Here is a 57,671-nt window from a genome sequence, read left to right as displayed (position 1 = left end):
GCAGCTGTTTTCCAGTCACCTTCGCCACCGAAACCATAGCCTTTAGCCATTAAGTGTTGAACTGCAAGACCAGGAAGTTGTTTCATTCCGTGTAGTTCTTGGAAGTTATCAGTGAAAGCAGTGAAACCACCTTCTACTAAGAATGCTTCAAGAGCTATTTCAATCTTAGCTTGTTCTCTAACTGCATCTCTCTTTGGACCAGGAGCAAGTAGATCTTCAGCAAAATCATATTCTGCTTCATATTCTGCCATTAAAGCATCGATTTGTTCTTCTGTTACTTTTTCCATTTCTTCAACTAGATCGCCTATTCCATAAGCATGAACTTCCCAACCAAACTTGATTTGAGCTTCAACCTTGTCACCTTCAGTAACGGCAACATTTCTCATGTTATCGCCGAAACGAGCAACCTTTAAATTTCTTCCTTCTATGAAAGCAACAGCTACTCTTGACCAGCTAACAATCTTAGTTATAACATCTTCATCTTGCCAATGTCCAACAACAATTTTTCTCTTTACTTGCATTCTTGCGCCTATGAAGCCATATTCTCTATCTCCATGAGCAGATTGGTTAGTGTTCATGAAGTCCATGTCCATAGTATCCCATGGAATTTCACGGTTGTATTGAGTATGAAGGTGAAGAAGTGGTTTATTTAATTGTTGTAAACCAGATATCCACATTTTAGCTGGTGAAAAAGTATGCATCCAAGTTATTATACCAGCACAGTTCTCTGTTGCATTTGCTTCTAAGCATAGCTTGGCTATTGAATCTGAACCAGTTAATATTGTTTTAAAAAATATTTTATGTTGTGATCCTAATTTTTCATTTAAGCTTTCAGCTATTTCTCTTGAATGAGCTTCAACTTCCTTAAGAGTTTCCTCTCCATATAAATGTTGACTACCTGTTACGAACCAAAATTCATAAGGTTTTGTTTTAAGCATATTAAATCCTCCCTTTTAGTTATGTTATATTTTGAGTATAAACGTACAACTTTATAATGTAAAGTATAATTTGTACGTACCAATGAGTATATTGTAAACCTTTTTATTCTATATTTCAATACATTTTTAAAAAAATAAATCTAGCTTTTTTTAGAGTTTTAAGCTTATTAGGCATTGACATAAGTAAATAATGTTATAAAATAGACTTATAGGACATACGTACAAATAATTCGAGGAGATAATGACTATATGCGTGAAGAAACAAAAGTACCAAAGTACATGCAGATAGCGTCCTTTTTTAAGAAAGAAATGGAAGAAGGAAGAATTGCCTACGGCGATCAGTTACTTACTGAAAATGAAATCGTTGATAAGTTTTCTGTTAGTAGACATACGGTAAGGCAGGCTTTTATGGAATTAGAAAACAATGGCTACATAAAAAGGGAACAAGGCAAAGGAACCTTCTGTAGCTACAGTGAGAAAAATAAGTCAAATGAACAGAAGACAATAGCTGTTTTAACCACTTATATATCAAACTATATTTTTCCTTCAATAATATCTGGAATAGAAGAGGTTCTAAGTTCTGCTGGTTACAATTTACTTCTCTACAATACTAATAATGAGAAGCAAAAAGAAAAAGAGTGTTTGGAAAAAATAATTGAAAATGGAGTTTCTGGACTTATTGTTGAACCAACTATGAGTGCTGTAGATAACATCAATGTAGATTATTATAGAGAATTAGAAAAAAGAAATATTCCTTATATAATGATTAATAGTAAATATAAAGAGCTTAATGGTCCATTTATAGGTATGGATGATGAAGAAGGAGCATATATATTAACAAGGTATTTGCTTCAAATCGGACATAAGAACATCGCTGGTATATTTAAAAGCGATGACCTTCAAGGGCTTAATAGAGAGCAAGGGTATGTAAAAGCTTTAAAAGAAAATAACATATCAATTACAAATCATAATATAGGTAAATATAATACTAAGGAAAAAGAATATTTTCCGCAGGAGTTTACAAATGGACTACTTAGAAGAAAAGATAGACCAACAGCAATTCTCTGCTATAATGATCAAATTGCAGTACAAGCACTTCAAGCAATTAGAGAAGAGGGACTCAGAGTTCCAGAAGATATAGCTCTAGTTGGCTATGATGATTCTTATATAGCAACAGCTACAGAAGTTAAGCTCACAACAATTAGACATCCAAAGGAAGACTTAGGCAGAAAAGCTGCAAGAATGTTGATGGATACAATTGAAGGAAAAGCTAACCATGGGTCCTATATATATAAGCCAGAGCTTATAGTAAGAGCATCAACTACAGGTTTTTAGAAGTAATAAAATAGAGTTAGCTAGCCTCAATAGGCTAAGCTAATTATATTTTGCATATATTTTTTAAATTCATTTGTACGTACAATGAATAATATTTGTATGAATAATGGGAGGCTGAAGCTTTCCAAAAAGTGTAGATAAAAGATTATTGAATATTATTATAACAGCATTAAAAATTAATTGAAGCGTAGCTTTTGTAGAAAACTAAATTATTCTAAATTGCAAGTGAGTACATTTGAATACGTTAATGCTTAACATGTTAATATAAATAGCTGTAATGGTTTAACACACTATTGATACCTAGCTATAACCATGACCTCTATTTATAAATTATAGATAATCTAATTTAATTTATCTTAAGGAGGTAAAGATGTTAGAAGAATTAAAAAAACAAGTACTAGAGGCCAATCTACTTCTTCCTAAGTATAATCTTGTGAAATTTACATGGGGAAATGTAAGTGGAATTGACAGAGAGAAAAACTTAGTAGTAATAAAGCCAAGTGGAGTTCCATATGAAGAACTGACCATTGAAAAATTAGTGGTTGTTGATTTTGATGGAAATATAGTAGAAGGAGATTACAGACCTTCTTCAGATACAGCTACACATATTGAGCTTTATAAAAAATACAAGGATATGGGTGGTATAGTTCATACACATTCAACTTGGGCTACTATATGGGCACAAGCATGTATGGAAATGCCAGCTCTTGGAACAACTCATGCAGATCATTTCTATGGCAACATTCCTTGCACAAGGAAACTTACGCAAGAAGAAATAGAAGGCGATTATGAAAAGAACACTGGTAAGGTAATAATCGAAACTTTAGGAGATGGCGAAGTAATGGCTGTTCCTGGAATACTTGTAAGCTGCCATGCACCATTTACTTGGGGTAAAAATCCTAGGGATGCAGTTGTAAATTCCGTAGTTCTTGAAGAAACTTGTAACATGGCTTATCACACTGTTACTTTAAATAAAGGAATAGAAAGCTTGGATCAGTATTTGTTAGACAAGCATTATTATAGAAAACATGGTAAGAATGCTTACTATGGCCAAAAATAACGTTTTCTTAGCCAAATTTGTAAATTTGTAAAGTTAAAAATTCAATTTTGTTGTATAATAATGAGGAGGATAAATCATGAAATTATTTATAGATACTGCTAATGTTGATGAAATTAAAGAAGCTAATGAAATGGGAGTTATTTGTGGTGTAACTACTAACCCAAGCTTAATTGCAAAGGAAGGTAGAGACTTTAATGAAGTTATAAAAGAAATAACTTCAATAGTTGATGGACCAATAAGTGGTGAAGTTATAAGTCTTGAAAAAGATGGTATGGTTAAAGAAGGTAGAGAAATAGCTAAAATCCATCCAAATATGATAGTTAAAATACCTATGACTGCAGAAGGATTAAAGGCTACAAAGGTGTTATCTAGTGAAGGAATAAAGACAAATGTAACTTTAATATTTACTCCAGGTCAAGCGCTACTAGCTGCTAGAGCAGGAGCTACTTATGTAAGTCCATTCTTAGGAAGACTAGATGATATAACTACAAATCCAATGGAGTTAATTGAATCTATAACAACTATATTTAATGTGCATAATATAAAGACAGAAATAATTGCTGCAAGCATAAGAAATCCTACACACATAATTGATTCTGCAAAGGCAGGAGCACATATAGCTACAGTACCTTTCAATGTTATAGCTCAAATGGTTAAACATCCATTAACAGATAGCGGTATAGAGAAATTCATGAAAGACTGGAAAGCTATATTTGGCTAAAAACGGAGGAGATATAATGAGTAAAAATATTGACAAGTTAACCGTAGACTCAATAAGACTACTTTCAGCTGAAGCTGTACAAAAAGCTAATTCTGGACACCCAGGTTTACCAATGGGAGCTGCTCCAATGGCTTATGCGATCTTTGACAAGGTTCTAAAGCATAGTCCTAAGAACCCTAAGTGGTTTGATAGAGACAGATTTGTATTATCAGCTGGTCATGGATCAATGCTTTTATACTCACTATTGCATTTATATGGATATGGTCTTACAGTAGATGACTTAAAGAACTTTAGACAAAAAGATAGTAAGACTCCAGGGCATCCTGAGTATGGTCATACAGTAGGTGTTGAGATAACCACTGGACCTTTAGGGCAAGGTCAAGCAAATGCTGTTGGTATGGCTATGGCTGAAAGCTATCTTGCTAAGAAGTTCAACAAACCTGGTTTTGAAATAGTTAATCATTATACTTACGCAATATCAGGAGATGGAGACATGATGGAAGGTATAACTTCTGAAGGTGCTTCACTTGCTGGTACATTAGGCTTAGGAAAGCTAATAGTATTATATGATTCAAATAACATCTCTATAGAAGGAGATACTAGCATAGCATTTAGAGAAGATGTAGGCGCTAGATATACTGCTTATGGATGGCAAGTATTAACTGTAGAAGATGGTAATGATGTTGATGCTATAACAAAAGCTTTAGAAGAAGCTAAGAAGGAAACTGAAAAGCCATCCTTAGTTATAGTTAAGACTGTAATAGGATATGGGTCACCAAAAGCAGGTACTTCTTCAGTGCATGGAGAACCTCTAGGTGCTGAAAATATAAAGAAGGCTAAGGAATTCCTAGGCTGGAGCTACGAAGAAGAATTCCATGTTCCACAAGAAGTTAGAGATCACTTATGTGAAACAATAGCTAAGGGAGCTAAAGCTGAAGAACAATGGAACAAACTTTTTGAAGATTACAAAAAAGAATACCCAGAACTAGCTAGTGAATGGGAGCTTTGGAACAGTGGAGAAGTAAAGGCTGATTTACTTTCAAATGAAGAGTACTGGCAATTTGAAGGTAAGCTTGCTACAAGAGTTTCATCTGAAAAAGTTATAAATAGACTTATGGATTTGGTACCTAACTTAATAGGAGGCTCTGCAGATCTTGCTCCTTCAACTAAGACTTATATGAAGGGTAAGGGAGATTTCTCTAAGGAAGATAGAAGTGGTAGAAATCTTCATTTCGGAGTAAGAGAGCATGGTATGGCAGCTATAGCTAATGGTATTGCTGTTCATGGAGGACTTGTACCTTACGTTTCAACTTTCTTCGTATTTAGTGATTACATGAAGGCTTCAATGAGATTATCTGCTCTTATGAAGATTCCAGTTGTTTACGTACTAACTCATGATAGTATCGGAGTAGGTGAAGATGGACCAACTCATGAACCAATAGAGCAGTTAGCAGCACTTAGAAGTATACCAAATATGCATGTATTTAGACCAGCAGATTCAAAGGAAACTGCTGCTGCTTGGTTACATGCTTTAAAGAGAACAGATGGGCCTACTTCAATAGTACTATCAAGACAAAATCTTCCTTTATACAATGAAAGTTCAACAGAAGCTTTAAAGGGAGCATATATATTGAAGGATAGTGAAAAAGAAGTTCCAGATATGCTGCTTATGGCAACTGGTTCAGAAGTAGAACTAATATATGAAGCTCAAGCAAAACTTAAGGAAGAAGGTATTGACGCAAGAGTAATTTCAATACCATCACTTGAAGTATTTGAAGCTCAAGGTGAAGCATATAAAGAAAAATTAATGCCGAAGTCAGTTAGAAAGAGAATTGCAGTGGAAGCAGCTTCATCCTTTGGATGGCATAAATATACTGGTTTAGACGGTAAAGTTATTTCTATAGATACTTTCGGAGCATCTGCACCTGGAGATATACTATTTAAAGAATTTGGCTTTACAGTTGACAACGTAGTAAAGACTGCTAAAGAGCTTTAAGAAGAGGTGGGAAGATGGGATACAGCTTTAAGACTATAGGCTCCTACGAAGGTAAGGATTTAATAGAATATACCATAGAAAATAAAAATAAAGTAAGAGTTTCAGTGCTAAACTTAGGTGGAACAATTACTGGAATTTTTACTCCAGACAAAAATGGTGAGTTTAAAAATATTGTTCTAGGTTATGAAAATATTGATGACTACTTTGATAATGAAGCATATTATGGAGCAGTAATAGGCCGTTTTGCAGGTAGAATTTATACTGGTAAGATTGAAATAGATGGTAAGAATTATGAGCTTGAAACAAACCATCTAGGTGTAAATAACCTACATGGCGGAAGCTACGGTTATCATACAAAGCTATGGAACGTATGTGGTTTTGAAGATAAGGATCAAGTTGGTCTTGTGTTAGAATATACTTCCGTAGATGGAGAAGCTGGCTTCCCTGGTGAAGTAAAGTTAATTGTTAAATACTTCTTAAATGATGAAAATGAGTTTTTCTTTACTATAGAAGGTGAAACTGACAAGGCTACTGTGCTTAATATCACAAACCACAGCTATTTTAACCTTAGTGGAAATGCTGAAAGAAATGCATTAAAGCACAAACTTAAGATAGAAGCTAGCAATTACCTAGAACTATCTGAAGACTTTGGGGCTACTGGTAAAGAGATAGAAGTAGCAGGTACACCTTTCGATTTTAGAGTTGAAAAGGAAATAGGAAAAGAAGTAATAGCAGATGATTATCAAATTAAAGCTGGTGGTGGATATGATCACCCATTCAAGTTTGATAATGAAATAGGCCTTGCAGAATTAAAGGATGAAGAGTCAGGCCGTGCTATGACAGTAACTACAAACAATCCGTATGTGGTTATATATACCACAAACTATCCTGTTGACAGAAAGCTTTACAATGGTAACTTGCCAGAGAAGAGAATGGCTGTTTGTTTAGAAACTCAAAATGCTCCAATAGGTTTTGATGGCTGCAACAAAGAGCAATCCTTATTAAATCCTGGCGAAAAATATAGTCGTTGGACTAAGTATAAGTTCTACACTGTATAATATCTAATAACTCAGCATAGTGTCTGATTTATTATTAACTAATCCTCAATATTGCCCCCATTAAAGCGTTTTGCTTTAATCCATATAAATATAGAAGCCTACAGAGTTTTGCGATTTCTCTGTAGGCTTCTTATTCTCTAATGTTCTGGAAGATGCCTTACTGGCATGCTTGTGTTTTCATTTTTCTCTGCATTTACTGGATTAGCTGCAGATTTATTATTTTTATTTCTATAATAAGATTTTTCACCGGTTCTATTATTTTTTCCTAGTTTTTGTGTCATAATAATATACCCTATGTAAAACTTATAAAACTCTATAAAGAGTTATTGTTTACATCCTTTCCTTTAAAATCTTTATATTATTACAAACGTTCTTCTGGTTCTTTGATTGTTGGCTTTTTTGAATCTTTATTCCAAACTATTTTCACTGGCTCTGGGTTAAAATCTTTATCTTTTGAGTGGTGTTCTTTTTTGAATGCATCCAAATCTCTTGATTTTCTCATTTCCTAAAACACCTCCATTACTTTAAATATAGCATCTAAGTTCCTTAGAAATTAATGAGACTTAATAAAATCTATCTTTGAGGTAATCCACGTACAGGTTCTCTCATATCTTTATCTCCATTTGTATCTACTGGATTAGGTTCTGAATTTTTATATTTGTTTAGATATGCTTTTTTATCACCTAACTTATTTTTATCATTTATCTTTCCCATATTAAAATCACCTCCTTTTTTATTCTTTGATTATTTGCTTAAAGTATGCCTGTTAAGATATTGCAAAGAAGATAAGCTATTTATGTTATTAGGGAAAAGTTGTTAAAATATAAGAAAAAGCTATTTGGAGGTTTTTGTCATATTAATATCAAAAGAGAAAAATATATATTAAAATAATATAATGATAACAATTTCATGTGACAAAATAGTACCTGATTTGACACTATTAGCACATGTGTATATAATGGGGATATATTACAAATTGGAGGTATTTATGGAAAACTCATACTTTATTAAAATCAATAAAAAAAGATGGAGAATAAGATCAATAGGTTTAATATTTTTTATATTAATTATAGCACTGTTAATTGCTTCTGCTGTTTTTGAATATAAAGATTATTCTAATAAAGCAATAGTAATAAAAACTGCTGAAGATTATAATATTGCTTCTGCAACAAAAAAATATGTAAAAATAGATTCTAATGATGTTTATGATATGAATACAGTTATAAAGGTTACTAGAAGTAGATTTGGTATAAAAACTAGCGAAAGTGTTAGTGAACATATTATAGCAGTCAATGTAAGCAATAAACTTTTATGTATAAGTATATCTAATGATGAATATGATAAGTTAGCTAAGAAGGAAAGCGGTGTCTATAGCTTTCATGGAAAGCTAGAAAATTTTAAAGAAAATGAATACAGCTTTATGAAAGATCAATTAATTAAGGAAGGCGTTTCAGCTAGTAAAGCAGAAGACGCAATATATGGAGCATATCTTAAGGATGCTACACCTTTGGAAGAGGTGACGGCTCCAATTATAGGAGTTGCAATTCTAGTATTTGCTTTATGTGTTATTTATATTCCAGTAGTAGTAAAAAATAAGAAAGCAATGAAAAGTATGAAGGTTTATGCAAATGGCAATTTAGATCAGCTACTTAAAGAGGTGGATGAAGAAGTTAAGGAACCTAATGTTTATAAAAACGGACCTGTAACAATTACAAAAAATTATATAATTGTAGATAGTCAGCAGATTGTCTTTGCTATGCCTATTAAAGAGCTTATGTGGACCTATAAAAAGACAATTCAAAATAAAGTCTACGGATTTATTCCAGCAGGGAAAAATAACTTTATAAACTTTGTATTTTCTGACGGAGAAGCCTATAGCGTTTCTGTTACTAGAAAGGCTAAAAGAATAGATGAAATATTGAACTTTATAGCACAACTTAATTTAGGAACCTTTGTTGGGTACACTAATGATATGAATAAGATGTATAAGAAAAACAAGTCGGATTTTATTTATCAATGGAAGAAGTATGTTGAAGAGCTAAGAGAAAAGCAAGAAGTTAATTAGAAGTATTATAAATAAATATTTATTAAAGTTTAATACTAAGGATGTGTATTCTAATTTTATTAATTGGAATATGCATCTTTTTATATATAAGAAATCTATATTCTTTTAGTTTATTTATGATTTTAATATGAAGGAGATGTTATTATGAGATATGTTATTGTATCTGTAATTAAGGGTGAGGCAGGGGCATTTAATAATAATTTAAGAAGGGAATTGTACAGTAAGTTCAAATCTAAGTCTTCAAAACTACCTGCTCATTTTACCATTAAGGCACCTTTTGAATATGAAGGTAGTATTTCTGAGCTTGAGGAGAAGCTTGATGATTTTTGTAAGGCGCAAAGAGTAACTCCACTTAAAATTGATGGATTTGATCACTTCGATAACAGAGTAGTTTATATGAGTATGAAGCTAACTGAGGAAGGTAAGGAAGTTCATGATAAAATAATAGATATCTTAGACTCCTTCAACTACATAACTTTTAAAGAAAATGAAGGTAAAGAGAAGGCATTCCATATAACTGTTGCGTCTAAGAATATAAAGCCTATCTATCAGTATATCTGGGAACATGTATCAAAAATTCCCTGTGAGTTTAGGAGTTCCTTTGACAATGTTTGCATTTATAAGTGGGAAAATAATACTTGGGTATTGCATAAGGAATACAGTTTTAATAATAGCAGCATAAAAGCAAAGGAAAATGCTGATGATTATGTATTAATGTAATTTACTATTAAGCTACCATATTGAAATTAAGTGTTTGCTAAGCTTAACTCAATTAAGGGTATTATGCTTGAAATAGTGTTTGTTAGGTTATGAATATAGTCAAATTCGATCTAAAATACAATGCTAAAGTTCTCTGACTTCTGAGAAGAGTTCAAAATATAAATTTAAAATATATAGGAGTGTATCAATGTATAGCTGTAAGTGATAGTTTAGAACCCATGAATATATTTAAGTTGCTAATAATATATTCACGGGTTCTATTTTAAAAGTTTTTATAGTTATCCAACTTCAACTATCAATTTATGTATGCTCGATAATCACCAGAAGCCGGGATTATCGAACATGTATAAATTAAGTTTTCGTAAAGGATACCTATAGTTAATAAGAACTATCAAATTTTAGTCTTCTTTTAGTTTGTTTGGAAGAGCAAAGGATAGCAAGAGACAAACCACTGAAAGAACTATCAATACTATAAATATATTTCTTATACCAGATATCTGAGAGTTTTTTATATTTGATATAGTAAATTTTAAACCTGCTTCAGCTTTAGAATACAAATTATTAGGATCTATATTTTGTACTCCTACCTTATTAAAGTAATTTATTATGCTTAAGTTAAACATACTTCCAAAGACACTTACACCAATTGTTTGGCCTAAAGTGCGGAGCAAGGTATTTGATGCAGTTGCAGCACCACGCATATTAAAATCTACAGAGCTTTGAATTATGATGGTAATAATAGTGAAGATACCTCCAAAACCAATGCCCAAAATAAAGGTATATAGCATAGACAAAATTAACGGTGAATTTATGCCTAAGGTTGCTAAAAGTATTGCGCCTATTAATAAAATAATAAAAGAGAAGATAGTCACATTTCTTTCACCATATTTAGTTAATGCCTTTCCTAATACTACAGCGGCTATAAGCCAAGAAATTGACATTGGAGCTAAGGATAAACCTGATATTGTAGCACTTTTTCCTAGTATATTCTGAATATATATTGGCATATACACATCTGAGCCTATAAGTACAGCTGATGCTAAAAAGCCTATGATATTAGTAATAGTATTTGTCTTTGTAAATATCTCAAAAGGTATAATAGGCTCTTCAGCCTTTTGTTCTACTTTATAAAATACGAAGAACGTAACAATTGCAAGTATGAAGAAAATAACAATACTTGTAGATAAGAAACTACTACTTTTTTCTGCAGCCATAATACTTAGTAATATGAATAGTATCGCTACTGAAAGAAGTATAGTACCTAAAAAATCAATTTTATGCTTTGTTTTTTCAAAAGCTTCTTTAAGATTCTTTTGAAGTAGTATAATGCAAAGTATTCCAAAGGGTAAATTTATAAAGAATATCCAGTTCCAACTTAAATAATCTATAAAAAAACCACCAAGAAAAGGGCCAACTAAGCTGGCAATTCCCCAAACTGAACTAAGCCAGCCCTGTACCTTAGCCCTTTCTGCCAAAGTAAATACATCACCTACTATAGTATAGCTTATAGTGAATATTCCTCCAGCGCCAAGTCCTTGAAGCGCTCTAAAGAATATAAGCTCGTACATGTTATGAGAAAAGCCGCATAAGAAGCTTCCAACTAAAAATATAGATATTGCTATTGAAAGCATAAGCTTTCTTCCATATAAGTCTGACAATTTACCATAAATAGGCGTTGAGATAGCTGAAGTAAGCATATAAGCAGAAAATACCCAACTTATAAGCTCAAAACCATTTAAGCTTTTTACTATTGATGGCACAGCAGTAGTTACTACTGTTCCTTCTACAGCTCCTAAAAACATTGCTACCATTAGTGCTACTATTATGCTGTTTTTTCGTGAATCCACTAAGAAACCACTCCTTCTATATAATGTCTATATCATTTTAGCACAATTTAGAGGAGAATGATTGGCTATAGATAGATTTTATTTTAATAATGTATAGGATTATAAATTCAACTATTAAGTTACTTATGCTGCAAAAATTCCTAGAGAACGTTGTTTTTTAATATGCATGACTTAAGTTTTCGTAAAGTAATCCTATAAAGAACTACCACTTCAGGCTGAAAGCTATTTTCAAAACTACTCTGGATTCTCAGTGGAGAGTTAGAAAATGAAGCTATTAGTATGAAGTGGTACATATATATTTGAAGTTTATAGTGGAATATATTAAATATTTAAGCTATTTCTTCTTAGGGAAACCAGGTATAAACTTGTTGGTTATTTTAGCATATTCAATAAATTCGCTATTATCTTTATATTTCTTCTCAAGAAGTGGTACTCCAGAAACAAATAACAAAAGTAAAGTCATAATTGTAGGACTTATGATGATTAATAGATTTAACTTACTTGATAGGGCTATTAATAAAATTCCCCACCACATGGTTGCCTCTCCAAAGTAGTTTGGGTGTCTTGTATATTTCCAAAGACCATACTTCATTATTTTCCCTTTGTTCTTTGGATCTAATTTGAACTTTCTAAGTTGATGATCACCTATTGCTTCGAATAAAAAGCCAATAATCCAAACAGTTAAACCTAAATAATCTAGTAGTTTCAAATCTGTATTTACATTATAGTTAACTATTAATATAGGCTGAGCTATTATATAGAGAAGTACCCCTTGTAATACATAGACATTTAAAAAGGCCTTTAGTCTTGGAAGGGTAGTGCCCCATCTTTTTCTCATATTCACATATCTATAGTCTTCACCTTTTCCTATATTTCTTTTACCTATATATAAGGAAAGTCTAACTCCCCATATTGTGATGATGCAGGTTAGCAAAGTGCTTCTTATTGACATATCGCTTTTAATAAAGTAAGTGGACATAGCTACTATAACAAAACCAAGCCCCCAGGCTATGTCAACTATTGAGTTATTGTTTACAATTTGTCCTATAATAAAGAATATGACAAAATAACATAGTAATATTAACGCGCTGAATATATATATTGAATCCATATTATCCTCCTTTATCAGTTATTGAAATTTTTATTTGGTTATAAATGCTATTGCTACAGACCCTCGTCCTGCACTCATAGCAACTACTGTAGATACTGGCATTATAAACAGTGGCTCTTTTCCTATTAAGGTCTTTAGGTTTTCTTTTAGTTCAAGTGCTTTATCCATAGCATCTCCATGGACAATAACATAGTCTTCAATTTTACTTTTTGAAAGTTGCTCTTTTATTAGGGCTAATAGCTTTTTCTTGCTTCCCTTAGAGCTGAAGGACTTTCCAAAAGCTATGCCTTTTCCACTATTATCAAGTGACACAATTGGCTTTATATTAACTAATTTGCTTAGCCATCCAGCTAAAGGCTTCACCCTTCCTCCTCTTACCATGTATTTGAGGGTATTCACATTTACGTATATCTTAGTTTTGGTAATACATGAATTTATAGTCTCTAGAACTTGTTCATGGGATTTATTTGCTGCGATCTCTTTTGCTGCTTTTACAACTAACAAGCCTTGAGCGCCTGAGTTAAGCCTGGAGTTTATTACAGATATTTTTTTACCTTGCTTACTTAAAGCCTCTGCAGCCTTATTTACTACATTAAAAGTTCCGCTAAGCTCTTTTGATACCATTATGGCTATTATTGAATCATAGTGGGTGGAAAGAAAGGAAAAAGTGGCTTCTACATTTTTAATTGAAGGTTGAGAAGAAGTAGGGTATTCCTTTAAGCTTTTTTCAATTTCAAAAAAACTGTCTGAATCGATGGTTAACCGATCTAAATAAATGCTATCCTCAAGTAAAATACTTATAGGAATAACAGTTATCTGATATTTATCAATTAAAGTTTTCGGAATATCAGCTATAGAATCAGTGACTAAAGCTATATTATATTTTTTGTTAGCTACAATATCATTTTGTTTTTGCATATCATCTATTTTTTGTTCTAATATCTTTCCATATTGTCTTAGTTTAAGAAAAAGCTCTGTAGGATTATTTGTATGAATATGAATCTTAACTTTATTAGAGTTACCTGCAACTATAAGTGAATCCCCAAAGGAGATCAAAGCGTTTTTTATAGAATTCATATCTACAACTGACGGTTCTAATATAGCCTCTGTGCAATACCTATGCTTTATATCCTGAAGCTTATGATCACTATCTAAACACTCCTCTGTAGCAGTGACTTCCTCTTTAGTAATTTCATAATCTAGCATTTCTTCATTTACTATATAGTTAGAAAAACCTTCAATAAAGTGAAGGAAGCCTTTAGCACCAGAATCCACTAAAGAGGTACCTTTAAGTGCAAAAAGTTCACTATTGGTATTGGTTAATGCAGTCTTTGCTATTTGCAATGATTGATACAACATATCTTCAAGGCTGGTATATAACTCTTGTGTTTCTTTTAATGCTATGGACCAGGATTTCATAACTGATAATATAGTTCCTTCTACAGGCTCCATAACTGAGTTGTAAGCATATATTACAGCAGAGTTAGCACATTGTGATAATGTATTAGAAGATAAAAAATCAGCATTTCCTATAGAATCTGCCATACCACATATATATTGAGCAAAAATTGAACCCGAATTTCCTCTTGCACCACCTATAGCCGCATCAGCAAGTGATTTTAAGGTTTCAGAGGCAGAAACTGATGGAGTAGAGTACCTAATTATATAATCTAGTGTATTTTTTAAGTTGGTTCCCGTATCACCATCAGCAACAGGAAACACATTAATTTTATTTAAATTATCTTTTTCTTTTGATACTTCATTTGCACCTGCTAAGAAGGCGAAATAAAGCTTGTTTCCATCTATAATATTAGAGTCCATATTATTTCTCCTGATTAAATTGCTTTTATAATTGATAAAGGAGATACCAGCAATTTATTGATTTCTATATTTTTGTTTAATGTATAACTAAGTCAACTAAGTATGGTGATTGCTGATATCGTCCTTTAGTAAATTTAGAAAAATCCACTTTAATAGTATAGTTTAAAGGCCTATTGCAAGATTTTCCTTTGATGTATCCATGGTGATTTTTCCGTCTTTTATTTCGATGATTCTATCTGCTTTTTCAGCTATTCTGTTATCGTGAGTAATGACTATAAAAGTGGTTTTCATCTTTTCATTTATATCTCTTAAAAGTTTATAAATATTTTCTGTAGATTCCGAGTCTAAGTTACCAGTTGGTTCGTCTGCTAAAACTATCTTTGGATTGTTGATTAAAGCTCTTGCGATAGCAGTTCTTTGCTGTTGACCACCGGACATATTAGTGGCCAAATTATTTTTTACCTTGCTTAGTCCAACTAAGTCTAAAAGCTCATCAGCTCTTTTGATTATTTCTTTAGAGGGTTTAGAATTGCCTATCATATAAGGCATAAGCACATTTTCTAATGCTGTAAATTCAGGTAGTAGGTAATGGAACTGGAATATGAAACCTATAGTCTTATTGCGAAGTTCTGCAAGCTGATTTTTCTTCATCTTATCAGTTCTAATTCCATTTATATAGATTTCACCACTTGATGGTTTATCTAAAGTCCCCATTATATTTAATAAAGTACTCTTACCACTACCAGAAGCACCAATTATGGAATTAAAGGTACCTTCTTCAAAGGATAAACTTATATCATTTAAAACCTGAGTTTTTATTACTGAACCATATACTTTATCAATATTTTTTAATTCTATTACATTATGCATTTCTAATCACCTCTATTGGATTTAATTTTGATGAACCTCTAGCTGGAATTAGTGCAGCTATTGTAGATGCTAACAGTGCTACAAAGGCTGATAAACCTATGAATTTATAGTTTATATAAAGTTCAATTAGAGGGCTACCATCTGGATTCTTCACGAAAGTTGAGAAAGAGAAACTAAGTCCAAGTCCTAAAGCTACTCCAATTACTGTTCCCATGATTCCAAGTAAGAAACCTTCAAACAAGAAGATCAAGCTAGACTGTCTATCCTTAATTCCCATAGCCTTAAGAATTCCTATTTGTTTAGATTTTTGTACAACTGTAACCATCAGTACACTAGCTATACCTAAAACTACTGATATCATTACAAATACTTGAATCATGTAACTTGAAGCGCTTTGACCATTTAGTCCACTAAGCAAGGAAGCATTTTGAGCCTTCCAGTTATCTACTTTAACAGCGTTACTATTAATATTTGTAGAAACCTTTGAAGCAATTTCATCAGCTTTAAATACGTCAGTTACTTGCATTTCTATTCCAGTTATCTTGTCGCCAGTTGCGAAAAGTTCTTTCACTGTATCAAAATCAGTTACTAGCCAAGATTTGTTAATAGTAGCAACCTTTAAATCATAAAATCCAGTTACAGTTAAACTTTGAATTTTACCAGAGTTTGTTATTATATCAACTTTGTCATTTAATTTTAAGTTTAATTCCTCTTTTAAGTCTTTTCCCATAAGGGTTTCAAACTTACTTTCAGGTTCCTTTCCTTCATATATGCTACTTTTTAAATTATAGATTTTATCAGAATCATTTATATTCATACCTCTTAGTAGTACAGAATAAGTTTTGCTGTCATTTTTTATTAGGGCAGGTCCATCTGAAACCATAGACACGTTTTTAATTCTTTCATCTGAGTTCTTTACTTTGTCAACTATGTCTTGGTAATTACCTATAAGTCTATCAGAAGAGGTTGAGCTTACAGTTATTTGTGAAGAGCTTCCTATTGTCTTATTAACTAAGCTTTTTTGTAACCCTTGTATTAATGAACCTATAAATATTTGAACCGATACACCAACGGCTATTCCTAATGCTATTAAAGCAGTCTGACCTTTGGTAGACTTTAAAAACCTTGCTGCAATTTTAAATGATAATTTCACCTTAAATTACCTCCATTACTATTTTTATTATATAATTTGTATTACTTGATAATAACTATTAATTAATTTATAATATAATCATATACCACAAAATGAAATAAATCAATATACAATATATAAAAATATCACAAAATGTGTTAAAATTTCTTTAAGAGGTGAAAAGTATGGATAAAACTATTTCGGTAAATATAAAAAACTTAAGAAAAAGAGATAAGCTTACTCAAAAGCAGCTTTCAGAATTATTGGGGGTAGCACAAACTACCATAGCTAATTATGAAAATGGAATTAGGGTACCAGACGCTGAGATGCTTCAAAAACTAGCAGAGGTGTTTAAAGTAAGTTTAGATTACTTGCTTGGAAGAGAGAAAAAAGAGTTTAATGCTTTAGAGGATAATAAAAGTACAATTGATGATGAATCGTTATTTGAAGATAAAGAGAAAGTATTTACGATCTACCTTAATTATTTATTAGAGGGAAACAGTAAGGCTGCTAGAGATTTAATTATTGATATATATGAAAAAGGACTTCCTATGGGCTTTATATATTTTGGTATATTTGAAAAAGCTCTAAAGGAAGTAGGCAACCTATGGGAAGCAGGGAAAATAGATATATGGCAAGAGCACTTCATATCTGAAGTAACCATGGACTCTATGAGAGAGATAAAAGCTAGAGAAAAAAGAAAGAAGCATAGAGCTTGCTCAGTAATAGGTGTAACCGCAGGACCAGAACTACACAATATTGGTCTTAAAATGGTTTTAGACATGCTAGAGATGGAAGGCTGGAACACAGTTTACCTAGGATCTAATGTACCAGTTCAAAGTTTAGTAAAGGCTGTGGCTACAGAAAAGCCTGATCTTGTAGCAATATCAGTTACTATGGAATACCATATTGATTCAGCTAAGTATATGGTAGAAGCTATAAAAGAAAACTTTAAAGAGAATCCTCCAAAGATAGTTATAGGAGGCGGAGCTTTCAAGAATAACCCTGAGTTATGGAAGAGTACTGGTGCAGATAAGTTTTCATCAAATACGGAAGATATGCTTGAGCTAATGGGAAGAAAATATGAATAAACTATTCATAAAAACACTTATACCTTTTATGATGTATTTATTTTTAGCTTTACCTTGTTTTTTGAAGGAAGAGTTTAAAAATATAAAGCATTGCCAAGCGGCAGATTCAAAAATTACCATGATAGTGTACTAGCTGCATTATTATGGTAATATTTATTTACACGGATTTTTAGTTAGAGATATAGCATTTCAGGTGGGTTACTATTTTTAAAAATATTCTGGATTCTGAGAGGATTATTTTAGAAGATAAATTTTAGTATGAATTGTTACATCTGTATTTAGTTAATGAGGTGATGAACATGGATATTAGTTCTGAAAAACAACCGAGTATATTACCTATAGATAAAGAATTAAGACTTAGAAAATTTGATTGGAATTATGATTTTGCATTGGAATGGTATAGGGATAGAGAAACAGTGGATATGGTAGATGGGAAAACCTCAAGTATTTATGACTTGGAAAAGCTGAAAAGGATGTATACATTTCTAAATAACAAAGGAGAATTGTATTTTATTGAGGTGAAGATGAAAGATCAATTCATTCCTATAGGAGATGTTACTTTTTCTGCCAAAGACATACCAATAGTAATTGGTGATAAGAGCTATAGAGGAAAGGGGATTGGGTTAAAAGTCATAAAAGCATTGATTGAAAGAGCTAGATATTTAGAGTTTACTAGCTTACAGGTCAATGAAATTTATAGCTACAACACTGCCTCTAAGAGAATGTTTGAAAAAGCTGGGTTTAAAGTTCATGAAAGAAGGGAACATGGCTTTAGTTACATATTATACTTATAAACTTAGATATACTAAAAAGAAAATGTTAAAGTATAATGCTTTATCAAGTAGTTAATAAATAGATACTTTAGACCTGATGCTGTATTCCTATATAGCAAAAAGAAAAAATAAAACTTGTTATGAAGATATAAATATATAGTGTTTATGCGGGTTTTATAGGATTATTAAAGATATTACGAAGTGGTGCATTTTTACAGGGTTCCTAACTAAACTATTAATTCTTGCATGCTATAGATAATCCTCAGAAGCTTGGATTATAGAGACGTATTAATTGAGTTTTCGTAATGAAACCCTATAGAAACCCTTTAAGGAGACCACATGTCAAAAGCTTTAAAATGTAGCCTGTTATATTAGTGGATTAAAATTTATTAACTTAAAATAATATAAGCTTATCTTGCACATTCAGAAGCTTCACCAGTAAGAATTTGAATTCCGTGAGGAACTGCAGGAAGTATAACTTCTAAGTTTTCTATAGCACCTTTTGGGCTTCCAGGTAGATTAACAATTAGCGAGTACTTTCTTATTCCGCACACAGCCCTAGAAAGCATTGCCTTTGGAGTTATTTTTAAGGAAGCAGCTCTCATTGCCTCAGCTATCCCTGGGACTTGCTTCTCTATAACTTTTAAGGTAGCTTCTGGGGTAACATCTCTTTGGGAAAAGCCAGTTCCACCATTAGTCAAAATAAAATTTATGTTCATTTCATCACTTAAGTAAATAAGCTCTTTTTTTATTATCTCAATTTCATCTGGTATTACTTTATAGTATTCTATAGAGTATGTATTTTCATCAAGCAAAGCTTTTATAGCTGGACCAGTGGTATCAATTCTCTCATTTCTTGATCCTTTATCACTTATGGTTAATATTGCGGTTTTTATCATTTTTCGTTCACTCCTTTAAAACTCCTTAATTATACTACATTGATTGTTTTTGTAAAGAGATTGGAATAATCAAGATGAAAAAATAAAGGATATAAAGCAACAAGAAGAATAACTTATCTCTTTCGACATATTGTGATTATTTTGGACGAAATAATTATAGAAGCAGTATTATGTGAAGGGAGACAAGTTGACTGGAATTTATAATGGTAGTAAAATTATCTTTGTGCGAATATTATCAGTTGATATAGATAGAGGTGCTTAAATGTGTGCCACTAATGTGGATTTACAAGAAGATGTTAAAAAGTTAGCAGTTAAGATCATAAAGCATTATAGAGGAAAAGGCCCAGAATATGTTAAGGTAAAAATGATTGATACCGATACAATAGTGTTAGACATAAAAGGAATTTTATCTAATTTATCTGAGATTTTAGTTAATGAGGGAGCCATAAATTTAGTTAAAAGTTATTGGGAAATAATGAAGCCCCATTTGGAAAAAAGCTTTATCGATGAAGCAAGAGAGCTATTTAAAAGAGATTTTAATTATAGCTGGAAAGTCCTTAACCTAGAGAATGAAAATAGGACTGTAGTAATAACAATAAATTTGATATAACATGGTTAGATTAGAAAGAAAGATATTTTGCCTTTGTAAAAATTATCTTAGCTTTTAGGTAAACCAGTACTAGCTTGCGGCTTACTAGCTTCAGGTTTTGTACTGGTTTTTATTTTTTAATAATTTATATAGCGTTAAATTGTTGGAGGAGTATGCGTGGACGATTTGGATGTTCTTTTATGAAAGAATAAAAAAATACTTGTACTGCCAGATTTGCCTCATGTAAATTTGGAAAGTCAAATGCGTAAATAAATTCACTGAAGAAGGTCGCTTTAGCGAATTTTCAAATAGATAATAAGAGGAGTGTAGATTACTATGGAAGAAAAAGTTTTAACGGTATGTCCGTATTGCGGTAGTGGTTGTCAGCTATTTCTAGTGGTTAAGGATGGAGAAATAGTTAGAGCTGAAGCTGCTAATGGAGACAATAATGAAGGCAATTTATGTTTAAAGGGACTTTATGGATGGGATTTCTTAAATGATCCAAAGCTATTAACTTCAAGATTAAATAAACCTATGATCAGAAAAAATGGCATATTAGAAGAGGTTTCTTGGGATGAAGCTATAAGATTTACTGCTGATAATCTTATGAGAATCAAGGAAAAGTATGGGCCAGATGCAATAATGGGTACTGGTTCTGCAAGAGGTCCAGGAAATGAAGCTAACTATGTAATGCAAAAGTTCATGAGAGCAGCAGTTGGCACCAATAACATTGACCATTGTGCTAGAGTTTGTCACGGACCATCTGTAGCTGGACTAAGATATTCTTTAGGAGATGGAGCTATGTCCAATTCAATTCCAGAGATTGAGAATACAGACTTAGTATTCATATTTGGATATAATCCACCTGAAACTCATCCTATAGTAGCTAGGAGAATAATTAAGGCTAAGGAAAAAGGAGCAAAAATCATAGTAACAGATCCAAGAAAGACAGAGGTGGCAAGAATCTCTGACTTATGGCTTCCTATTAAAGGTGGTACAAATATGGCGTTAGTAAATGCCTTTGGAAATGTACTTATAAGTGAGAATTTATACAATAAGGAATACGTTGAAAGATATGTTGAAGGCTTTGAAGAATATAAGGCTTCTGTAGAAAAATATACGCCAGAATATGCTGAAACAATAACTGGTGTGAAAGCTGATAGTATAAGAAAAGCTATGAGAGAGTATGCGAAGGCTAAGAATGCAACAATTCTTTATGGTATGGGAGTGTGCCAATTTTCTCAAGCGGTAGATGTGGTAAAGGGCTTGGCGTCATTAGCACTATTAACTGGAAACTTTGCTAGACCTAACGTTGGTATTGGACCAGTTAGAGGACAAAATAATGTTCAGGGAACCTGTGATATGGGAGTGCTTCCTAATGTTTTCCCAGGATATCAAGAAGTTACTGATAAGAAGGCTAGAGACAAGTTTGAAAAAGCCTGGGGAGTAAAGCTTCCAAAGGAAGTTGGATATCATTTGACTGAGATACCTCATTTAGTGTTGCAGGAGGATAAAGTAAAAGCCTATTACATATTTGGAGAAGATCCAGTGCAAAGTGATCCTAATGCCTCAGAACTAAGAGAAGCTTTAGACAAGATAGAATTTGTTATAGTGCAGGATATATTTATGAATAAAACTGCTTTACACGCAGATGTGGTACTTCCTGCAACCTCTTGGGGAGAGCATGATGGAGTTTACTCTTCTGCTGACCGTGGTTTCCAGAGAATAAGAAAAGCTATTGAGCCAAAAGGGGATGTGAAGACTGATTGGCAGATAATCTCAATGATATCTACAGCAATGGGATACCAAATGAGTTATAATAATACTGAAGAAATCTGGGATGAAATGAGGTCTTTATGCCCTAAGTTTGCTGGAGCCAGTTATAAAAAGATGGAAGATCAAGGTATAGTAAGGTGGCCATGCCCTACAGAAGACCATAAAGGAACTTCTTACTTATATGAAAATAATGTATTCTCAACTGCAAATGGAAAAGGTAAATTATTTGCTTGTGCTTGGAGAGCGCCATTAGAAAAAACTGATAAGGATTTTCCGCTTACACTTTCAACAGTAAGAGAAGTTGGACACTATTCCGTAAGAACAATGACTGGAAACTGTCGTGCTCTTCAAAATCTAGCAGATGAGCCTGGTTTTATACAAATTAGTGTTGAGGATGCAAAGGAACTTGGGATAAAAAATGGAGAGTTAGTAAAGGTAACTTCAAGAAGAGGCTCAGTAATGTCTAGAGCAGATGTAACTGAGAGAGTTAAAAAAGGAGCAACCTTTATGACTTATCAGTGGTGGATAGGTGCTTGTAATGAGCTTACCATAGATGCTTTAGATCCTATTTCCAAGACCCCAGAGTTTAAATATTGTGCAATAAGAGTTGATAAGATAGAAGATCAAAAACAAGCTGAAAAGAATTTGATAGATGAATACAATGCTTTAAGAGAGAAGATGTTAGTGTTCAAGAGTTAATAATGAAAGGATAGTTAAAATGATTAGTGTAAGTGATACATTAAGAATAATTTCTGAGGAAGCTAAAATTATAGGTAAGGAAAAGCTAGATATATTGTCATGTAATGGCCTTGTATTAGCAGAAGACATACTATCTAAGGATTACTTGCCTCCTTTTGATAAGTCTGCTATGGATGGATATGCCCTAAGAAGTTGTGATACCTTAGGCATAAGTGATGAAAATCCTAAAGGTTTTAAGGTAAAAGGTGTTATAAAAGCCGGACAGTGGTGTACTGAAAGCATAAAAGAAGGAGAAGCCTATAAGATAATGACTGGAGCCCCGATACCTCTACAAGCAGATTGCGTTATAGAAGTAGAAAAGGTAACTACAGAAGGTGACAAGGTCTACCTATATAATGAGGTGAAAGAAGAAAACCATGTTATAAAGTTTGGTGAAGAGTTACATCCAGGGAACTTGGTGCTTCACAAAGGAAGTGAAATAAGACCAGCAGAAATTGGACTTTTTGCATCATTAGGCTATAAAGAGGTAGAAGTATATAAGAGACCAGTGGTAGGGCTTATTATAACTGGAGATGAACTTGTTGCTATAGAAGATTCAATAGGACAAGGAAAGATAAGAAACAGCAATGAATATGCAATAACCTCAATGCTTACAACCATGGGGATTAAGGTATTATCCTTTGGCATTGTAAAAGATGATAAAGCTGTACTTACAAAGGTTATAAAAGAAGCTCTAGAAAAAACTGATGTTGTTATAACTTCAGGAGGGGCCTCTGCAGGGGACTATGATTTTGTTGAAGATATATTAAAAGAAATAGATGCTGATATCAAATTTAACTCTGTTGCTATAAAGCCTGGAAAGCCGATAAGTTTTGCCACTTATAAGGATAAACTATTCTTTAGCCTTCCAGGAAATCCACTTTCAGCTATAACTACCTTCGAGCAGTTTATAGAACCTGCTTGTAAAAAAATAATGGGTAAAGAGCAATATATGAAGGAAGAATTTCCTGTTATATTAGCAGAGGATTTTAAGGTTAGAAAAGGAAGAGTAAAGCTTATTTATGTAAGATTAGTTAAAGAAAATAACAATTATTATGCTTATAAGATAGGCTCTCAAAGTTCTAATAAGTTAACAACTATAAGTAAAGCTAATGGAGTACTTATTGTTCCAGAGGATTATACTTATATGAAAGCAGGAGAAGTACTACAAGGAAGATTCATATTTAAATGATTAGTTAAAGAATACATAAAAGTCTTTTAAAGGACCTTGATAAAGTTAAGTGTTTAGTAATACTGAGCCTAGGCTAAGAATTAATATGATTTTCTAATTTTCATGGATAAAGCTGTAACTCGCTAGGTGTGACAGTATAGTTTCCAAAGAAATCTTAGTAATCTAGGTACTTTATTTAGAATAAATAGATATTTAGCATGAAAGTTAAGAGGAAAGGTAAGAAGTATATGAGTTCAAAGATTAATGCCTTTGTTGTGGCAGACAGCAGGAAGTGTATAGGTTGTAAGGCCTGTGAAATTGCTTGTTTTGTAGCCCATAATGACAAGAAAAACAATGCTGTGACAGCTGGAAATATTGAAATGCCTGTTATTGCAAGACTTCATGTGGTTGATAATGGAAGCTATAAGTTGCCAGTTCAGTGTAGACAATGTGAAGATGCTCCATGCGCTAATGTGTGTCCTATTGGAGCAATAAGTGAGCAACAGGAAAAGATAATAATAGAGGAAAACAAATGTATTGGTTGTAAAACCTGTGCTGCTGCGTGTCCTTTTGGTGCTATAGATATATTACCAAGGTATGAAAATGGAGAAAAACTTCTTACAAAAATTAAGCAGCCAGGAAAAGTAAAAGAAGTTTATAAAGCAGTTACAACTGCTTATAAGTGCGATATGTGCAACGGAAGTGATAAGCCTGCTTGTGTGGAAGCTTGCCCTAAAAATGCATTAAAGGTTTTTGATGCTGAAGGTGAAAGAAAGAAGAGAAATATAGCTTTAGTATTAAGTCTTTAGAACTTAGGATATGGCTATAAAGTTAAGAATCTCTTAAAGTACTATGCTGAAATTAAATGGTTAGTGATTTGACGGTTTAGGGAGTTTTCTAAAAGAATACAGTATTTGGATTCTTTTGGAAAAGTAGAAATCAATTTAGTTGTTAGAAAGGAAATTAACGGATGGCAATGATTAATATTGATGAGCAGTTATGTACAGGCTGTAGACGTTGTGCTGAAATCTGCCCTGTAGATGCCATAAAAGGTGAGTTAGGAAGTGTACAAACTATAGAGGAAAAGCTCTGTGTAAGTTGTGGTCAATGTGTACAAATATGTAGTTCCTACGCTTCGGCATTTACATTAGGAGAAGAAAATATAGAAGATAAAAAGAAAGCTAGAAATATGCTTAGTAGCATAAAGGAGCCATTATTCGCTGCATATAATATGGGACAAGTTAAAAAGCTTAGAGAACAGTTAAGAGATGAGAGTATATTTAAAGTTGTTCAGTGTGCTCCTGCGGTCAGAGTGGCGATCGCAGAAGAATTTGGATCTCCATTTGGCAGTTTAACACCAGGAAAGCTTGCAGCGTCTCTTAGACTGTTAAATTTTAATAGAGTGTATGACACTAATTTTGGTGCAGACCTTACCATAATGGAAGAAGGAAGTGAACTTATAAAAAGAATAACAGAGAATAAGAACCTTCCTATGTTTACTTCCTGCTGTCCAGCTTGGGTAAAATATGCAGAGCAACAGTATCCAGAATTATTAAAGCATCTTTCTACCTGCAAGTCACCTCAACAGATGGCTGGAACTATATTTAAGACCTATGGAGCTCAAGTAGATAATGTTGATCCAAGCAAGATCTTAAGTGTAGCTGTTATGCCTTGCACCTGTAAGCAGTTTGAGTGTGATAGAGAGGAAATGAAAGATAGCGGTTATAAGGATGTAGATATGGTTATAACCACTAGAGAGTTAGCTCAGCTAATAAAGGAAGAAAATATAGACTTTGCTAGCTTAGAGGAAGAAACCTTTGATGCTCCTTTAGGTGTTTATAGTGGTGCAGGTAATATATTTGGAGTCACTGGTGGAGTAATGGAGGCAGCGCTAAGAACAGGTTATGAGCTTTTAACTAATACTTCAGTTCCAAAGCTTGAGATGGATTTTATAAGAGGCGGAGAAGGAATTAGAGAAGCTAAGGTAAAGGTTGGACAGCTAGATTTAAAGGTGGCAGTGGTATCTGGTCTTAGTAATGTTAAAGAATTGCTTGAAACAGTGAAGAAAGGTCAATGTGATTATCATTTTGTAGAAGTAATGACTTGTCCAGAAGGTTGTGTTAGTGGTGGAGGACAGCCTAAGATATTACTTGATAAATTAAAGAAGAACGGAATTGAGGAAAGAAAAAAGGCTTTATATAGACATGACTCAGAATCAGGTATAAGAAAGTCTCATGAAAACCCATATATAAAGAAGTTATATAAAGAGTTTTTAAAGGAACCTCTTGGAGAAAAATCTCACCACTTGTTACATACAAAATACTCATCAAGAAAGAGAGAGGAGTACTAATTATGAATAATTTTGTTATGGCAAATCCACAAAGGTGTATAGGCTGTAGAACTTGCGAGGTAGCTTGTGTGGTTGCACATTCAGATAATAATATATTTACAGTAAAAAAAGATGATATTAATTTTAATCCCTGCTTGAAGGTTATCAAGACTGCAGAAGTAAGTGCACCGGTGCAATGTAGACATTGTGAAAATGCTCCTTGTGCCAATGCATGCCCTAATGGGTCTATAGTAAACAAGGATAATGCAGTCATTATAAACAAAGATACTTGCATTGGATGTAAGAGTTGTTTAATAGTATGTCCTTTTGGGGCTATTGATATGATTGCTGCTTCTAAAAATGGGGAAAACATTCTTCAGTCAGGTCTTAAAACAGACATTAACGGAAGTTTTCAGCTAAAGGAAAAGATTGTAGCTAATAAGTGTGATTTATGTGTAGGCAGAGAAAGTGGACCTGCTTGTATAGAGGCCTGCCCAACTGCTGCACTGAAACTTGTAAAACATGAAAATTTAGATAAAGAGATACAAGAGAAGAGAAAAAATAGTGTAAAGACTTTAGTTACAATGGTTTAGGATAGAAAAAAAATATGTGTTATGATAAAATAACAAAATTGGACAAATTCACTACTGCGGTTATTCTTGCAGGAGGAAAGAGTTCAAGAATGGGTTTTGATAAGCAATTTTTAAAATTAAAAGAGGAAAATCTAATAGAACTTATTGCTGAAAAGTTAAAAAAGAGCTTTGAAGAAATAATAATTGTAACTAATAAACCTGAATTATATAAAGATACTCCATATAAGCTTATTTCTGATGAATATAAAGAAAGAGGTCCAATCTCAGGTATTTATGAGGGGCTTAAGGCGGCTAAAAGTGAGTATGTTTACTTTGTTGCTTGTGATATGCCCATTGTTAGAAATGACTTTATTGAATTTATGAAGGAAAAACTGATGGAAACGCCTAAACAGTGCTGTTTGGTTAAAAGAGAAAAGTATTTTGAGCCTTTTAATGCTTTTTATTCAAAATCCATGTTAAACAAGGCTTTAGAACTTTTACAAGAAGACAGGCGTGCTTTAAAGGAATTGATCCTATCTTCAGATTCATTGTATATAGAAGAAGAAACTGTTATAAGCTTTGATCCTGATTTTGATATGTTTATAAATTTAAATACTAAAGAAGAATTAGAGAAATATATTAGGAAGTTTGTAAGAGAAATTTAGTGTAAGTGTCTTTGAATATATTACATTTTAGTTTATGCCCAAGAATACTGTTGGAATTAAGTGGTTATGAAGGAGCTGCTATACGAGAGGGCTTCTACGTAATCTCATCAAAACCTCAGATGACTTACCACTTAATTTCAACATGGTACTTTAAGAGAACCATGTTTTAAAGTAGTTTTTGAAATTTAATGGACATGTATTCGATGCTTGAACGAATTTTGAAAAAATATTTTTAGAGATGGTGTCATTAGTATAAAGTAATACAGCACATATACTTTTAATTTCAAAGTATCACTAATTAATACTTATATTGAAATTTTAAAGACATTTAACCTCTCAAAAAATTTCAGGAAGAGGAAGTTTTTGAGAGGTTTTATATCGTTATGTAGATAGCAGAGAATTAAATTGAACACTATACTTTAGTAGGGACATTAGAACCGTCCCCCTGTCCCGGAGGTGATAAAAATATTAGATTCATTTGGGCGTAATATAAATTATTTAAGAATTTCAGTAACAGATTTATGTAATTTGAGATGTAAGTATTGTATGCCGGAAAAAGGAATAGCAAAGGCTTGTCATGATGAAATATTAACCTTTGAAGAAATCCAGCATATTACAGAAAAGTTTGCAGAACTAGGTGTAAATAAAGTTAGAATAACTGGTGGGGAACCACTAGTAAGAAGGGATATATTAAACCTTATAGAAAGAATATCTACCATTAAAGGTATAGATGAAATAGCTATGACCACTAATGGCATTCTTTTAAAAGAATATGCAAAAGCATTGAAAGAAGCAGGACTTTCAAGAGTTAATATAAGTCTAGATACCTTAAATCCTGATAAATATAGGGATATAACTAAGGGAGGAGAGCTTAAAGCTGTGCTCGAAGGAATAGCTGAGGCAAAAAAAGTTGGGCTTACTCCTATAAAAATTAATGTTGTTTTAATGAAAGGCTTTAATGAAGATGAAATAAAGGATTTTGTTGATCTTACCATAGATGAGGAAATTGATGTCAGGTTTATAGAACTTATGCCTATTGGCCAAGTAAAGAACTGGTCCCTTAATAAATACTTAAGTAATGAAACTGTACTTAATAAGGTGCCGGAACTTGTTGAGATTGAAGCAAAGGATAGTTCTTCTCCAGCTAAGTACTATAAGTTTCCGAAAGGAAAAGGCAATGTAGGGCTTATCAATCCTATTTCTTGTAAGTTCTGTAGCAACTGTAATAGAGTAAGACTTACTGCAGATGGTAAGATAAAACCTTGCTTACATTCAGATGAAGAAATAGACATAAAAGCTTTAGTAAGAAATGGACAAGACATAACCAAGGTACTTTGTGACATTGTAAAAAATAAACCCAAGGAACATGATCTTGAAGATGGGAAGTACATAGAAAGAGAAATGACTGCAATAGGAGGATAAAGTAATGGAGTTTTCACATTTTAACGAAGAGGGAAGAGCCCATATGGTTAATGTATCGGACAAGGCAGACACAAAAAGAGTTGCTGTGGCAAGAGGTACGATTAAAATGAAAAAAGAAACCATAAGACTTATTAAAGAAGGGCTTATCAAAAAGGGGGATGTGCTTTCAGTGTCTCAAGTTGGAGGAATAATGGGAGCAAAGAAAACCTGGGAGCTTATCCCAATGTGCCACAATATACTTTTAACAGGCTCAGATATAAGTTTTGAGGTGAAGGAAGAAGAAATAGAGATACAGGCTACCGTAAGTACTATTGGTAAGACTGGTGTGGAAATGGAAGCTTTAACCGCTGTAAATATTGCAGCGCTTACTATATATGATATGTGCAAGGCTGTTGATAAGGAGATGGTGATAACAGATATAAGGCTAATTAAGAAAACTGGTGGTAAGAGTGGAGAGTATATAAGAGATTAGTAATAGATAAAAGAGGAGCGGTAAGTATATGGCTAAGGTAGTATCTATAAATATAAGTGAGATAAAAGGTGTTATAAAAACTCCTGTAGCTGAGGGGACTTTTAAGGAAGACCATGGTCTTGTAGGTGATGGACATGCTGGAAATTGGCATAGACAAGTAAGTCTTCTTGCAAACGAAAGTATAGATAAGATGATAAACTTTGGAGTTCCTGATTTGACTCCAGGAAAATTCGCTGAAAATATAACTACTGAAGGAATCGTTCTATATGAATTACCTATAGGCACTAGGCTGAAGATAGGTGATACTATACAGGAAGTAACTCAAATAGGTAAGGAATGTCATAAGGGCTGCGCTATAAAAAATAAGGTTGGTAAGTGTATAATGCCAACGGAGGGCATATTTACTAAGATAATAAAAGGCGGAGTTATAAAAGCTGGCGATTCTATAGAAGTTTTATAGTTATATTTAAACTATAGGTAACCAATTTCAACTATTAATTTATATATGCCCGATAATTCCTAGAAGCCGGTATTATCGATCATACATAAATTAAGTCTTCGTAAAGGCTCACTTCAATCTAAAATCTATTTTAAAAACTCCTGTGAATATGAGGAGAGAATTTAAAAATACAAATTTTAGTATTAAGTGGTACAAGTATAAATCTTAAGTAATCCTAAAATGGAGTTAAGAAATCATGTACTTAAGAGTAAAGGGGAAGAAGCAATGATAAGAAAAGTTAAGCTTAGTGGTCTAGTTCTAGTACTAGCAATAGTTTTGTCAGCAGGGCTTATGGCATGTACGAAAACTACAAGAAAAACCGAAGATGGTAGTTCAAAAAAGATAATGGTATTTGCGGCGGCTAGTCTAACAGAAAGCTTTAATGACATAGGAAATCAGATTAAGAAGGATAAAGGAATTGATGTAACCTTTAATTATGCAGGTAGTCAAGCTTTAGTCCAAGAAATCGATCAAAGTAATGGTGCAGATGTATTTGCTTCTGCTAATACAGATTATGTAGATCAATTGAAAAAAAGCGACAAGGTAGAGGAAAGTAAGATATTTGCTGAAAACAAGCTAATAATTTGCACAAGTAAAAGTAGTAAGAAAAGTATAAAAAACTTTAAGGATCTGGCACAAGGAAACTTAAAACTGGTTGTGGGCGATAAAGCTGTACCTATAGGAAGCTATTTTTATAAGGCTTTAGACAGTCAGAAGAATAAAAATGTAATTGATGATAATACATATAAATCCATACTAAGCAATATAAAAAGCAGTGAGTTAAATGTAAAGGACGTGCTTGCAAAGGTTGTATTAAATGAAGCTGATGCTGGTGTAGTATACAAAACAGATGTTAATGAGGCTAATAAAGAAAAGGTGAACATGATAGAAGACGTTGCCTTTAATGAGCTTAAAGTTCAATATCCAGTTGCTTTATTAAAAGCTTCTAAAAATAAGGATACCGCAAAGGAATTTGTTGACTATATTGTTGAAGGTAAAGGAAAAGAAATATTAAAGAAATATGGATTTGAGATTAAATAAAGACGTACTACTTCAATACGAAATCTATTTTCCAAGCTCCTCTGATTTCTGATAGGAGCTTATGAAAATATTAAATTTACGCTATGTTTGACACAATACTTTACAGCGCCTAATTTTGTTATGTAGTAGTACATCTTTAATTTGATTTTCATATAGGAGAAGTATGATTCAAGATAGGATATCTGAGATAAAAGAAAATAAAAGATACTCGAATACTCTCAATAAAAGGTGGAGTAGAAAAAATTGCATTAATAAGCTTTTAGTAATACCCTTAGTGGCAGCCATAAGCATATATATAGTTATTATTGTTCTTCCAATACTGACTATGATAAATTACTCCGGTGTACATAATATAATTTCTACATTATATGTAAAAGAAAATATAGCTAGTGTGCTGCTTACATTAGAGACTTCTACCATGGCTTTAATCTTGACTTTTATCTTCGGTACTTGTATGGCTTTCTATCTAAGGTTTGTAAAGAATAAAGCTTTGGCGAAGGTGCTTAGTATATTGATAGAGTTACCTATAGTTTTGCCTCCAGCAGCAGTTGGTATAGCTCTTTTACTTACCTTTGGTAGTAATGGGATTATTGGTAGGCTGTTAGATAGCTATGGCATTAACATAGTCTTTACTCCAGCTGCTGTAATTATTGCTCAATTTTTTGTATCTTCAGCTTTTTATGTGAAAGTACTCAGTAATTCAATAAATGATGTACCAAAGGAAATCTTTGAGGCAACCTATGTTTTAGGAGCAGGAAAGGTTGAAACAATATGTAAAATTATAATTCCTATGCTCAAGAGAGCCATAATCTCAGGACTTATACTTAGTTTTATAAGGTCTATAGGAGAGTTTGGTGCTACTTTAATGTTTGCTGGCAATGTTCTTAACAAAACAAGAACTATACCACTTCAGATATATACATATATGCAGACGGATATAAAAATGGCCACTTCCTTCGCGGCAATATTGTATTTGGTATCTTTCTTACTGCTTTTTTGCGTAAGAGTTTTTTTAAGAGATGATGGTGATATGCTGTAGAAGGTAAGAGCTTAAAAAAGATTACTAATCTACTGATGAAATTAATTTAAAGTTTAATAAGTCTTGCCTTAGCTTTTATTTTATATAAGTTTGGGATATAATATCAACATACCTTTATATTTAATTTATCCGAAGGTTGGTGTTAAATTGGATAGTGAAGAAGAGAGAAAATATGCTCTTGAGAAGCTTAATTCTGAAGAAGTACAAAATTTTATAGATGAACATAATATATCTAACTTGATATTATTCGGAAGCTTAAATCATGGCGAATTTAATGAAATATCTGATGTGGATATTGCTCTTTTAAATGAAGAGAAAATATCCTTAGATACTATTCTAGAATTAGAGCTGTTTCTAGAGAACTTACTTAATAGACCTATTGATGTTGTTGATTTAAGAAGTGAAAAGTTAGATTTGTTTGTGAAAATAAATATTTTGAATAATGGAAAAGTGTTGTTTTCAAAGGACAATAATAAGATGTTTGACATAATTTGTGATGAAGTAGATAGGACCTATAGGGAGAATGAAAATTTTATGTACTTTAGGAGAATTGATGTATTATCATGAATGATGAGAGACTAATAAAAATAATAGAAGATTTGGAAGAATGTAAGTCAGATATAAATGAGTGTCTAGAGGTTTTAGAAAAATATAAGGAAGATCAGCTTATAACTAAACTTGCAAAGTCAAGTTTAAGACAGCTTTTTGTTGGATTCCACACAATATTAGAAGACTTTTGCTCTATAGCGTTAAGAGAGATAAGAAGGTTTAAGATAGGAATTTCTTTAAGTGATAGTTTTAAACTCTTAAGAAAAAGTGATGTTATAGACGAGAGAACCTATCTTTTCTTAGAAAAATCAAGGCTTGTTAGAAACAGAATATCTCATAGATACAAGGAACCAAGTCATGAAGAATTGCTTGAACATATAGTAAATAACACAGATAAGATTGACATAATAATAAATATTGCTAAAAAGTTTCTACGTAAATATAGTTAAAAAAATATAAAGTTTTGTACATAGAGTATCTTATAAAGAGTTGCTATTCTTTATAAGATACTTTTTTACTGTTAAGATAAATATAAAAATTTATTCTAGCTAATTCTACTGATATCAAGGCTTTATAACAGCTATTTATAGTAGACAGTAAAAAATAAGATCATGTCGCCTGGCAGAATTTCTTCATATATGTTCAGAAAAGGTAGATGCGCAAAAAAGTTCGCTGAAAAAGGTCGTTTCAGCGACTTTTTTTCTGTTAAGTAAAATTTCAATGCCATGGGTTTTATTTATGGTCATCATTATAAATTGTGGAAGTAGTCTTAGAAGACCATTCTTTATCTTCATGGAAATCAGGAATTAGCGAATCACTGTTATCTCCTTCTATATCTGAAGATTCTACGGTTATATTTGAAGAAGTAGATATACCATAGGAACCAGAAGTTGATGGTGAAGTCACTGGTTTATCATTTTTAGGTTCTCTAGTTTTTTTCATAATAACACCTCCAACCTTATTATGTACAAGTGCATATAAAATATTTAGTTTACATCAAATTACTTATTTTTCGAAATTAAAAGTTAAAGTCGTAACCGTATAACAGTATTGAAATTAAGTAAAATTTTCTGCTATTTATTAGTAAATTGCTTAAGCTATGCTATAATTTTACTTAATTGAATAAGCGCTATAGGGTTATAACTACAACTATTAAGTTATGCATGCCTGATAATTCCCAGAACTTGGGAGCATCTAATTTGCAGAATCCAGAATTATCAGATAGTTATAAATTAAGCTTTTATAAATGTTCCTTGTATATGGAAGTGATACTTCAAAATGGAATCTATCAAAATAAAGCTTCATAGATTCATCGAAAGCTTTATTTTGAGTCTAAAGATTGAAGTAGTGTATCTGTTCAGGGGAATATATATAAAATACAATTAAACAAAGGAGTGATGACATGACTGAAAAGTTATTTTATAAAAATTCATATATATGTGAGGCAGAATGTGAAGTAGAGGATATAATTGAAAAAAATGATAAGTATGAGGTGATACTTAAGAGCACACCTTTTTATCCTGAAGGTGGAGGCCAGCCCTGTGATTTAGGTACTATAGATGATATAAAAGTAGATTATGTCTATGAAGAAGAGGACATAATCTATCATGTTGTCAAAGAGAAACCAGAAGGAAGACTTGTTATGTGTAAAGTGGATTATGATAGAAGACTTGATCATATACAACAGCATTCAGGAGAACATTTGCTATCAGCCGCATTTTTTAAACTTTTTAAGATTGTTAATGCAGGTTTTCACTTAGGAGAAGATTACGTAACTATAGATATGTTATTTAAAGATATGACAGAAGATATGATAAGAGAGATAGAAAATGAGGTGAATAAATATATCTATAGAAATGAACCTGTATCAACTTATTTCCTTACTAAAGAGGAGGCTTTGGAATTACCGCTTAGAAAAGGTATAAAGGCTGAAGGAAAGATAAGAATTGTTCAGATGGGAGAGGCTACTGATTTTAGTGCTTGCTGTGGAACTCACGTTGTTAGAACTGGCGAGGTAGGAGTTGTAAAGATAATTAAGTATGAGAACTATAAGGGAATGACTAGGGTCTATTTTAAATGTGGACTTAGGGCTCTAAAGGATTATCAGGAGAAGCATGATTGTATTACTGATCTTACCAGAAATCTTTCAGTGGAAGCAACAGGTATAAATAATGTTATAAAAAATCAAAGAAATGAAATAGTAGAGCTTAAGAGAAAGCTATCAGCCTTGTATAGCAATCTTGCTACAAGAGAAGCAGAGAAACTTTTAAGTAATAATGAATCCAGATTTATTATTGCTCAATATAAGGAAGAAGGCTTTGAATTTCTAGAAAAACTACATGATCAACTAAAAGATACAAATCATATTTTAATATTAGGATCATTAAAAGATAAAAAGCTCATATTAGCTCACAATGGAAGCTTTGACTTTAAATGTGGAAACTTATTCAAGGAGAAGTTAAAGGAGTTTGGTGGAAAAGGCGGAGGAAATGACAAGAGAGCACAGGCAAGCTTTGAAGTAGAGGCGAGCATTAAGAATTTTATAGAATATTTAAGAGAAGTACTATAGAAATGTGATGCTTTAGGTTTAAAGTGAAAAAACTTCTCTAAGATCAAATAGCTTTAAATAATAATAACAAATATATATAGATTTTGCACTGAAAATAGTTGGCTTTATGAAGTAATATACCAGTAGATGGGAGTAATATAATTGATAATTAAATCTTATAACAACTTAAATGATGAACTAGTAAATGCAATTAAGGAGCTAGAGGTAGTCTGCAAGAAACAAGATAATTTAAAAGGAGATATTTTTCTAGATAACGCTTTAAATTTTAATAAAGAAATAAATAATTTATTTATGGCCAATGAGGGAGAAAGGTTAGTAAGTATTATTTATTTGTTTTTACCTACTAAGGCTGAGGCTGAGGTATCAGCATATACTCATCCTGATTATAGACAAAAAGGATATTTTAAAGAGCTACTTAATAAAGCTAAAGAAGAAATAAGCAAATATGATATAAGCGATTTTCTTTTTGTATGTGAAAGTGAATCTAAAGATGGAAAGCTAACCTTAAAAGCTATAGAGGCAAAGTACGATTTTACAGAATATCTCTTAAGGTATAATAAGAAATCAGACAAAGTGGCTGCAGACAGTGATATAACTTTAGAGAAATGTAAGCTTAAACACTTAGATGCTATTATTGACACTTCAATGAATGCTTTTGGAGAAAGCTACGAAGATGCAAAAAATTATGCAACCAATACTATTGATTCAAAGGACAGAGATTTGTATTTAGTAAATTATGAAGATAAGATTATAGGAATGTGTTGTTTGAATTATTCTGAAGAGGATGTATTTTTATTTGGCTTTGCTATAAAAAAAGAATATCAAGGTAGAAAACTTGGAAAGTCAGCCCTTAAAAAAATAATAAATCTTGTAGTTGATGAAAAAAATAAAAACCTACGATTAGAAGTAGATAGTAACAATCTAGTAGCTTTCAATTTATATAAAAAAAGTGGCTTTGAAATAATAAATGCCTTTGAATATTATAGGAAAAAATAAAATTTAATAGTTTCCTCACTAATGCAATAAGATTATACATAAAATAATTGACTAAAAGACGCAATTTTGGACCAAAATAGTGTTTTTTCACATATATAGTTAGTGAGGAGGGATATTATGTATCAAGGTATAGATATATCGAATTATCAGACCAATGTAGATTATTCAAGAGTTAAATATAGTGGGATTCAAGCTGCATATCTTAAAGCTTCTGAAGGAACAAGCTATAGAGATGTAATGATGGCAACCCATTATAATGGTTTTAAGGCACAAGGAGTTTTGGTGGGCTTTTATCACTTTTTTAGAGCCAGAAGTGTTGAAAATGCAATTGATCAGGCTAACTTTTTTGTTGAAAATACAAGAGGGTATGCTGTGGATCTGAAATACGCCTGTGATGTAGAGACTACTGAAGGTCTTGGTAAGGACCTACTAAGTAGTTGTGTAAAAACTTTTATTGATAGGGTAAAGGAACTTACAGGAATTGACTGTATTGTGTATACAGGAAGCTATTTCTCTAAGAATAATCTTACAACTGTGCTTAGAGGTACTCAGCTTTGGCTAGCACACTACACAACAGGAACTCCTAGTTGGAATACTGAAATTTGGGATACTTGGAGTGGATGGCAGTATAGTGACTCAGGAAATGTTAATGGAATATTTGGCAATGTTGACATGGATCAATATAAAGAAGATTTACTAGTAGATAGATCAACGCCTCCAGTAGATCCTACACCACCTATGGGCCAAGTAAATGGGGCCAATGCAGTCGTGCAGAATGATTGGTTTTATGGAAGAACCTCAACTGGAGATATAGATCCTGGTAGAAGAGTAGATATTGGTGATAGGATTAAAGTTATTGATGTATCCTATAGTAGACAGCTAGACCTTGTTGAATACCCAATTCCTGGAGGAACAAGACAAACCTATATAAGAAATGTAGTTTCAAATATTGGATACTTGAATGCACCTATTAGAATAAATGGTTATAGGGATGTTTACGATAGATTCTCAGGAAATAGAATAGGTAGTGTAAATAACGAAAATGTAATTGTTCTTGAAGACTTAGGAAATAACAGATTGAATGTTGTATATAGTACAGACAAAGGATCATGGACTAAGTCAGGAGTAATAAACAGGTAAAGGTAAAGTGCTTAGGAGTTTAATCTTCTAAGCCTTTTATTTTATCTTAGTTATAGGGTTCCAACTTCAACTATTAAGTTATGCATGCCACAAAAATCCTCAGAAGCCAAGATTTTCGAACATGCATAACTTAAGTTTTCGTAATGGAACTCTATACAACATCGATAAAATTATATGTTAAGATGTACCACTTCAATCCTTATACTCACAACAATATGTAAAACATAAGTTTGTGCGAACTTATGTTTGCATTGGGCGTTTATATGTATTATAATGATATTGAGGTGATTAGTAATGGATATATTAAAAAGTGCATTAGAATTTCATAGACCTGTTACGATTATCTACATGGATAAAGACAAAAAGATTACGAGAAGAAACATACAAGTGCTAGGTATAAAAGGTGAGAAGGTAGAAGCTTTTTGTTACCTAAGAAGACAAAAGAGATATTTTAAAAGAGAAAATATTCTTGCAGCACAGTATTTACATTGATATTAGAAGATAAAGTTACTGATAGAAGATTTTACTTATAAGTATAAACAATCCCTTTTTTAAAAAAGGATAATTTATGTTGCATGAAGATAAAATATAGATAGATGAACCATAGGTTAATCTATCTATATTTTATTTATGGAGGTAATGCAAATGATACGAGAAATTGTAGGAGTTTCAACTCTTATTAATATGTTAGGGAACGAGAAGAAGCAAAAAAGAAAATTCCCAGCTAAGACTATTGGATTTTTGGGAACTGCCACTGGGGTTGGTGTAGCTACATATATGCTAATGAAGAATAAGATATAGGTTTTCATCTGAAGCAGTTCAATTCATTTAGACTCTGTTAAAGTGACGTGTTGAAATTAAGTGGTCAGTCATCCGATGCTTAGATGAGCTTGCGCAAAGAATTAATATGATTTTGTCATATTCCATGGCTAAAACTGTAAACTCACTACGTTCGAACATACAGTTTCTTAACGCCATTCCATCTGAAAAAATCATTTAATTCTAATAGCTCGCTCATATAGCATCTCCTTCATGACCACTTAATTTCAACAATATTCTTAAATATAGCCTTTATTTAAATTCTACTTAGCAGCTTGAAAATAATAGAATAGCAAAATCAATTCTGATAAAACAGAACTGGTACTGAGTATCAGCTCTGTTTTATTTCATTTTTATGATTATATAGTTACTAACTCAACTATTAATGTATACATGCCTAATGATCCTTAGAATATGGGAGCATCTAATCACCAGAAGCTGAGATTTTCCAACAAGTATAAATTAAGTTTTCGTAATAGAACCCTATAAAAAATTACCACTTTAATCCGAAAGCTGATTTCAAAACTCTTCTGGGGTTTGAGAGGAGAAGTTGAAAATATAAGTTTTGTTATAAAGTTGTACATCTATATGAGGTTTTCAGATGAAGCCCTAATAGTTGAGTTAGGAATCCTGTATGTTGATTTTGGAATATAATTGGAATATAATAAAATTATTCATAATGTAATAAATTACTTATTAAACTTTAAACTATTCTAAAACATATGGGAACTTAGATGTAGGCTTAAAAATAGCTTTCAGATTGGGAGTATCTTTAATAAAATTTAAGGTTAGATAATTGATTTAGATACAGATTTTATTTATAGGGAACCAACTTCAACTACTAATTTATACATGTATGATGAGTCCCAGAAACCGGGATCATCTTGTCCCCAGAAGCCTGTATTATCGAACATACATAAATTAAGTTTTCGTAAAGGATACCTATATATACAACAATAACCATGTGAAAGGAATTAAAAATGAGAAATAAGTTAGCAATTATCACTGTAGGTATAGCGGCTATTTTAATAATAGGTTATTTTAAGTTTTTCTCTGATTTTTCTTACCTTGTGAATACCAAAGGAAATATTACTACTGCTAATAGTAGTGGTTCCGGAGGAACCTTTAAAGGTAAAAAGGGAGAAAAAGTTGATTTTTTCTGCAACTCTACTGTTAAGCAAGGAAATTTAGCTATTGTGTTGAAAGATTCTAATGGAAAAGTAGTTAAAAATTTCGAGGCTAACAAGGATTATAAGGAACAAATCAGCTTAGATAAAGATGGAGAGTATGACTTTTCTGTGAAATATGAAAACTTTGTTGGAATCTTTGATATAAAGTGTAAGTAGAATGTTATTTTAGTAATATTTTGTAGTATTATAGATATATAAACATTACATAATGAAAATAATCCAAACTCTAAATAACAATTTAGCGTTTGGATTATTTTTGTTTTAGCATTGACCACAGTGAGTAATTAAGATATAGTCCTATAATTATTTAAAACTGAGGATATATTTTAAATATTAAGGATTATATCGTAGGTTAGTTACAATATTATAATGCTCTTTTTAAAAAAAATTATACGAAAAGTTTTGAAGGACGTGAACGTTTTTAATATGTGATAGGTCTAATGAGTATATAAAGATGCAACACTTCGATCTGAAATCTATTTTCAAAGCTCCTCTGGTAGCTGAGAGGAGAGTTTGAAAATATAAATTTAATTACGAAGTGGTGCATCTAAGATGAAACACTTCGATCTGAAATCTATTTTTAAAGCTCCTCTGGGGCCAGAGAGGAGAATTTGAAAATATGAATTCTGTTATGAAGTGATACATCTAGCCTTAGCTAAGAGTATATAAATGAAATGTAAACAACAGGAGGACGTCAAATGGAGCTCACATCAAATATAGAAAAAGTTGATTCTGATAGTTCAGATATAGTACTTGCGAAAAAAGGTGACAAAGATGCCTTTATAAGAATGATACAAAGCAATAAGCAAAGTCTTTATAGAGTAGCGGTTAGTTTTCTTTCTGATAGCCATGATGTAGAAGATGCAATTCAAGCATCAATTATAAAAGCATATGAAGGTATAGGTAAGTTAAGGAAAGATGAATACTTTAAGACCTGGATTATAAGGATAGTGATAAACCAGTGTAAGGATATACTAAAGAAAAATAAAAGATTGATATCCATAGAAGAAGTAAGTATAGATGAGGGATTTACCGATGACCTTACAAAATTAGAGATTATTAGCGCCATAAAGCAGCTAGATAGTGATCTAAGAATTGTTACGACTTTGTTTTACTTTGAAGATATGGCACAAAAGGACATAGCTAAGATATTATCAATTCCAGAAGGAACGGTTAGATCAAGACTGTCCAGAGCAAGAAGTAAGCTATATGAGTTATTAAAATAATAGAGGTGATAATATGAATAATAATTTTATAGATGAAATGATTAGTGAAAAAGCTAACTTAGAAAAAAGTTATATTCCTGTAGAAGTTGATAATATAATAGGGGATACCTTAGAGCAGCTACCTAAAAAAATCAATAGAAGAGTAAACCTTCCTAAGAAGCTGATTTTAGCTGCCACCATTATGCTAGCTATGCTAACAATAACCACAATGGCTTTTCCAGCTTATGCAAAAAACATACCTGGGGTAAATTCAGTTTTTAAGCTTTTTAGTAAAGAGAATATGATAGAACCAATTTATGTTCAGTATGGAAGTAATATGGAGCTAAGTAGTGAATCAAATGGAGTAACCCTTACAATAAACGATGTAGCCTGTGATGGATTAGAGTTAGCTATTGGATATACTATAGAAAGTAAAAAAGATATAAAAGATGGCATGAACTTAATAATGAATAGTAGTGCCAAATTCAACAATACTGATTTAAATGGAGCTGGATTAAATGGTAAAGCTATCGATAAAAATACTTACAAAGGAGTAATACACTATGGCTTTGATAAAAAAAATATCTCAGAGGTAAAGAAAATAATTGATAGTAAAGATGATAAAAAGGAATTTACGGTACAATTAAAGTTTAGAAATATTGATGATAATATAAAGGGAGAATGGAAATTTAATTTTAAAGGAAGCCTAGCAAGTATATTAAAGGAAAGAAAAGAAATTAATGCAGAGGTAGATCTTTCAAGCTTAGCTAACGAACTGAAAGTACACACTCTTACTATATCTCCACTAAACACAGAACTTAGTGTTACTGGTGGTGTGAAAAGTGATAATAAAGATTTAGGTATCTTTGCATATGATGATAAAGGAAGATTTGCTTTTGGTTCAGGTATGGGTGGGGATGGTAATGAAGATGGTACTTTCGATTATGGAGTAGATTTTAAGAATGTAAATACTGATGCCAAAGAATTAACTTTTATCCCCTATATATTAAATAAGGATAATGGAGTAGAAGTTGGTGATACCATAGAACCTTTAAATTTTTCAGGTAAAACTATTTTGGACTTTAAAAAGATGGGAGTAATGACCATCAGCATTAAGGAGTAAATATATTTCGAGTTAAAAAAATCCAAAAATGTAATAAAATATGGTATAATATAATAAGGGAAAGTGCCTAATTTACTACGTTTGCGGGGATGAAATATGGATAAAATGACAAGAAAACAAAAGAGAAAAAAAGAGAATGAAATAAATTATTTCGGAGAATTTTCGAAAATTAAAAACCACTTTTTTAAAGATCTAAATAAAAAATTAGCAATTGTAAAAGACAAAAGAAATCAGAATTATGTTACTTATACACCAGAAATAATACTATTTACGGTAATAATGAAAAATGTTTCAGGCATAGTAAGCATGAACAAAATGACAAAAGATTTTAATAATGACGCCGTAATAGAAAATATTGCAGCGTCATTAGGATATGATTCTTTAGAAGAAATACCACATTATGATACAATTAATAACTTTCTAAAAGAGTTAGAAGTAAGTGAATTAGAAAAAATTAGAGACTACATGATAAGAGAACTTTTCAGAAAAAGATCATTAGAGAAATATAGATTGATGGATAAATACTGGTGTATTGCCATTGATGGTTCACAACTATATTCTTTTAACGAAAGGCATTGTGATCACTGTTTAAAAAAAGAATATAAAAATAAAGAAACTGGAGAAGTAGAAAAAACTGTATACTATCATACGGTTTTAGAAGCAAAGTTAGTCTTAGGAGATATGGTATTTAGTATATTAACTGAATTTGTTGAAAATGAGGACGAGAGCGTCAGCAAACAGGATTGTGAAATAAATGCAGCTAAAAGGCTAATGAAAAATTAAAATACAAGTTTAGAAAGCTAAATATCTGTCTTCTAGGGGATAGTCTTTATGCTTGTGAACCGATTTATGAATTATGTGATGAGTATAATTGGGAATTTATCTTTAGATTTAAAGAAGGAAGAGCCAAAACTCTCTGGGAAGAAATTCAGGTTATAAAAAGCTTTGAAAACAACGAAATTACTTCTACATTGGCTTTTGAAAAACAAGAGTTTAGTTGGGATGCAACTTATATTAATGAAGTCTCATATAAACATAGATTTATTAATACCGTAGATTTTACTGAGACAATTTTTAAGAAATCTAAAGATAAAGACAGCCGTGAAAAAACGACCAAAAACTTTGTTTTTGTTACGAATATACAGATTACCAAAAGAAATGCGTTCAAAATTGTATCTGCTGGTAGAAGTAGGTGGAAAATTGAAAATGAAGGCTTTAATAACCAGAAGAATATAAGATATGACATAGAGCATGCTTGTTGTTTAAATTATCAAGCTATGAAAAACCACTATTTATTAATACAGATATCAGACATATTAAGACAACTGTTAGAAAAAGGTAGCGTAGCAATAAGAGAATTAAAAGTTGGTATAAAAGAAATATCTTCAAGAATATTAGAATCTTTTCGACGAGAACCTCTAATATCTGAAGATATATCACGATTAAATCAACATATAAAAATACGAGACCTATAACAATATAATTTTAACAAAGGTGATGATAAAAAGAAAGACTATGGAACAAAAAAATAGAAAAAATTTTATTGGTTGCAAAGCAACCTAAGATATTATTTTTAAAATTATCGGAATAAAGATATTTTCTTAATTTTCTGAAAAAGAAAAAATCAATTTAAGAAGATTTTCTAAACATAAATTAATTTAATCGTTGATACTGAATGACCATAGAAAGAGTTGAACAAAAAGACAAGAGCACTTTACTTTACTATAAAAAGGAAGGCTATGTTAAAGGACTTGATGTATTTCAGTTTGAGGTAATAGGTAAAGACAGTAAGGTTTATGTGAACTATGGTAAGATGGGCATAGATGCCAAAGACCTAGGCGATGATCATTATGTGGTGGAACTACCAAAACTAAACGAGAATCAAAAGTACACTATAAAAACCACCAATTTTGGACAGTTATTTGATGTAAGAGAAGACTTGAAGTTCAAAATTAAAGTTAACTAATTATAAAATGGATTTGAAGAAATCCCTGCAGGCTACACAACTTTTTTCAATATTTGCTCTCAGTAGCTGGTCTAGGCCATTGAAATTATTAGGTTTAGATTGAAACAATAATGTTTCCTTAACAGTAAAAAAGGCTGGATACAAATCCAGTCTTTTATGCTTTCACATCTAATTTAATACCCACATTTGGGTTTACGCTAAGCTCCATCATCTTTATAAGAGCTTGAGCATCATCCTTTGAGGTGTCTATTGTTTTCTTTGTTAGTTCAGTACCAACTTCTTGAGATAAGTTTTCTTGCTTCATGGTTATTGATAGATTAGCTATGTCTGTAATCATATCCATAGTATCCTCTCCCTTTATCCATTTGTTTTTATAATTATATATTCTTAAAAAGAGAACCACTCTCTCTTAAACTTTAGATAAACTTTAGGGGATTCTAATGAAAATAAAAAGCTTTTAATAAGTGGTTCATTTTTATTATCGGGATATGAAGAAAAAACTTAACTTTATATGAATAATATTCTATTTATTTTATAATATTTTTTAATATAAATATAACAAGTGTTAAAATATAGTAAGTTTTCAAGGCTAATACTTGGGTTATATTGTATTGATAGTATAAAAATGATAATATTGTATGTAATAGTTTTGAGGGGGGAGAGAGTATGCTAGAGGTAGATTATACACATGTGGCATTTGCGATAATAAATTTAGTAGTATTGATAGCTATAATTTTTGTTGTAATAATGCTCTTTAAAAAAATAAGCTACTATTTGAATTCTACTAAGAGAATAGAAGACAAAGTGGACAAAATCTTAGAAAAGCTAGAAGAAAAAAATAACTAGTAATTCTAGTTTATGTGGGGGCGATAAGTTTGGTTAAGAAGGTAAATATAGTAGATGATTATCACGGAACGAAAATATATGATCCATATAGATGGATGGAAGACATCCATAGTGAGGATGTTAAAGCTTTTGTGGAAGAACACAATAGAATATCCGAAGAATACATTAAGTCCTATGAAGGCTATGAAGCTATAAAAGATAGAATCAGTGAACTTTGGAAGTATGAATCTTATTCTTCACCTTTTAAGAAAGGTGAGTATTATTACTTTTTTTATAATGATGGAAATAGCAATCAGCCAAGTTTATATAGAGCAAAGGATATAAAAGGAGAGAAGTTTCTTTTAGTAGATCCCAGTGTATATTCTGAGGATAGTACCTCCTCCATTGGGGCTATTGCAGTAAATGATAAAAAGGACATATTAGCTTATTCTATATCTCAAAAGGGCAGTGACTGGCAGGTGATAAAGCTACTGGATATGAAAACAATGACTACTCTCAAAGAAGAGATAAATTGGTGTAGATTTACATCAATCACCTGGCTAGAGGACAACGAAAGATTTATATATTCAAGGTATCCTCAGCAGGGAGCTATGGAGGATGAAGAACTATCTTATCATAACATGGTGTGTATTCATAGATTAGGAAGTAGTCAAGATGAAGATGAAGTACTAATAGATGGTAGCGAAAGATCACCATATTCTAATTATGTAAGTTTGTCTTATGATAAAAAATATATTTTGATTGAAAAGAGTATAGGAACTTCTACAGAAAACCTAGTTCACTTGAAGGAAATAGATAGTGAAAATGAGTTTTTTAATCCATTAGAGGGTAAAAATGCTCTTTGGTATTTTCTGGGAAATAAAAGTTTCAAGTTTTACTTTCTAACTAATTATAATGCACCTAAAAATAGAATTGTTGAGATTGATATAAGAAATTTTGAAGAAGAAAATTGGGTAGAAATAGTTCCAGAATGCGCTACTGATACAATATCAGATGCTGTATATAATGATGGATATATATTTATGTCAGTTATGCACGATGCTTATCATAAGGCTGCGCTTATAAACGTAGAAAGCAAGGAAGTTACTTACTTAGAAATAGGTGCTATAGGAGCAATTTCTGAAATATCTTGTGGTGAAAAAGGAAAAGAAATTTTCTTCTTATTTGCTTCGTATTTTGTTCCTAATACAATTTACAAAGTAAAGCTTGAAGATAAAACCTTAGAAAAAGTTATTAATCCAAGAATTCCTTTTGACTTTTCTAATTATGAGACAAAGCAAGTATTTGTTAAATCAAAAGATGGTACAAAAATACCTATGTTTCTAAATTATAAAAAGGGAATTAAGCTAAATGGAGAAAATAAAACCGTGCTTTATGCTTATGGCGGTTTCAATCTTAATAGAATTCCAGAGTTTAGAGTACCGGAAATAGTATGGATGGAAAGAGGCGGAATATACGCAGTAGCAAATATTAGAGGCGGTAATGAATACGGTGAGCAGTGGCATAAAGCTGGTATGTTAGAGAATAAGCAAAACTGCTTTGATGATTTTATTAGTTGTGGGGAATATCTTATTGAAGAAAATTATACTAGCAGTAAGAAGCTTGCAATAAGAGGACGCAGCAATGGAGGATTATTGACTGGGGCTTGTATGGTTCAAAGACCTGATCTCTATGGAGCTGTAATTACTCAAGTTGGAGTACTTGATATGTTAAGATATCATAAGTATACCATAGGAAGGTTTTGGATCCCGGAATATGGTGATGCTGAGAACAATCCTGAAGATTTTAAGTTCATGATAAAGTATTCACCTCTGCACAACATAAGAAGTGGTATAGTATATCCTCCAGTATTTGTGCCTACAGGAGATAATGATGATAGAGTATTACCTTGTCACTCCTACAAGTATGTAGCTACCCTTGAAGAAGTATCTTCTGGAGTAAATCCTTATACTATTAAAGGTAGAAAAGAATGCAGGACATGGACAAGGCAAGCCTATATCAAAACTAATAGAAGTAGAAGCTGATATTTATAGTTTTTTAGAAAAAACATTGAAGTAGATTTAGAGGTAATATAAATTGAATAACTATATAAAAAATTCATTGATAGACATAGCAAAAGAAAAAATAGGTTCTAATGATCCTTCTCATGATATAAATCATGCACTAAGAGTCTTAAATAATGCAGAGATTATATGTAATAAAGAAGGAGGGGATATGGATATAGTTATACCTGCTGCGCTGTTTCATGATATCATCTGTTACCAAAAGAACAGTCAAAAGTCAGCACTATCATCAAAACACAGTGCTGATATGGCAGCTGATATATTAAAAAACTTTAAAGAATATAATTCTTCTAAGATAGCAATGGTATATGAGGCTATTGAAAAGTGCTCTTTTTCTAAAGGAATTATACCAAATTTTTTAGAAGGAAAGATTGTTCAAGATGCAGATAGATTAGAAGCAACTGGAGCTATATCCATAATGAGAACCTTTTGTTCTGCTGGACTTATGAAGTCAAGCCTCTACAATGTTAATGATCCCTTTTGTGTAGAAAGAGTCCCTAATGGAAAACAGTATGCCTTGGATTTATTCTATTCCAGATTATTAAAGATTAAGAACACAATGAATACAGAAACTGGAAGGATATTAGCAGAAGAAAGATCTTTGGTATTAGATCAGTTTTTAGACAGCTTAAGAAGAGAATTAGGTATCATTGATAAGTAAGTATTCTAATATTTAAGTATTCAAAGGATTTTAATTTACTCAGATAGAAAAGCTTGTGATAATTAAAGTGATAAAGTTAGGGTTTAATTAATTACTATATAAATGCATGAAAAAAATTTTAATAATTGACAGAAATTGAAGTTTTGGATATTATTATATTATAATGAAAAGACGTTCGCAGAAAGTGTGTTTCTGTGTAATGAGAGCATATAAATCATAAAGTATTTATGGACCTAGTCCTTTATATTTTGATTTATGTGCTCTTTTTTTACTGTATAGGAAAATATGAAATTTAAAAAAACTCAAAAAGCCTAACTTATACATTCTAGTTTGAATTTATTTGGTAAAATGCATAAGTTAAGCTTTTAAGAGCGATCTAAACTAAAGGGAGGGGCAGACATGAAGAATAAAATTAAGGACTTTATATTACTATTTATTGGATCAGTATTAGTAGCAGTTGGAACATATTTTTTTCTAGCACCAAATAAAATTGCAGCTGGGGGGATAAGTGGTGCTGCAATAATTATCAATAATTTGATACCTAAACTGCCTATAGGCGGACTTATGATGTCTATGGAAGTAGTTTTATTTCTACTTGGTATAATTATAATAGGACCATTTTTTGGAGGGAAAACAATTTTTTGTAGCTTTTCTATCTCAGGGCTTATATTGATTTTTGAAGAATTGTTTCCAAAAGTTCAACCAATTAATAATGATATTTTGGTACAACTTATATTTGGAGTTTTAATTTGCGGTGTAGGCATGGGAATTGTGTTTAATCAAAATGCATCAACTGGAGGAACAGATATAATAGCAAAGATTATTAATAAGTATTTTAATATCTCCATAGGTAATTCACTTTTAGCTGCAGATATTATTGTTACAGTAGCGGCAACCTCTGTATTTGGACTAAATGTAGGAATTTATTCAATACTTGGAGTAATAATTAACTGTACACTTATAGACAAGGTTATAAATACTCTTAACACCTATAAGCAAGTTGCCATAATAAGCTCTGAAGGGGAAGAAATAAAGAGATATATAATGGATGTTCTTGAAAGAAGCGCTACAATTTATTATGCTAAAGGAGCATATAACAATAATGAAAGTGAAGTAATTACAACTATTCTTAGCAGAAAGCAGTTTCAGCAGTTGAAGCAATTCATAGCAGATATAGATGATAGAGCTTTCATAACCATAAACGAAGTAAATGAGGTGCTTGGAGAGGGCTTTACCTTTAGTTAACTATAGGATATTAATAAAATAGTAATCAAGCTATATGAGTTGAAAGCAAACATTTTTAAACCACACTGTTGTATTTATATTTACAACAGTGTGGTTTTCATTCTTTAGGAAGTTATATTGTATATAAGGCTGTGGAGAATTACGACATCTATCAGATTTTCATCTTGTGCATTCGAAAATGTAGAGGGGCAAAAAAAGCTCATTAAAGCATCGGATGACTGACCGCTTAATTTCAACAAGGTACTTTAACAGAGCCTAAGTTTAAAAAAATTAAATTATAAGCTAGTGGTTATAACTTTAGTGTAACAAAAATGTAATTTATGAAGTTAATGTAAGATGCTATAATTGGAAGGAGTATATTATATAGGGAATCTTTACGAAAACTTAATTTATACTTGTTATAAAATCGCGACTTCTGGCGATTTTGTGGAATGTTTAAATTAGTAGTTGAACTTGGTTTCCTATAGTAGGGGGAAGGTTTTAATGGGTCTGTTTAACGTTAGTGCTACAATAATTATTTTTATATCTTTTGTTATTTGGGTTATATATAGGTTAATACTTTGGAGAAAAAATAAAAAGATAAATTATCTTAGAGAAATTTGTATGAATATATTTTTCATATACTTACTTGTAGTTCTTAGTTTGACCTTGTTTAAGATGGGAGAGCTTATGATATCCTCTCATTTTAATCGTTCCATAAACATAATACCTGTTATTGAAACTATTCGCATGTTCAATGGTAGGGGATCACTAAGAATAGCAATATATAATGTTGTTGGTAACAGCTTAGTACTAATTCCTTTTGGGTTTATGCTTCCAATCCTATTTGAGAAAACTAATAAAATATCAAAAATTGCTTTTTATGGTGCAATGACTTCAATATTTATTGAGTTTTGTCAATACTTCACAGCAAACAATACTACAGATATTGATGATGTTATACTAAATACCTTTGGTGCAGTTATAGGGCTAGTGTGCTATAGGATTTTTAACAAAATATTGAAGATAATTAAATTAAATCATTTAGTAGAAAAAATAACTGATAAAGAAAATAATAAACTCTTAAGGCTTGCAATAAAACCCTTATCAGTAATGGTTGCTGCAACTTTAGTGTTATGTTCAATTGCTTTTTACAAGAACACTTATTCAAATAAGCTATCAGATAAGGATTTGTATGTGCAAGCTTTTAATCAATTTAGTGGACAGCTTGTAGCTAGTAAGAATCTTAAGGAAAATAAGATTTTACTAATAGATAATAAAGATTACTTAGAACTTGAGGATATGCCTAAAACTATCGGGAATAGGTATGTTAGGGATGCTTCAGTGCAAATGGATATGAGAAATAGAGATCACGGTTATTATGTTGATATATTGTATAGTGACAATGGTCATAAAGCACAGGTGGTGGCTTTCGGTAAAAACAAGAGTTCTAAGACAATAGAGATAAATTTTAATGGTAAATTAATTAAAGAAGAATTAAAACCAAAGGAATTCTTTATAGTGGCACATCCAGCTAATGAAAATTTGGCTGAGAACTCAGATGTATATAACTTTGGCAGAGGGGAATGTAAGGATTTAACCATAAAGTTTTATGACGATAAAGGAAAAGAGGACAAGGATATGGAGGATTCTTTCGGACATAACTAATTAGTTATTGATACGGGACATTCATTTAATAAAAATCTGCTGAGTATATTATAGGTATCCTTTGAGAAAACTTAAGTTATGCATATTGGAAAATCGTGGTTTCTTTAGACTTTGTGGAATGTATAAATTAATAGTTAAAGTGGGGGTCCTATAAGATACATATCACTGATTGATTGAAAAAAATACGGTGCTGTCTTAATAGTTTTTAATGCTAGTGGACAGTACCGTATTTTTGTTTAAGCGCAGAATAAGAATGTTAGTTTTATTAAATTGATTTTTAATATAGCTTATGGTTAAGTGCTCAATTTCAACCTAGTGTCTATGTGTGAGCTAAGTATAAGCTCTTTAATGCCACATACACTCCGTTACTTTCATTTCAGTGAATATTGCATCAAAGGAAGCTTCACTTGGACTGCAGGCATAGATTCCAAAATTAATTTCCTCAGCTCCTTTAAAAAGATGAAATATTCTCATCTGATAAAAGGTGATTCCATCATAGGAGTTTTCAACACAAAAGTCGCTGCCACGACGGCTTAATCTATAGTACATAGATTTTATATTAGAGTCAATATCTGTTGTTGCCCAATCTGAGTAGCCTAGATTGGTAACTACACTTCCAAGTCTTTGATAATGTTCATCCTCATATTCGATAGATGCCTTAAACCAGTTATCGCTATCTTGATATATGATAACGCCACATTGATCGTACTGAGCTTTACTATCAAAAGTTGTTTTAACAGTGAAGGAGAAGAACTTTTCAGAAGTTGAAGCTAGTAATGCAGGAGCATTGTCATGCTGAAAGTTATAATAAGTGTTCTGCCAAAAATCTGTATTTCCTTCTGTTTTAATAACAATCTTATCTTCAGTTACCTCAAAAGCTTTTGGTTTGAAGATCCAATTCATATCATGAGTATCTAAGTTAAACATATTAACACCTCGCAGCTTTAATATTTAATTTGTTTTAGGAAAGTACAATGTAATTATATACCAAGTATTAAGCTTGTGTATAGTTAGACTTATAAAAGTATTACATGAGAACATGTACAATAGTATTCAATTACAAAAATTATAATTATGATGTTATATATAGGAAACCTATACGAAAACTTAATTTATACTTGTTATAAAATCCCGGCTTTTGGGGATTTTGTGGCATGTATAAATTAATAGTTGAGTTAGGAACCCTGTAGAGAAGCATTTACCTATGAACTTCAAGAATTAATAGATTAGTAATTGAAGTTATAACCATACTATTATCATATAATTATATAATACTTTTATTGTAGCTATAATTTTAAAGTTTATCTTAAAAATTACAGGAGTTTTAAAATTTATTCAAAAATTAAAAAAAGATTAGCAGAAACACCATTTTAATAGCTGTTTATAATTGAAAGTAATCGTTACAAATCCACGTATACTGATTATAATTTTATATAACTAATTGAGGAGAACACAAAATCATCTAAAAAAAGCCTAATTCTAGTGTGAGAATAGGCTTTTTTTATTTAGCTGTAAAAAACTAAATATCTTGAACTAAGGCTTTGAAAACATAAGATAGTTTATCTAATTGGTCACCAATGCTAGCAAAAAGTTCTATATGCCTTTTTCTAAGGGGTTTAGCTAAAAACAATTAGAGATATATAATGAGCCTACAAGAAAGGTAAAGATTAAGGGGGAGTTAATATGTTAAAAGATATTATTTTTATTGGAGCTATGTTTATCATATATTTCTTGTTCAATATTCTAGTAGTGTTTTGTGATAATTCAATAGAAATCAAGTTACAAGGCTAAAGGGAAAGAGGTAAATTGTATGATATTTTTAGTGATTTTAGTTATAGCATTATTTGTATATCTTGGATATGCATTATTTAATCCAGAGAAATTTTAAAAAGAGAAATTTAGGATAAAGTGTGGAGGACAGAAATGGATATTTTACAAATAGTATTAACCTTGATTTTATTTATTTTACTAGTAGTACCTATGGGAAAATATTTATATACAGTGGCTACAGGTGAAAAGTCTTTTGGTGATCCTATCTTTGATAAGGTTGATAACTTTATTTTTAAAGTAGGTGGCATCAATAAAGAAGAAATGAGCTGGAAAAAATACGCTATTTCATTATTAGTATGTAATGCCATTATGGCGATTATAGCATATGTAATTTTAAGAATTCAGTGGGTTGGATTATTAAATCCTAATCATATAAGTGGGATGGAGCAGAGTTTAAGCTTTAATACTGCAATAAGCTTTATTACAAATACCAATCTTCAAGATTATAGTGGTGAATCATCCCTGTCCTACTTTAGTCAGATGATTGTAATAATCTTTATGATGTTTACCTCAGCTGCTAGTGGATTTGGAGCAGCCTTAGCTTTTATTAGAGCCCTAACAGGAGAAAAAAAGACAGTAGGTAACTTTTTCGTTGATATAGTAAGAATAATAACTAGGGTTTTTATACCTTTATCAGTAATAGTTGCAGTAATACTTATGTGGCAAGGGGTTCCTCAAACCTTATCCGCTAATATTACTGTACACACAATAGAAGGAAAGCTTCAGGATATAGCTTTAGGACCAGTTGCAGCTTTAGAGGCAATAAAGCATATTGGAACAAATGGAGGAGGCTTCTTTGGAGCTAATTCAGCCCATCCATTTGAGAATCCATCAGCTATTAGCAATTTAATAGAATTACTTTCTATGATGCTGTTACCAGGCGCTCTAGTTTATACCTTTGGACTTATGGTTAAGAATAAGAGACAAGGCTGGACAATATTTGCTGCAATGGCTCTATTGTTTATATTGGTTTTACCTATAGCTTATACTGCTGAAAAGGCAGGAAATCCTGGACTAATTAGTACAGGCCTATCGCAAAGCTTAGGTAATATGGAAGGAAAGGAAGTTAGATTTGGAGTAGCACAATCATCTTTATTTACAACTGTAACAACTGCTTTTACAACTGGTTCTGTAAATAATATGCACGATTCCCTTACTCCTCTTGGAGGTATGGTAGCTTTGTGGAATATGATGTTGAATGTGGTTTTTGGTGGTAAAGGTGTTGGTCTTATGAGCATGCTTATGTATGCAATACTATCTGTATTTTTGTGTGGACTTATGATAGGAAGGACGCCAGAGTTTTTGAGAAAGAAGATTGAAGGCAAGGAGATGAAGCTAATAGCACTAGCTATAATAATTCATCCATTAATTATATTGCTACCTTCAGCCTTTTCCTTAGTTATTAATAGTGGGCTAGCAGGAATTACTAATCCAGGTTATCACGGCCTGTCACAGGTATTGTATCAATATGCATCTTCTGCTGCCAACAATGGTTCGGGCTTTGAAGGTTTAATAGATAACACTGCATTTTGGAATACTGCCACAGGTATAGTGATGCTTTTAGGTAGATATGTTTCAATGATTTTACTTTTAGCTGTAGGTGGTTCTTTAGCTGAAAAACAATTACTTCCTGAAAATGAGGCAGCTTTTAAAACAGATAACAAGATGTTTATAGTTATTCTTGTAGCAGTAGTTATCATAATTGGTGCACTTACATTTTTACCAGCTTTAGTATTGGGCCCAGTATCTGAACATCTAACTATTGGAAGGTAGACAATTAAAAAGGAGTAATTAAAATGAGTAGAAACAGTAAAAAGTTTATAAATAGAGAAATTGCATTCACTGCTTTTAAAGATTCATTTATAAAGCTAAATCCTAAAACCATGGCGAAAAATCCAGTAATGTTCATAGTTGAGATAGGCTTTATATTGACTATGCTTTTAACTATATTTCCTAAGGCTTTTGGTGATAGTGGACAAAATATAAGACTATATAATGGAATAGTTTCACTGGTATTGTTCATAACTGTTCTATTTGCAAACTTTGCAGAAGCTGTGGCAGAAGGTAGAGGAAAGGCACAAGCTGAAACTTTAAAAAAGACAAGAAAAGATACAAAAGCCAAGCTTTTAGATAAGAACGGAGCTATAACAGAAATAAGTGCCAGCGAATTAAAGAAGGGTGACATTGTATTAGTTGAAAATGGTGATTTAATACCTAATGATGGTGTAGTCATAGAAGGGCTTGCTTCAGTTGATGAATCAGCAATAACTGGTGAGTCAGCTCCAGTACTTAAGGAAGCTGGAGGAGATTTTAGCTCTGTTACAGGAGGAACTAAGGTAGTAAGTGACTGGTTAAAGGTAAAAATATCTGCTGCTCCAGGTGAGTCCTTCTTAGATAAGATGATAAGCCTGGTAGAAGGTGCTTCGAGACAAAAAAGTCCTAATGAAATTGCATTGAGTACTTTGTTGGTTAGTTTGACTATAATCTTCTTAATAGTAATAGTAGCACTTTTACCAATGGCTAATTATTCAAAGGTTAAGATTCCTATATCTACTTTAATAGCTCTTTTAGTTTGTTTGATACCAACTACCATAGGAGGTTTACTTTCAGCAATTGGAATAGCAGGAATGGACAGGGTTACACGTTTTAATGTTATAGCAATGTCTGGAAAAGCTGTAGAAGCTTGTGGAGATGTAGATACTATGATTCTAGACAAAACTGGAACAATAACCTTTGGTAACAGAATGGCTGCAGAGTTTATTCCACTTGGAAAGCACACCTTAGATGAAGTTACTAGATTTGCAGCACTTTCTTCAGTAAAAGATGGCACACCAGAAGGAAGGTCTATTGTAGAGTTAGCTAACAAAAATAATATGGTAGTGGATGAAAAAGAATATATAGACAGTGAGTTTATTGAGTTCACAGCTCAAACTAGGATGAGTGGTATTGATATAAAAAATGGTATTAAGGTAAGAAAAGGTGCTACTGATGCCATAAAAGCCTTTGCTAAAGAAGAAGGTGGAGAGATTCCAAGTGACTTGGATGAGGTTACAGAAAAGATATCCAAACTAGGTGGTACGCCTTTAGTAGTTGCAGTAGACAAGTATATAGTAGGAGTTATATATCTAAAAGATACAGTGAAGCCAGGTTTGGTAGAGCGTTTTGAGAGATTACGTCAGATGGGAATTAAAACTGTCATGTGCACTGGAGACAATCCACTTACTGCGGCTACAATAGCAAAAGAAGCAGGTGTAGATGATTTTATAGCAGAATGTAAGCCAGAAGATAAAATTTTTGTAATAAAGAAGGAACAATCAGAAGGAAAGATAGTGGCTATGACTGGAGATGGGACAAATGACGCACCAGCTTTAGCTCAAGCAGATGTAGGCCTTGCTATGAATAGTGGAACTCAATCCGCAAAAGAGGCGGCTAATATGGTGGATTTAGATTCTGATCCTACAAAGATTTTGGAGGTAGTTGAAATAGGAAAACAGCTTCTTATAACAAGAGGTGCCCTTACTACTTTTAGTATATCCAACGATGTTGCTAAGTATTTTGCTATCATTCCTGCTATCTTTGCTATAGCTATTCCTGAGATGAATAGGATAAATGTAATGTCTCTTTCTACTCCTACAAGTGCTGTACTATCAGCCTTAATATTTAATGCTATAATAATTCCACTTTTGATTCCTATAGCCATGAAAGGTGTAAAATACAAGCCTATGAAAACTGAAAAAATGCTACTTAAAAATATATTGCTATATGGAGTTGGTGGAATAATTGTACCATTTATAGGAATAAAAGTTATAGATATATTAGTAACACCACTTTTAAAAGTATTAGGCTTATAAGTATCGGAGGGATTATCATGAAAAATATTATTAAAGCTTCACTAAGAATAACTTTGATTTTAATTATATTATGTGGACTTGCATATCCTTTATTAATAACTGGCATTGGAAAAGTATTTTTTGCCACTAAAGCTGAAGGAAGCTTAGTTAAATTTAATGGGCAGGTTGTAGGTTCTAAACTAATTGGACAAAACTTTACAGATGAAAGGTTCTTTAGAGGAAGGGTTTCAGCAGTTAATTATAACACTTACAAAGAGGAAGATAAGCTTCAAGATAAAGATGGAAAAGTTGCATATAGCGGAGTTGCTTCAGGATCACAGAATCTAGCACCTTCAAATCCAGCTTTAGCTGAAAGAGTTTCTAAGGATATGGAAGAGTTTTTGAAAAGTCATAGTGGTCTTAAAAAGGAAGATATACCTACGGATTTATTAACAAGCTCTGGTTCAGGACTTGATCCGGATATAACTCCAGAATCAGCAAAAATTCAAGTCGCTGCAATTTCTAAAGCTTCAGGCATATCAAAAGAAAAGTTGGAAAATTTAATTTCCAAGCACACTGAGGAAAGAGCCTTAGGAGTTTTTGGAGAGAAAAGAGTTAATGTATTGATGCTTAATCTTGAAATAGCGGATATATTAAAAGCTCAAGGAAAATTATAAAGCGGCAACACTCTGATACTAAGTCTATCAAAATAAAGCTTCGTAAATTTGTTAAAGCTTTATTTTGATTTTAATGATTGAAGTAGTATGGGGCTGTTAAGCGGAATAGATAAATAAGTGTTATAATTCGAAGTAGATGTAGACTATGACTTTAGATTATAAACATTTATTTGAGGTGAAAAATTTGAAGACTATTAAAAGTAAATTGATGTTAGTGTATAGTGCGCTGGTAATTATGATAATAATCGTTGGTGGAATATCTGTGTCAAACATTTATTTTTTAGGAAAATCAATAGATGGATTAATTACTGAAAACTATAAAAGCATAAATGCTGCTAATAATATGAATGATGCTGTTGATGAGCAAGATAAAGCGGCACTCAAATATCTAATAGGAGATAAGCAGGAAGCAGCTGTTTTGTTCAATGAAAATAATGCTGAATTTAATAAATGGTTCTATTGTGAAAGATACAATATAACTGAAAAGGGAGAAGAAAATATTGTTGAAGATATAAATAGCAGTTATGTTGAGTTTACAAAGATGTTTTCAGAGCTTCAGCAAAAAGATAGTTTAGATGCCAAGAAGTTTTATGAAAGCAGTGTGCATTCACAAGTAACAAAGATTAAGGCTGATTTAAATAAGCTGTCAACCTTAAATGAAGATGCAATGTTTAGAAAAAGAGGCTCTACTAGTAAAAGAGCAGAGTATTCTACAGATAGTATCTTTGTAATCTTCGTAAGTGCAGCTATATTTGGGCTCTTTCTAGCGGTTATAATGACAAACAAATATTTAAACCCTATACATTCTCTCATTGCTACCGTCAAATCTTTACGTGAGGGTAATTTAGATAAACAGGCTCCAGTAATTAATGATGATGAAATAGGATTACTTGCTAGAGAATTTAATAATATGACTAGACGATTACATGATTTTGAGACTAGCACTAAAGGAACACTTTTGGCAGAAAAGAATAGATCTAATACAGTAATGAAAAGTATATCAGATCCGCTTATGGTATTGGACTCTAGTTTCAAGATTAAATTTATAAATAATGCCTTTGAGGACTTTTTTGAAATGGTAGAAGAGGATATTATAAATATGCATTTCTTACAGGTAGTTAAGAGAGTTGATGTATATGATTATGTATTTAGAATATTAAAGGAAGATCTTGAAGAGGATGGAGAGATTATTGAAATAAGTAAAGGTAAAAGAAACTACTTTTTTAATGTTACAGTTAGGCTGATAAAGGATAAAGACCAAAAGATTGACGGAGCTATAGTTTTCTTTAAGGATGTAAGTGAACTCAAGCATTTAGAAATGATTAAAACAGATTTTATAGGCACCGTTTCTCATGAACTTAAAACTCCACTTACTTCACTTATGATGGGGGTAGGACTTTTAAATGATAAAAAGTTAGGAGCGTTGAATGAAAAGCAAAATAGAATATTGGATACTCTAAAGGAAGATGTTGAGAAATTAAATGGTCTTGTAATGAATCTTTTAAAGATATCAAAGCTGGAAACCGATAAGGCTGCCTTTGATATGGAATCCTGTAATATGTTAG

58 protein-coding genes (2 of these 58 running past the window's edge) are annotated in these 57,671 nt (G+C 31.9%); 44 read left to right on the top strand and 14 right to left on the bottom strand.

The window, feature by feature from the left end; genetic code table 11:
• On the bottom strand, positions 1-938 hold the 5' portion of the coding sequence (araA, locus tag C1I91_RS17720; protein ID WP_128214067.1) for an L-arabinose isomerase. The gene continues 553 nt to the left of window position 1, outside the view; only the first 938 of its 1,491 coding nucleotides appear in the window; its start codon is at positions 936-938; its stop codon lies off the left edge, out of view.
• Positions 939-1,187: 249 nt separating this feature from the next.
• Here araA and C1I91_RS17715 point away from each other — a divergent pair, with 249 nt between their 5' ends.
• The 5 genes from C1I91_RS17715 to C1I91_RS17695 all read left to right on the top strand — a co-directional run bounded on the left by C1I91_RS17715 (position 1,188) and on the right by C1I91_RS17695 (position 7,108).
• Positions 1,188-2,273: a GntR family transcriptional regulator gene (locus tag C1I91_RS17715; RefSeq protein ID WP_128214066.1), complete on the top strand. Its 1,086-nt coding sequence runs from the start codon at positions 1,188-1,190 to the stop codon at positions 2,271-2,273.
• A 370-nt stretch (positions 2,274-2,643) separates the two neighbouring features.
• Positions 2,644-3,333: an L-ribulose-5-phosphate 4-epimerase gene (locus C1I91_RS17710; RefSeq protein WP_128214065.1), complete on the top strand. Its 690-nt coding sequence runs from the start codon at positions 2,644-2,646 to the stop codon at positions 3,331-3,333.
• A 76-nt stretch (positions 3,334-3,409) separates the two neighbouring features.
• The gene (gene fsa / locus C1I91_RS17705) at positions 3,410-4,054 is read left to right on the top strand and encodes a fructose-6-phosphate aldolase (RefSeq protein WP_128214064.1); all 645 of its coding nucleotides are present in this window, start codon (positions 3,410-3,412) and stop codon (positions 4,052-4,054) included.
• A 16-nt stretch (positions 4,055-4,070) separates the two neighbouring features.
• A complete protein-coding gene (gene tkt, locus C1I91_RS17700) occupies positions 4,071-6,050 on the top strand; it encodes a transketolase (protein WP_128214063.1) in 1,980 nt (659 codons plus the stop codon).
• 14 nt (positions 6,051-6,064) lie between these two features.
• Positions 6,065-7,108 (top strand): aldose epimerase family protein, encoded by a 1,044-nt coding sequence (locus C1I91_RS17695; protein WP_128214062.1) that lies wholly within the window; start codon positions 6,065-6,067, stop codon positions 7,106-7,108.
• A 137-nt stretch (positions 7,109-7,245) separates the two neighbouring features.
• Here the strand turns inward: C1I91_RS17695 and C1I91_RS28285 are convergent, their stop codons facing one another.
• The 3 genes from C1I91_RS28285 to C1I91_RS28275 form a co-directional block, all read right to left on the bottom strand.
• Positions 7,246-7,389, bottom strand: a complete 144-nt coding sequence (locus C1I91_RS28285; RefSeq protein ID WP_164880575.1) for a hypothetical protein — start codon at positions 7,387-7,389, stop codon at positions 7,246-7,248.
• Between the two features lie 80 nt (positions 7,390-7,469).
• Complete coding sequence (locus tag C1I91_RS28280) at positions 7,470-7,610, bottom strand: hypothetical protein (protein WP_164880574.1); 141 nt, start codon at positions 7,608-7,610, stop codon at positions 7,470-7,472.
• 71 nt (positions 7,611-7,681) lie between these two features.
• Positions 7,682-7,822 (bottom strand): hypothetical protein, encoded by a 141-nt coding sequence (locus C1I91_RS28275; RefSeq protein WP_164880573.1) that lies wholly within the window; start codon positions 7,820-7,822, stop codon positions 7,682-7,684.
• A gap of 274 nt (positions 7,823-8,096) precedes the next feature.
• On the opposite strand from C1I91_RS28275, the gene C1I91_RS17690 reads away from it, so the two are divergent.
• On the top strand, positions 8,097-9,173 hold the full coding sequence (locus C1I91_RS17690; protein ID WP_128214061.1) for a hypothetical protein: 1,077 nt from the start codon (positions 8,097-8,099) through the stop codon (positions 9,171-9,173).
• Positions 9,174-9,317: 144 nt separating this feature from the next.
• A complete protein-coding gene (locus C1I91_RS17685; protein WP_128214060.1) occupies positions 9,318-9,893 on the top strand; it encodes a 2'-5' RNA ligase family protein in 576 nt (191 codons plus the stop codon).
• Positions 9,894-10,291: 398 nt separating this feature from the next.
• Here the strand turns inward: C1I91_RS17685 and C1I91_RS17680 are convergent, their stop codons facing one another.
• The 5 genes from C1I91_RS17680 to C1I91_RS17660 all read right to left on the bottom strand — a co-directional run bounded on the left by C1I91_RS17680 (position 10,292) and on the right by C1I91_RS17660 (position 16,695).
• Positions 10,292-11,740, bottom strand: coding sequence for an MDR family MFS transporter (locus C1I91_RS17680; RefSeq protein WP_128214059.1), 1,449 nt, complete (start codon positions 11,738-11,740; stop codon positions 10,292-10,294).
• A gap of 334 nt (positions 11,741-12,074) precedes the next feature.
• Positions 12,075-12,851: a DUF1295 domain-containing protein gene (locus C1I91_RS17675; protein ID WP_128214058.1), complete on the bottom strand. Its 777-nt coding sequence runs from the start codon at positions 12,849-12,851 to the stop codon at positions 12,075-12,077.
• A 30-nt stretch (positions 12,852-12,881) separates the two neighbouring features.
• Positions 12,882-14,672 carry a DegV family protein gene (locus C1I91_RS17670; protein WP_128214057.1) on the bottom strand — a complete coding sequence of 597 codons (1,791 nt, stop codon included), beginning with the start codon at positions 14,670-14,672 and terminating at the stop codon, positions 12,882-12,884.
• A 162-nt stretch (positions 14,673-14,834) separates the two neighbouring features.
• The gene (locus tag C1I91_RS17665) at positions 14,835-15,542 is read right to left on the bottom strand and encodes an ABC transporter ATP-binding protein (protein ID WP_128214056.1); all 708 of its coding nucleotides are present in this window, start codon (positions 15,540-15,542) and stop codon (positions 14,835-14,837) included.
• Entirely contained in the window at positions 15,535-16,695 is a 1,161-nt protein-coding gene (locus tag C1I91_RS17660) for an ABC transporter permease (RefSeq protein WP_128214055.1), read from the bottom strand. The genes C1I91_RS17665 and C1I91_RS17660 overlap by 8 nt, the downstream gene beginning before the upstream one ends.
• Positions 16,696-16,859: 164 nt before the next feature.
• On the opposite strand from C1I91_RS17660, the gene C1I91_RS17655 reads away from it, so the two are divergent.
• Both C1I91_RS17655 and C1I91_RS17650 read left to right on the top strand, forming a co-directional pair.
• Positions 16,860-17,765, top strand: coding sequence for a cobalamin-dependent protein (locus C1I91_RS17655; protein WP_128214054.1), 906 nt, complete (start codon positions 16,860-16,862; stop codon positions 17,763-17,765).
• A gap of 299 nt (positions 17,766-18,064) precedes the next feature.
• Positions 18,065-18,559, top strand: coding sequence for a GNAT family N-acetyltransferase (locus C1I91_RS17650; protein WP_164880572.1), 495 nt, complete (start codon positions 18,065-18,067; stop codon positions 18,557-18,559).
• 389 nt (positions 18,560-18,948) lie between these two features.
• Here the strand turns inward: C1I91_RS17650 and C1I91_RS17645 are convergent, their stop codons facing one another.
• Positions 18,949-19,437 (bottom strand): MogA/MoaB family molybdenum cofactor biosynthesis protein, encoded by a 489-nt coding sequence (locus tag C1I91_RS17645; RefSeq protein ID WP_128214052.1) that lies wholly within the window; start codon positions 19,435-19,437, stop codon positions 18,949-18,951.
• A 277-nt stretch (positions 19,438-19,714) separates the two neighbouring features.
• On the opposite strand from C1I91_RS17645, the gene C1I91_RS17640 reads away from it, so the two are divergent.
• The 14 genes from C1I91_RS17640 to C1I91_RS17575 all read left to right on the top strand — a co-directional run bounded on the left by C1I91_RS17640 (position 19,715) and on the right by C1I91_RS17575 (position 32,748).
• A complete protein-coding gene (locus C1I91_RS17640; protein WP_238475817.1) occupies positions 19,715-20,047 on the top strand; it encodes a Na-translocating system protein MpsC family protein in 333 nt (110 codons plus the stop codon).
• 315 nt (positions 20,048-20,362) lie between these two features.
• Complete coding sequence (fdhF, locus tag C1I91_RS17635) at positions 20,363-22,501, top strand: formate dehydrogenase subunit alpha (protein WP_128214050.1); 2,139 nt, start codon at positions 20,363-20,365, stop codon at positions 22,499-22,501.
• Positions 22,502-22,520: 19 nt separating this feature from the next.
• Positions 22,521-23,732 (top strand): molybdopterin molybdotransferase MoeA, encoded by a 1,212-nt coding sequence (locus C1I91_RS17630; RefSeq protein WP_128214049.1) that lies wholly within the window; start codon positions 22,521-22,523, stop codon positions 23,730-23,732.
• A 227-nt stretch (positions 23,733-23,959) separates the two neighbouring features.
• Positions 23,960-24,520, top strand: a complete 561-nt coding sequence (locus C1I91_RS17625; RefSeq protein WP_128214048.1) for a 4Fe-4S dicluster domain-containing protein — start codon at positions 23,960-23,962, stop codon at positions 24,518-24,520.
• A gap of 167 nt (positions 24,521-24,687) precedes the next feature.
• Complete coding sequence (locus C1I91_RS17620; protein WP_128216032.1) at positions 24,688-26,061, top strand: [FeFe] hydrogenase, group A; 1,374 nt, start codon at positions 24,688-24,690, stop codon at positions 26,059-26,061.
• 2 nt (positions 26,062-26,063) lie between these two features.
• On the top strand, positions 26,064-26,633 hold the full coding sequence (locus tag C1I91_RS17615) for a 4Fe-4S dicluster domain-containing protein (protein WP_128214047.1): 570 nt from the start codon (positions 26,064-26,066) through the stop codon (positions 26,631-26,633).
• Between the two features lie 14 nt (positions 26,634-26,647).
• Positions 26,648-27,277, top strand: coding sequence for a molybdenum cofactor guanylyltransferase (gene mobA, locus C1I91_RS17610; RefSeq protein ID WP_128214046.1), 630 nt, complete (start codon positions 26,648-26,650; stop codon positions 27,275-27,277).
• 465 nt (positions 27,278-27,742) lie between these two features.
• Positions 27,743-28,699 (top strand): GTP 3',8-cyclase MoaA, encoded by a 957-nt coding sequence (gene moaA / locus C1I91_RS17605; protein ID WP_128216031.1) that lies wholly within the window; start codon positions 27,743-27,745, stop codon positions 28,697-28,699.
• A 4-nt stretch (positions 28,700-28,703) separates the two neighbouring features.
• A complete protein-coding gene (moaC, locus tag C1I91_RS17600; protein WP_128214045.1) occupies positions 28,704-29,171 on the top strand; it encodes a cyclic pyranopterin monophosphate synthase MoaC in 468 nt (155 codons plus the stop codon).
• A gap of 28 nt (positions 29,172-29,199) precedes the next feature.
• A complete protein-coding gene (locus tag C1I91_RS17595) occupies positions 29,200-29,631 on the top strand; it encodes an MOSC domain-containing protein (protein ID WP_128214044.1) in 432 nt (143 codons plus the stop codon).
• 219 nt (positions 29,632-29,850) lie between these two features.
• A complete protein-coding gene (modA, locus tag C1I91_RS17590) occupies positions 29,851-30,711 on the top strand; it encodes a molybdate ABC transporter substrate-binding protein (protein ID WP_238475816.1) in 861 nt (286 codons plus the stop codon).
• Between the two features lie 163 nt (positions 30,712-30,874).
• On the top strand, positions 30,875-31,750 hold the full coding sequence (locus tag C1I91_RS17585; protein WP_128214042.1) for an ABC transporter permease: 876 nt from the start codon (positions 30,875-30,877) through the stop codon (positions 31,748-31,750).
• Between the two features lie 147 nt (positions 31,751-31,897).
• Positions 31,898-32,317: a type VII toxin-antitoxin system MntA family adenylyltransferase antitoxin gene (mntA, locus tag C1I91_RS17580; RefSeq protein ID WP_128214041.1), complete on the top strand. Its 420-nt coding sequence runs from the start codon at positions 31,898-31,900 to the stop codon at positions 32,315-32,317.
• On the top strand, positions 32,314-32,748 hold the full coding sequence (locus tag C1I91_RS17575) for a HepT-like ribonuclease domain-containing protein (protein ID WP_128214040.1): 435 nt from the start codon (positions 32,314-32,316) through the stop codon (positions 32,746-32,748). The genes mntA and C1I91_RS17575 overlap by 4 nt, the downstream gene beginning before the upstream one ends.
• A 283-nt stretch (positions 32,749-33,031) precedes the next feature.
• Here C1I91_RS17575 and C1I91_RS17570 read toward each other — a convergent pair whose 3' ends face one another.
• Positions 33,032-33,241, bottom strand: a complete 210-nt coding sequence (locus C1I91_RS17570) for a hypothetical protein (RefSeq protein WP_128214039.1) — start codon at positions 33,239-33,241, stop codon at positions 33,032-33,034.
• A 460-nt stretch (positions 33,242-33,701) separates the two neighbouring features.
• On the opposite strand from C1I91_RS17570, the gene C1I91_RS17565 reads away from it, so the two are divergent.
• The 5 genes from C1I91_RS17565 to C1I91_RS28270 all read left to right on the top strand — a co-directional run bounded on the left by C1I91_RS17565 (position 33,702) and on the right by C1I91_RS28270 (position 37,805).
• Positions 33,702-34,868 carry an alanyl-tRNA editing protein gene (locus C1I91_RS17565; protein ID WP_128214038.1) on the top strand — a complete coding sequence of 389 codons (1,167 nt, stop codon included), beginning with the start codon at positions 33,702-33,704 and terminating at the stop codon, positions 34,866-34,868.
• A gap of 141 nt (positions 34,869-35,009) precedes the next feature.
• Positions 35,010-35,864, top strand: a complete 855-nt coding sequence (locus C1I91_RS17560) for a GNAT family N-acetyltransferase (protein WP_128214037.1) — start codon at positions 35,010-35,012, stop codon at positions 35,862-35,864.
• A gap of 117 nt (positions 35,865-35,981) precedes the next feature.
• Complete coding sequence (locus C1I91_RS17555; RefSeq protein WP_128214036.1) at positions 35,982-37,004, top strand: GH25 family lysozyme; 1,023 nt, start codon at positions 35,982-35,984, stop codon at positions 37,002-37,004.
• 294 nt (positions 37,005-37,298) lie between these two features.
• Entirely contained in the window at positions 37,299-37,496 is a 198-nt protein-coding gene (locus tag C1I91_RS17550) for a hypothetical protein (protein ID WP_128214035.1), read from the top strand.
• A gap of 153 nt (positions 37,497-37,649) precedes the next feature.
• Positions 37,650-37,805, top strand: a complete 156-nt coding sequence (locus C1I91_RS28270; protein ID WP_164880571.1) for a hypothetical protein — start codon at positions 37,650-37,652, stop codon at positions 37,803-37,805.
• Between the two features lie 27 nt (positions 37,806-37,832).
• Here C1I91_RS28270 and C1I91_RS28265 read toward each other — a convergent pair whose 3' ends face one another.
• Positions 37,833-38,000: a hypothetical protein gene (locus C1I91_RS28265; RefSeq protein ID WP_164880570.1), complete on the bottom strand. Its 168-nt coding sequence runs from the start codon at positions 37,998-38,000 to the stop codon at positions 37,833-37,835.
• A gap of 803 nt (positions 38,001-38,803) precedes the next feature.
• Here C1I91_RS28265 and C1I91_RS17545 point away from each other — a divergent pair.
• The 6 genes from C1I91_RS17545 (at position 38,804) to C1I91_RS17525 (ending at position 43,307) form a co-directional block, all read left to right on the top strand.
• Positions 38,804-39,169 (top strand): hypothetical protein, encoded by a 366-nt coding sequence (locus tag C1I91_RS17545; RefSeq protein ID WP_128214034.1) that lies wholly within the window; start codon positions 38,804-38,806, stop codon positions 39,167-39,169.
• A gap of 542 nt (positions 39,170-39,711) precedes the next feature.
• Complete coding sequence (locus tag C1I91_RS17540; protein WP_128214033.1) at positions 39,712-40,239, top strand: RNA polymerase sigma factor; 528 nt, start codon at positions 39,712-39,714, stop codon at positions 40,237-40,239.
• A gap of 13 nt (positions 40,240-40,252) precedes the next feature.
• Positions 40,253-41,341, top strand: a complete 1,089-nt coding sequence (locus C1I91_RS17535) for a DUF4179 domain-containing protein (RefSeq protein ID WP_128214032.1) — start codon at positions 40,253-40,255, stop codon at positions 41,339-41,341.
• Positions 41,342-41,437: 96 nt separating this feature from the next.
• On the top strand, positions 41,438-42,124 hold the full coding sequence (locus C1I91_RS28590; protein WP_205694226.1) for a transposase family protein: 687 nt from the start codon (positions 41,438-41,440) through the stop codon (positions 42,122-42,124).
• Between the two features lie 23 nt (positions 42,125-42,147).
• Positions 42,148-42,816 (top strand): transposase, encoded by a 669-nt coding sequence (locus C1I91_RS28585; protein ID WP_205694333.1) that lies wholly within the window; start codon positions 42,148-42,150, stop codon positions 42,814-42,816.
• Between the two features lie 200 nt (positions 42,817-43,016).
• The gene (locus C1I91_RS17525) at positions 43,017-43,307 is read left to right on the top strand and encodes a hypothetical protein (protein ID WP_128214031.1); all 291 of its coding nucleotides are present in this window, start codon (positions 43,017-43,019) and stop codon (positions 43,305-43,307) included.
• A gap of 154 nt (positions 43,308-43,461) precedes the next feature.
• Here C1I91_RS17525 and C1I91_RS17520 read toward each other — a convergent pair whose 3' ends face one another.
• Positions 43,462-43,650, bottom strand: coding sequence for a YjfB family protein (locus C1I91_RS17520; protein WP_238475815.1), 189 nt, complete (start codon positions 43,648-43,650; stop codon positions 43,462-43,464).
• Between the two features lie 323 nt (positions 43,651-43,973).
• On the opposite strand from C1I91_RS17520, the gene C1I91_RS17515 reads away from it, so the two are divergent.
• From C1I91_RS17515 to C1I91_RS17495, 5 genes are all read left to right on the top strand, one after another.
• The gene (locus tag C1I91_RS17515; RefSeq protein WP_128214030.1) at positions 43,974-44,153 is read left to right on the top strand and encodes a hypothetical protein; all 180 of its coding nucleotides are present in this window, start codon (positions 43,974-43,976) and stop codon (positions 44,151-44,153) included.
• Positions 44,154-44,182: 29 nt separating this feature from the next.
• The gene (locus tag C1I91_RS17510) at positions 44,183-46,177 is read left to right on the top strand and encodes a prolyl oligopeptidase family serine peptidase (RefSeq protein WP_128214029.1); all 1,995 of its coding nucleotides are present in this window, start codon (positions 44,183-44,185) and stop codon (positions 46,175-46,177) included.
• Between the two features lie 52 nt (positions 46,178-46,229).
• Positions 46,230-46,877: an HD domain-containing protein gene (locus C1I91_RS17505; RefSeq protein ID WP_128214028.1), complete on the top strand. Its 648-nt coding sequence runs from the start codon at positions 46,230-46,232 to the stop codon at positions 46,875-46,877.
• A gap of 399 nt (positions 46,878-47,276) precedes the next feature.
• A complete protein-coding gene (locus C1I91_RS17500; protein WP_128214027.1) occupies positions 47,277-48,122 on the top strand; it encodes a YitT family protein in 846 nt (281 codons plus the stop codon).
• A gap of 483 nt (positions 48,123-48,605) precedes the next feature.
• The gene (locus C1I91_RS17495; RefSeq protein ID WP_128214026.1) at positions 48,606-49,769 is read left to right on the top strand and encodes a VanZ family protein; all 1,164 of its coding nucleotides are present in this window, start codon (positions 48,606-48,608) and stop codon (positions 49,767-49,769) included.
• 345 nt (positions 49,770-50,114) lie between these two features.
• Here C1I91_RS17495 and C1I91_RS17490 read toward each other — a convergent pair whose 3' ends face one another.
• Positions 50,115-50,696 (bottom strand): DUF1349 domain-containing protein, encoded by a 582-nt coding sequence (locus C1I91_RS17490; protein WP_128214025.1) that lies wholly within the window; start codon positions 50,694-50,696, stop codon positions 50,115-50,117.
• 883 nt (positions 50,697-51,579) lie between these two features.
• On the opposite strand from C1I91_RS17490, the gene kdpF reads away from it, so the two are divergent.
• From kdpF to C1I91_RS17465, 5 genes are all read left to right on the top strand, one after another.
• Positions 51,580-51,657, top strand: coding sequence for a K(+)-transporting ATPase subunit F (gene kdpF, locus C1I91_RS29820; protein WP_128216029.1), 78 nt, complete (start codon positions 51,580-51,582; stop codon positions 51,655-51,657).
• Positions 51,658-51,692: 35 nt separating this feature from the next.
• The gene (gene kdpA, locus C1I91_RS17480) at positions 51,693-53,372 is read left to right on the top strand and encodes a potassium-transporting ATPase subunit KdpA (protein ID WP_128214024.1); all 1,680 of its coding nucleotides are present in this window, start codon (positions 51,693-51,695) and stop codon (positions 53,370-53,372) included.
• A gap of 23 nt (positions 53,373-53,395) precedes the next feature.
• The gene (kdpB, locus tag C1I91_RS17475) at positions 53,396-55,450 is read left to right on the top strand and encodes a potassium-transporting ATPase subunit KdpB (protein ID WP_128214023.1); all 2,055 of its coding nucleotides are present in this window, start codon (positions 53,396-53,398) and stop codon (positions 55,448-55,450) included.
• A gap of 17 nt (positions 55,451-55,467) precedes the next feature.
• Positions 55,468-56,106: a K(+)-transporting ATPase subunit C gene (locus tag C1I91_RS17470; RefSeq protein ID WP_128214022.1), complete on the top strand. Its 639-nt coding sequence runs from the start codon at positions 55,468-55,470 to the stop codon at positions 56,104-56,106.
• A gap of 208 nt (positions 56,107-56,314) precedes the next feature.
• Positions 56,315-57,671, top strand: partial view of an ATP-binding protein gene (locus tag C1I91_RS17465; RefSeq protein WP_164880569.1) — the 5' portion only. The gene runs 449 nt beyond the window's last position; the window shows 1,357 of its 1,806 coding nt (coding positions 1-1,357); its start codon is at positions 56,315-56,317; the stop codon falls past the right edge of the window.

This window comes from Clostridium manihotivorum, from assembly GCF_004015185.1.
Classification (GTDB): domain Bacteria; phylum Bacillota; class Clostridia; order Clostridiales; family Clostridiaceae; genus Clostridium_AR; species Clostridium_AR manihotivorum.
Note: the sequence above shows the minus strand (reverse complement) of the source record. Positions and strands in the feature narration are given on the sequence as shown.

What these genes read in the sequence shown, in the direction of transcription:
- C1I91_RS17715 (WP_128214066.1), top strand. Translation starts at nt 1,188, where the DNA reads ATGCGTGAAGAAACAAAAGTACCAAAGTACATGCAGATAGCGTCCTTT.
- C1I91_RS17710 (WP_128214065.1), top strand. Translation starts at nt 2,644, where the DNA reads ATGTTAGAAGAATTAAAAAAACAAGTACTAGAGGCCAATCTACTTCTT.
- fsa (WP_128214064.1), top strand. Translation starts at nt 3,410, where the DNA reads ATGAAATTATTTATAGATACTGCTAATGTTGATGAAATTAAAGAAGCT.
- tkt (WP_128214063.1), top strand. Translation starts at nt 4,071, where the DNA reads ATGAGTAAAAATATTGACAAGTTAACCGTAGACTCAATAAGACTACTT.
- C1I91_RS17695 (WP_128214062.1), top strand. Translation starts at nt 6,065, where the DNA reads ATGGGATACAGCTTTAAGACTATAGGCTCCTACGAAGGTAAGGATTTA.
- C1I91_RS28285 (WP_164880575.1), bottom strand. Translation starts at nt 7,389, where the DNA reads ATGACACAAAAACTAGGAAAAAATAATAGAACCGGTGAAAAATCTTAT.
- C1I91_RS28280 (WP_164880574.1), bottom strand. Translation starts at nt 7,610, where the DNA reads ATGAGAAAATCAAGAGATTTGGATGCATTCAAAAAAGAACACCACTCA.
- C1I91_RS28275 (WP_164880573.1), bottom strand. Translation starts at nt 7,822, where the DNA reads ATGGGAAAGATAAATGATAAAAATAAGTTAGGTGATAAAAAAGCATAT.
- C1I91_RS17690 (WP_128214061.1), top strand. Translation starts at nt 8,097, where the DNA reads ATGGAAAACTCATACTTTATTAAAATCAATAAAAAAAGATGGAGAATA.
- C1I91_RS17685 (WP_128214060.1), top strand. Translation starts at nt 9,318, where the DNA reads ATGAGATATGTTATTGTATCTGTAATTAAGGGTGAGGCAGGGGCATTT.
- C1I91_RS17675 (WP_128214058.1), bottom strand. Translation starts at nt 12,851, where the DNA reads ATGGATTCAATATATATATTCAGCGCGTTAATATTACTATGTTATTTT.
- C1I91_RS17670 (WP_128214057.1), bottom strand. Translation starts at nt 14,672, where the DNA reads ATGGACTCTAATATTATAGATGGAAACAAGCTTTATTTCGCCTTCTTA.
- C1I91_RS17665 (WP_128214056.1), bottom strand. Translation starts at nt 15,542, where the DNA reads ATGCATAATGTAATAGAATTAAAAAATATTGATAAAGTATATGGTTCA.
- C1I91_RS17655 (WP_128214054.1), top strand. Translation starts at nt 16,860, where the DNA reads ATGGATAAAACTATTTCGGTAAATATAAAAAACTTAAGAAAAAGAGAT.
- C1I91_RS17650 (WP_164880572.1), top strand. Translation starts at nt 18,065, where the DNA reads ATGGATATTAGTTCTGAAAAACAACCGAGTATATTACCTATAGATAAA.
- C1I91_RS17645 (WP_128214052.1), bottom strand. Translation starts at nt 19,437, where the DNA reads ATGATAAAAACCGCAATATTAACCATAAGTGATAAAGGATCAAGAAAT.
- fdhF (WP_128214050.1), top strand. Translation starts at nt 20,363, where the DNA reads ATGGAAGAAAAAGTTTTAACGGTATGTCCGTATTGCGGTAGTGGTTGT.
- C1I91_RS17630 (WP_128214049.1), top strand. Translation starts at nt 22,521, where the DNA reads ATGATTAGTGTAAGTGATACATTAAGAATAATTTCTGAGGAAGCTAAA.
- C1I91_RS17625 (WP_128214048.1), top strand. Translation starts at nt 23,960, where the DNA reads ATGAGTTCAAAGATTAATGCCTTTGTTGTGGCAGACAGCAGGAAGTGT.
- C1I91_RS17620 (WP_128216032.1), top strand. Translation starts at nt 24,688, where the DNA reads ATGATTAATATTGATGAGCAGTTATGTACAGGCTGTAGACGTTGTGCT.
- C1I91_RS17615 (WP_128214047.1), top strand. Translation starts at nt 26,064, where the DNA reads ATGAATAATTTTGTTATGGCAAATCCACAAAGGTGTATAGGCTGTAGA.
- mobA (WP_128214046.1), top strand. Translation starts at nt 26,648, where the DNA reads ATGTGTTATGATAAAATAACAAAATTGGACAAATTCACTACTGCGGTT.
- moaC (WP_128214045.1), top strand. Translation starts at nt 28,704, where the DNA reads ATGGAGTTTTCACATTTTAACGAAGAGGGAAGAGCCCATATGGTTAAT.
- C1I91_RS17595 (WP_128214044.1), top strand. Translation starts at nt 29,200, where the DNA reads ATGGCTAAGGTAGTATCTATAAATATAAGTGAGATAAAAGGTGTTATA.
- modA (WP_238475816.1), top strand. Translation starts at nt 29,851, where the DNA reads ATGGAGTTAAGAAATCATGTACTTAAGAGTAAAGGGGAAGAAGCAATG.
- C1I91_RS17585 (WP_128214042.1), top strand. Translation starts at nt 30,875, where the DNA reads ATGATTCAAGATAGGATATCTGAGATAAAAGAAAATAAAAGATACTCG.
- C1I91_RS17575 (WP_128214040.1), top strand. Translation starts at nt 32,314, where the DNA reads ATGAATGATGAGAGACTAATAAAAATAATAGAAGATTTGGAAGAATGT.
- C1I91_RS17570 (WP_128214039.1), bottom strand. Translation starts at nt 33,241, where the DNA reads ATGAAAAAAACTAGAGAACCTAAAAATGATAAACCAGTGACTTCACCA.
- C1I91_RS17565 (WP_128214038.1), top strand. Translation starts at nt 33,702, where the DNA reads ATGACTGAAAAGTTATTTTATAAAAATTCATATATATGTGAGGCAGAA.
- C1I91_RS17555 (WP_128214036.1), top strand. Translation starts at nt 35,982, where the DNA reads ATGTATCAAGGTATAGATATATCGAATTATCAGACCAATGTAGATTAT.
- C1I91_RS17550 (WP_128214035.1), top strand. Translation starts at nt 37,299, where the DNA reads ATGGATATATTAAAAAGTGCATTAGAATTTCATAGACCTGTTACGATT.
- C1I91_RS28270 (WP_164880571.1), top strand. Translation starts at nt 37,650, where the DNA reads ATGATACGAGAAATTGTAGGAGTTTCAACTCTTATTAATATGTTAGGG.
- C1I91_RS28265 (WP_164880570.1), bottom strand. Translation starts at nt 38,000, where the DNA reads ATGATTTTTTCAGATGGAATGGCGTTAAGAAACTGTATGTTCGAACGT.
- C1I91_RS17545 (WP_128214034.1), top strand. Translation starts at nt 38,804, where the DNA reads ATGAGAAATAAGTTAGCAATTATCACTGTAGGTATAGCGGCTATTTTA.
- C1I91_RS17540 (WP_128214033.1), top strand. Translation starts at nt 39,712, where the DNA reads ATGGAGCTCACATCAAATATAGAAAAAGTTGATTCTGATAGTTCAGAT.
- C1I91_RS17535 (WP_128214032.1), top strand. Translation starts at nt 40,253, where the DNA reads ATGAATAATAATTTTATAGATGAAATGATTAGTGAAAAAGCTAACTTA.
- C1I91_RS28590 (WP_205694226.1), top strand. Translation starts at nt 41,438, where the DNA reads ATGGATAAAATGACAAGAAAACAAAAGAGAAAAAAAGAGAATGAAATA.
- C1I91_RS17525 (WP_128214031.1), top strand. Translation starts at nt 43,017, where the DNA reads ATGACCATAGAAAGAGTTGAACAAAAAGACAAGAGCACTTTACTTTAC.
- C1I91_RS17520 (WP_238475815.1), bottom strand. Translation starts at nt 43,650, where the DNA reads ATGGATATGATTACAGACATAGCTAATCTATCAATAACCATGAAGCAA.
- C1I91_RS17515 (WP_128214030.1), top strand. Translation starts at nt 43,974, where the DNA reads ATGCTAGAGGTAGATTATACACATGTGGCATTTGCGATAATAAATTTA.
- C1I91_RS17500 (WP_128214027.1), top strand. Translation starts at nt 47,277, where the DNA reads ATGAAGAATAAAATTAAGGACTTTATATTACTATTTATTGGATCAGTA.
- C1I91_RS17495 (WP_128214026.1), top strand. Translation starts at nt 48,606, where the DNA reads ATGGGTCTGTTTAACGTTAGTGCTACAATAATTATTTTTATATCTTTT.
- C1I91_RS17490 (WP_128214025.1), bottom strand. Translation starts at nt 50,696, where the DNA reads ATGTTTAACTTAGATACTCATGATATGAATTGGATCTTCAAACCAAAA.
- kdpF (WP_128216029.1), top strand. Translation starts at nt 51,580, where the DNA reads ATGATATTTTTAGTGATTTTAGTTATAGCATTATTTGTATATCTTGGA.
- kdpA (WP_128214024.1), top strand. Translation starts at nt 51,693, where the DNA reads ATGGATATTTTACAAATAGTATTAACCTTGATTTTATTTATTTTACTA.
- kdpB (WP_128214023.1), top strand. Translation starts at nt 53,396, where the DNA reads ATGAGTAGAAACAGTAAAAAGTTTATAAATAGAGAAATTGCATTCACT.
- C1I91_RS17470 (WP_128214022.1), top strand. Translation starts at nt 55,468, where the DNA reads ATGAAAAATATTATTAAAGCTTCACTAAGAATAACTTTGATTTTAATT.